The organism is Vibrio sp. 99-70-13A1 (assembly GCF_013114625.1).
Lineage (GTDB): Bacteria > Pseudomonadota > Gammaproteobacteria > Enterobacterales > Vibrionaceae > Vibrio.
Genome location: NZ_VTXD01000017.1, coordinates 57,672 through 100,306 on the forward strand (window position 1 = coordinate 57,672; position 42,635 = coordinate 100,306).

Here is a 42,635-nt window from a genome sequence, read left to right on the forward strand (position 1 = left end):
AATCTCTTAGCAAGCGAACCGTTGGTGTGATGGATTGACGACTTGGACATACTAGCCATAATTCGGTAGGTGTAGGTTTGAAAGTTGGCATAACATTGACAACATCACCGGCAAGCAAGTGACTCGAAATATCTAAGCAAGATTTGATTGCAATTCCTTTCCCTGCAATACACCAGCGTCTAACTAGGTCGCCATCGTTCGACGCACGATTCCCTTTTAACTTCACTTTATGATCTTGCTTGCCATCGTTAAACACCCATTCATCTTGCAATATGTCATGCAGTTGATAAAGCAAACTATTGTGTTCTGCTAAGTCACTAGGTTGGTTTGGGGTGCTCATCTTTGCCAGGTATTCAGGAGTCGCACATAATATTCTAGGTACATCGCATATTTTAAACCCATACATGTTGGCGTCAGTCGGGGAGCCGTAACGCAGCGCCATATCAACGGAATCGCGATAGAAATCGATATTACTGTCACTGATGCTGGTACGAAGCGTTGCCTTTGGGTATTCAAGCAGAAATTCATCAAGCCAAGGAGTAATGAGGTTACGTCCTAGATCTGATGAAAGTGCAATTCGGATCTCACCATCAACAATTCCAAGCTCTTCTTGCATGCTAAGTTTTGCTTGGCCCAATATTTTTAAGGCTTGCTCGCATTCAGGTAAATAACGTTCACCTGCTGAAGAGAGTCTTAAATGGCGAGTGGTTCTTACAAACAATTCAGCACCCAGTGCGGCTTCAACCCGTTTAACCGCGGCGCTCGCGGTGGCAGTACGCATGTCTAGGTTGGTTGCTGCTGCGGTAATACTACGAAATTCTGCCACTTTTAAAATGACTTGTAAGTCTTCCAGAAGCATATTATCTACTCGTGTTTGATAATGTTCTAAACATTGTATTGAAATATTTTCTAATCACAAAGCGGCTTAATCCAACTTTATTCCTTCCAAACTAACTTCATACGCTTAATTGTCAAAATATATTTGATAATAATTCAAATGTAAGGCTGTTTTTCGTTAGTAATAATCTAACTACTATGTGTTCATACCAACAACGCACTGCAGTCACAAACTGCATCAATGAAGCAAAAAGCCAAAAGGAACACATCATGACTACATTAACTATCGTCGCAAACATCGTTGCTAACCAAGACAGTGTAGAACTAGTAAAAGCAGAGCTGCTTAAGCTGATTGATATTACTCGTGCTGAAGAAGGCTGCATCAATTACGACCTACATCAAGACAATGAAAACCCGGCTCATTTCACTTTCTATGAAAACTGGGTGTCACGCGAACTCTGGCAAGCTCATATGGGTAACCAACACCTAACGGATTACATGACAGCAACAGAAGGCGCAGTCGCAAGCTTTACCGTTAACGAAATGACCCAAATCGTTTAACTGCTAGCAAAGAAGCAATTTGCGGACAACGATAAACACCACAGAATTAAATGATATGCCTCCAGAAGGAGGCGTAGATAGAGGATTTCTCATGAAAAACGTAAAATCATTACTAGCATTAAGCACAGCTGTATTCTTTAACACAGCACAAGCAGCCGACATCGAAGTCGTCGCTCAGCTCGACGGCACTCGCCCAGGCAACATTACTGTTACGGAACAAGGTCGCACTTTCCTTTCGATGCAACCTCTTGATACACCTAAATTCCGTGTTGTTGAATTGATGGAGGATGGTTCAACAAAACCTTTCCCAACCAAAGATTGGGCTGATGGACCTGAAACAGGGGAGGTTGGACTTTCTTCGGTTATCGGAATCGATAGCACAGAAGACGGTGTGGTTTGGATTTTGGACATGGGCAGCGCCGATGCGCCCGCACAAATCGTTGCGTGGGACACCGTAAACAACACACTCTTTAAGCGTATCGAGATAAGCAAAGATGTCACTGTCGGCAATTCGTTCTTACAGGATTTCGCTTTAGATACTAAGCGTAATCAGATGTACATTGCGGATACTACGCTTGGGAACTTGTTCGGTGAACCTGCACCCGCCTTCGTTGTGGTTGATTTAGACACGGGTAAATCGCGCCGTGTGCTTGAGTCTTACAAAGCATTGCTTTCACCTGAGCATGATGTCGTTATCGATAGCTCATTAATGGGAGCGAAACGCGAAGATGGCAGTTCAGATGCTCTTTATCTAGGGTTGAATCCAATCACGATTGACTCGAAAAACGAGTGGTTATACTTCGGAACTGTAAACGGCAGTTCGATCTACCGACTACCCGCAGGGGCGCTTGCTAACGATAAACTGACTGACCAAGAGCTTGCTCAAGGCATCGAGTTTTACAGAGAGAAGCGTCCGAGTGATGGCATGATCATCGCGGATAACGGCGACATTTACGTTGGCGATGTTGAGAAGAATGCAGTGAGTATCGTAACAAAAGAGGGATTCAAGACTTTTGCTCACGACGACAAGTTACTGTCGTGGGCTGATGGTTTCTCAATCCAAGATGATTACCTGTACGTGACGCAAAACTCTCTGCACCTAAACTCTGCATTGAATGAAGGTGAAGAGGGCTCAAGCAAGCCATACCATGTGTTACGCATCAAAATGGATTAATACTCTAGCGATCGAATGACCTCTGGTTATCTGATTTACAAAATTTTATTAAGCGCTATGTATCTCAACGATACATAGCGTTTTTTGCCTAGAGTTACTTAAGTAAGCTGCCCCAAAAGACATAAGCATGAAGCCTTCAAATGGCATCCTTCAATAAACATTAGTTTTTAGCCGCAACTCTCAAAGCAAGAGCTTGCGGGTTCTTCTTTTTGGCTGGGTAGCGTAGTGCGTGCCTGATCACCCATTTGACTTCAGTGGATGCACCTTGTTCAAGCCAGCCTTCACATAGTGTGAATACGAGTTGAGGGTGATCTTTTGCTATATCCCCAAGGTGATTAGCGACACTTCTTCTGACAAATAGTGACTCGTCATCCTTCAGTGCATTAAGGAAAGGAAGTGTTGGTCGTGGGTCTTTGACAAAAGATTGAATTCTTTTACACCATGGTAGTTTTGGTCTAGTTCCTTCTGTACATAATCGTCTTATATTCGGACATTGATCATTGAGCCGTTTTTCAAGAACCGAGAGAGTTCGATCTTGCTGCGCAATGAGAAAAGGGCGGATCGCAAACTCTGCTGTGAAATGCTTCGTCAGCTTAAACATGGCATCCATCGATCTATCAAAAGGATCTTCTCCACCATTATTTGCTTTATCAAGCCCATATTCCGAAATGAAATAACTATGTGGCAAGTAGAAAAAACCTGAAAGCCCAAATTCTTCGCTGAAAGCTTCTTCTGGGGGAAATGAGTCCATTAAAATGGACACGGCTTTACTATAGTTTTCAGGCAAGTGTGCCCTCAGTGCCTGAGAAACATGTTTACCCCTTACCATCAATGAAAGTGGTTCTAAGCCTGTTTTCGCTCTAATGCAAAAAGCATCCACATCAAATTGGCGATAGACGTATAAAATATTAAAAGCTAAACACTCAATGGACCGATCATTAATTAACAGCTTAAGCGGTACACCTTTAGTGATTGCCCTTGGCGCATCTGGAACTATGGGGGATCGTATCATTTTTGGGTACCTCCGAGAGTTCTCATCTAATGAAGGCAACCGACTGTTAGCTGCCTTCATTTCTTAGGTTTTAAGTCTATTAATCGGTCTCATCACTCGTACGTGATTAATGAAGTGTACGTCTCCATCGCTTCTTCTGGGTTATAGTCGGTGAGGTCCATTACTGAGAAGAACTTCGCTGCGGCTTCGCAACTTTGTTCTTTTTCTATGACATCTTCCATGTCTTCTCGGCTACGAAACTTAACGATATCTAGGTAGGTACCATCTACTTTTCGAACGAGTTCACGGCGTAATATCCCTGGATGATTAGCCACAAAATCTTTCTGAAAATCAGCGGATGCAGCTAATAGGTCGGCTTCTGTAAAACCTTCTGCGAGCGTTATTGGGGCAAAAATAGTAATGGCTGACATAGTAATTCCTTATCTTGAGTTGCTGTTACTGTTTTCAGTGTATTTATAAATATGCCAATTCATGTCATATTAAATAAATGACCAATACTAATACTCGAATTAAGCGGCTAGAAAAGCTGGCGGCTGATCTCAAGCAAGATCACTTGTGTACACAGAAAGAGCTGGCTACGCTCCATGGTGTGAGTGAGCGTACAATTGCTAGAGATATTCAGTTATTAAGAGAGCAAGGAATCCCTATTGACGCTGATCGTGGTCGAGGTGGGGGAGTGCGAGTAGACCGAAATTGGGGCGTTGGCCGGTTGAATCTCAGTTATATTGAAGCTGTTGAACTGATGATAAGTATGGCGATAGCAGAGCAAATGGGCTCACCGCTTTTTTTAACAAATCTTGCAGCGATTAAGCGGCAGCTTGAAGCGTCATTATCATCAGATAAGCGTAGAAAAGTGAGCGGGTTAAAATCAAGAATACTTATAGGTGAGACGGCATCAACAGACGTGCAGGGTGGTGTTACGGTCACTGATTTAACTGTCCAACAACAGCTGCAACTGAGTTTCCTTGAGAAAACTTCTCTTCGTATAAGCTATCGCGCCGAAAATGGTGATGTCACTTTCCGAGAAATCGAGCCTCATTATTTGTTGCTTAATTACCCCGTTTGGTACGTCGTTGCTTATGATCATTTGAGAGATGCACCTCGTACATTTCGTTGTGACAGAATTGTATCGACATCGTCGACCAGCAACCATTTTAGATTACTCGATAAAGCATATTTCCAGCAGATCCTTGAATGGCACAAATCGGCAAAATGATCGAGTTGCTCTATTTTTAAATCTTATTTAGAGCGAATGTAATCTAAAGAACCTTGTCCTATAAAACCTGGTCCCTATGAAATTTTACCCCTATAAAATCTTGTGTATTAACGATTTAATAGGGGTAGTGGTAGCATGTTAAAGTGCCGTTTATCGAGCTTTAGATGATATTCATCAATGCTCTAAGATCCTAGGAAGAGCGCACCATAAACTAATCCACTTGAGATAACCCATGTTGGATGAATCTTGAGCTTTTCTAGAGTCACAGCGGCGAAAATAAACAATAGAACAAAATGGGTAATACCTGCATCCATTCCAGATACAACCAACTTATAAGTTAAGATTGCCATCAGCGCAGCAATCACAGGTAAAACCCAGGCACTCAATGCTTTTACTTTGGGAGCATTTCTGTATTTATAGAGAATACTCATGGCGATGATCATAATTAAAATAGTCGGTGCAGCCGTTGCAAATACCGCTAAGAATGCCCCCCAAACACCACCCACTTCGTAACCAATGTAACCAGCCATCTTAGTTGCAATAGGGCTTGGTAATGCATTTCCTAGTGCTAAAACCTCTGCAAACCCTGTTGCGTCCATCCAATTATATTGGCCAACGACTTGCGCTTCTATGAGAGGAATAATTGCAGGGCCACCACCATATCCCACAATGTTTGGGATAAAGAAAGCTAGGAAGATATCAATATAGAGTTGCATGTTTATCCCTCCTTCTCATTGGTTTGAAGTGTAGGCTTCTTATCAGGTTTGACTAATACGCCAGCGAGCACCGCTGCCACAATCAGACCCGGATGGACATTGAATACAAGGATTAGCACCAAAGAAGCTATGGATAATAATCCGGTTGCCAATGTGCCTACCGCTTTATGTCCTTTCAAGAAAAAGTCATAACAAAGTTTTGCCATCATCCAAGTAACAATAGGAACTACACCCATCGCCATGCCTGCAACCCATGGGGTATCACGGTATTCGTTGATTAAACCAAGCCCAGCGATCATCACAATGATCAAAGGAACTATAGTCGCTATGACGGCATTAATGCATCCAGTAATTCCAGCAACCTTATAGCCGATATAACCTGCCATTTTTGTCGCAATAGGACCAGGTAAAGTGTTGCCAATCGCTAATACATTGCTGAATTCCGCATCAGTCATCCATTTATAGTTATCGACGACCTCTTTATGAACAAGTGGAATCATGGTTGGTCCGCCGCCAAATCCAAAAATCCCAATACGAAAGAAGGCATTGAATAAATCTGTTTGTGTTTTCATGTCATCCTTGCTGTTATGTCTATTTTTAAAATAATCGATTATTTTAAAATGATTCAACAAATTAATCATATGATGTTAAAATAGTCAACAGTAGTGATTAAGGGAATGAAATAGTGTCTCAGACTAAAAGTTCGATAATTTATAAAAAAATAAAACAAGACCTTACCGATGGCGTATATCCTGCTGGTGAAAAGCTGAAAATCTCTCACTTGAAAGAGATTTATAATATTAGCTTAACGCCTTTAAGAGAGGCTTTAAGCCAGTTAGCCGCGCAAGGGATGCTTGAGCAAGAAAACAATAAAGGCTTTTCAATTCCGAAGCTGAGTTATTCCGACATTCTTGATATCAAGCACACACGTATACTTGTTGAGACAGAGGCGCTTCGCTTGTCATTTGAGCATGGAGATGTGGCGTGGGAGGCAAGTTTAGTGGCAGCACACCACAAGTTGGCTCGGTTAAGCTTGTCGTTGAAAGATCTTGAAGCGTGGAGCGAGGCCCATGAAGAGTTTCACGCCATTTTATTGTCTGGAAGTCAGTCGCACTACCTAATCGCCTTTTCGATACGATTGAACCTTGCATTGGATAAATATCGCCGTATTGCAGAGCCTGATCAAAGTATCCGAGACCAATTAGACGCTCAACATGATGAACTATTGCAGCTCGCTTTAGACCGAAATATCAACCAAGCCGTCGAAGTATTGACCTCTCATATTACTTTATCGTGCCAATCTGCGATTGATTTATTGGTCGCTCCAAACGAATAACTAAGACCAAAGTAAATACCTATTATTGGGGAGCAAATCTTATGACTATAGGATTGCAGTACTATGCTGTTCATTTAATTCTTTTGGTGAAACCCCGAACAATTTTTTAAACGCATTTGAGAAGTTTGAAGGGTGATGGTAACCCGACTCGTAAGCGGCTTCTGTTATCGTCATTGTCCCTCTTTCAATATGCACTTTAGCAATTTCTAACCTTCGCTGGCGAATATAACTTGATACAGTGACTCCAAGGTCTTGTTTGAATCTACGTTGTAAGTTTGAAACACTCATTGCCATTTTATCAGCTAAGAAATCTAAGCTAATCTCTTCATCTAAGTGAGACTCAATATAGTGTATTGAAGCACTGACTTTATCATCAAGAGGGTGCTTTTCAGATTCCGAATTAGCAAATTTCTCTGGAGATAGTTGTTTCAAAACGTCAAAAATGAGTTGCTGAGCTAAAGTCTCTTTCTGAAGCGATGAAATGAAGTCACTGCTGTTTGGAAGATCTAAAATCTTTTCCACTAGAGTAATAATTTCAGGAGTCACGTTCAGTAACTGATGTGATTGATCGATGTTAGAGAATGAGTGGAATGTGCAATTTAATGCATTATGTTGTTTTATCCAACTGGGTGAAATCATGATATGGAGCTTTGATAATTGGTTACCACGCGTGATTTTTTTACGAAAACATGCCGGGGTAGATAAATTAACAATTGCACCTTGGGGTGATTTATCTGAATTTAAGTCTAACTTAAGGTTGTCATAGGAAACACTCAATGAGCCGCTAAGTAATATAGTGATGATCATTGATGCTTGTGCCGTTGCAACCACCTCCGAATCCACAAGTTCTAAGCAATTTCCGCCATGCATTGAAAACCGGTTCTCACTGTTATAAATAACAAACTTCCCTTCGATCAACGGTGATTGCTTTTTATTACTTTCACCAACAATCAATTGCTTTTCGGTTTCTTCAACCCGTTTGATTAAAGCAACACGCCTCGTTTCTTTCCGCTGTTTGTCTTGATGAACGGTCGGCATACGCATTTTCCTCATTATGTTTATGCGATTTTGCATAATACATTCAACTATTAATTGAACTTGAGTGAACTTAACATAAATGCAATTTATTATCATTTGCATTAAGGCTATTCATGGAAACGAACAACTTTGCTCTGAAGAAAAAAGCATTACTGACTATGGCAATTGCTGCTGTATGTAATAGTGCAGTGCATGCTGAATCAACTGAGTTTGAGGAAGTAGTGGTTTGGGGCACTAAGGTATCAAGCAGCTCAGAGTCAGTATATGCAGAAGATATGGCGTTAAAACAAGCTGACCATATGTCGGATTTATTAAGAGACATTCCGGGGGTTGATGTCGGAGGTACGCATTCTGTAAACCAACGAATCAATATTCGCGGGATGGGAGAAACGAAGCTAGATATTCGTTTAGATGGTGCTTCACAACATGCCAACATGTTTCACCACATTGGCAATTTAACGCTTAACCCAGACATTATTAAGTCTGCCGATATTCAAGTGGGGAATAACTCTGTTGCTCAATCAGGTTTAGGGGGCGGTGTTTATTTTGAAACAAAAGATGCCATGGACCTACTGAGATACGATGAAAACTTTGGGGTAAGGATTTATGGGGGGGCGGCTTCAAATAAGAGTGAGCAAGCCTCAATTACCCTTTATGGCATGTTATCAGATAAGGTTGATGCGCTGATTTATGGGCATGGGGTTTCAAGAGGAAACTTTGAAGATGGAAATGGCGTTGAAACCTTTGGAGCTGAAGGGGACGTATACAATGTCTTGGCTAAACTAGGTTTTGAGCCAAATGATCTCCACCGTTTCGAAATCAGCGCGGACATGTACCGTGATGAAGGTGATTACAGCCCACGACCTGATATGTCAGGATCTGCTAATGAAACCATCAGCCAAGATCTGCTACTTCCAACTGAATATGATAGAAATACATTCGTACTTTCCTATGAGTTAACAGGGGAAGAACATAGAGGTAAAGTGAGTGTCTATTCAAGCCAAACAGAGGTTACACGTGATGAGTCCAAAATCACCGTTCGCTGGCCCACTGACCGTTTATCTGAAAACTCGGCAACTAACCGAAATCTAGGGGCTAATGCTAAATTTGAGTCAGACTTGGCTTTAGGCAGCTTCGATAACACTTTGTTGTATGGGGTCGACTACATCGATCAGAACTCAACCAGTGAGTATGGCGGCAATAAATTCATGGACGAAACTGCTATCTCACGAGCGATTTTCCTTGAAGATACATTGTATCTCACGCCATCAATACTTGTTACGGCGGGTATTCGTTTTGAAGATTATGAGCGTAAAGCTACAACGGGAAATAAGACATTTGACGATATTACATGGTCATTAGGTTCAGAATGGGAAGCCACTGATAACGTAACCTTGTTCGTGAATACTCGCTCATTATTCAAAGGTCCAGAGCTACTAGAAACATTCATCGCGTATCAAGATGTAGCTGTACTAGCTGAGGATATTAAAGCTGAAACAGGTCAAAATACGCAAGGTGGTGTTCGTTTTGATAAGCAAATTGGTGACCACTATATTGGTGCCAACCTGACCATATTCAAAACGACGATTGAAGATTATATTACTGAGGAGTACCAACGCGCGACGCAGGGCTACTTAATTTATAACCTGGGTGACATGGAAACGAAAGGGGCAGAGGTCAGCGCGACTTATGGTTACAAGTTGTTCCATTCGAAACTGTCTTACTCACAATTAGAAAATAAAGATAAAACAAATGGTGGTCCAATCTTAGATGGTAATGGTCGAAGTGCCGATATGGGCGATAGCTTTGCACTGACACTTGATTATCAGTCAGAAACATTAGATACACAGTTTGGCTGGACTTCAATTCTCGTGCTTGACGAAGATAATGTGGTTGAAGGGACGCCTGAAAAAGAAGGTTACGATGTTCATAATCTTTATGCCCAGTGGCGACCATCAAGTGTTGAAGATCTAGCGGTTACTTTTGGTATAGATAATGTGTTTGATGAGCTTTATATCTCGCATGCTTCCCGAACTGGTTACTCAAGAACGACATTAGCTGAAGACTACGAGCCAGGTCGTAACTACAAGTTATCATTGGCATATCAGTTTTAGGCGGTATACATGGACTTGAAATTAGATGCGCTAAAATACAAAGCTCATGTTGTTATTCATTCTCCGCACGCCGGGAAATACTTAAGCACACTATGTCGTCACTTTGGTCGAAAAGTGAAATCTACATGGGATGAGGAAAGCGGAGTTGTAGAGTTTCCCATTGGTATTTCTAAGTTTGAATACAATGATGAGAAATCAGAACTAATGATTACTTGTTATTCAGATGATGAAATTCAACTAGATAGGCAGCAAGCAATCATAGAAAGCCATGTACACCAGTTTTCAAGAAGAGAAACACTGATGTTGAATTGGGTTTGAGCTATAAAGCAAAGTGAAAAGGAGTGACGAAAGTCGCTCTTTTTTTTGCTTGTTACTTTTAAGTAACATTTGTCCAAATTACGATTTTCGAAGTTTATGGAATGCTAGCTTTGCTAGGTAGCCTTTTAAATAGTAGTTTCACGACTCTTATTTATAGATTGCTCTATTATTAATAAGAGTATTATCACATTGAATATTCGAGGTGGTTCACATTCTGTTAACTTGTGATATCTTGTCCTAAATTTGTAAAAGGAGCTCAGGGATGAAGCTTTCGATATCCAGTAAGTTGCAATTAAGCTTTTTGTTTCTTGTTGTACTATTTATCGTGTCTGCCAGTTTTACCTATCGAAGTGTCGGTGTAGTAGAGCAGCATACCCATTCTTTATTAAATACTGATTTACCGACGGTGAATACAAGCCGATCTATTGGTCAGTCAATTCAAGCCAGTTTGTCAACTGTTCGTGCTTATATGCTGCTCGGCAGTGATGAATTGGTTGGTGAACAGCAATTACAACAACTTTCGAACATCACACAAGATGTTGAAAATACGCTCGCTACTTTGGAAACGAAGCTACCAGCCGAACGTTTCGAACTAGTTTCTGAACAATGGAATAACTTTAAAATTTCACTGGATGAATTAAGCTCGCTTTCGCATGGTGACGAAAACTTGCCAGCTCATAATTTATTCAGTAATGAAGCCGCACCGATTGCTGAAGTGGCACTCGATCAGTTGCAAGGATTGATCAATGACGAAGCTTCGAACCCATTTGGAGCAGATCGTAAGCGACTCTTTAAACTGTATGCGGATAGCTATACATCTCTTGCCAATGCATTATCTGCAATGCGTGACTTTCTGATTTATGGAAATAATGATTACTTGTCTAAGTATGATGACTTTGTAGAAGCGCATGAAAAATCAGTAAAAGAAATTAATTCCATGCTAGAGATTATGACTCGCAGTGATAAGAGTTTGTGGAATTTATTTAATGAAATGCAACAGCTGTACTTCCCGCTTGCGAAGGAAGTTATCCGGCTAAGACAGTCTCCAGAGTGGAATAAGGCGAATGCGTATATGGCGCAAGTGGTTGTGCCGAATGCTCGCTTACTTGAAGATAACTTGGAACAGATCGTAAATGATCAACAAAACGCAGCGGATCAAAATGGACAAGGGATCCGTCAAGATTTAGAACAAGTCAATCTAATGCTCTTGGCTGCGGTATTAGTGGTGTCAATTATTGGCTTTATCATTGCTCGCTACCTAGGTCGTAGTATTGGGTTACGAGTATCGAGTGTCGCGAAACGAGCTGAGCTCATCGCCCAAGGTGATGTATCTCAACCAAGTTTAGTCGTTGCTGGTCAAGATGAGTTGGCACAATTGACTGTGTCGATTAACCAAATGAATGATTCATTACGTGAGATTGTGCTTGGAGTGACGACAAAAGCGAATGAAGTGGATTCAAGTATGACTTCACTTTTACAGTGTAACCAAGAGACACTCTCACAAGTTGAAAACCAAAAAATCAATATTTCACAAATGAGTCATGAAGTGACCGAGGTTGCGCAATCTGCAAGTAATACCGCGCAATTGGCAGATGAATCCGTTGCTGCTTTGTCTGCATCACAACAAGAACTTTCCGCAGGTTCTGATGCCTTAGATAATAACCGACAAGTTGCTGTTGAACTTGATGAAACAATCGGCAAAGCGAATCAATTGGTGTTGGCTCTCAGTAAAGAAAGTGAAGCGATTGGTCGAGTGACAGAAGTCATTGAAGGATTAGCGGAACAAACCAATTTACTTGCGCTTAATGCCGCTATTGAAGCGGCGCGTGCTGGTGAATATGGGCGAGGTTTTGCGGTAGTGGCGGATGAGGTCAGAATGCTCGCAACTCGTACAACAGAATCGACCACGGAAATAAATTCCATTGTAAATGCAATCCAGTCTTCAACAATATCTGTCGTAAAAGAGATTGAATTAAGCCAAGGTTTAGCTAAGCAAGGCGCGAATCACACAGAGGAAGCGGTAACTAAACTCTTAGATACAACCAGCTTAATTACAAAACTGAACGATCAGATGTTAAATCTATCTACGGCAGCCAATCAGCAGTCGGCAGCCACAAACCAAATGACTGAATTGGTCTCGGGTGTTGAGGTATCAGTAGATGGAGTATCAACAATTAGCCAAACATCAGATAGCACAACGAATCAAGTAATAGACAAAGTCACAGAGCTGAACCAAGAGATGGCTAAATTTAAATTATGATAGGGCGCTCCCGAACTTGTTATTAATTCTATATTTCCATGGAACTTAATAAGTTAGGTATATGTCTTACCGGGTAAATATGGTGCAAATAAGCGCGATCATTTTGGTCGCGCTTTTTAATTTGTAACGAAAGTTAGATTAGCGTAAAAGTTGGTTAAGTTCCCCTTACAAAAACAGACTTTTAGCTATACTGATCCAAATGCCAATTTAGGTTTACCACAATGAAATCACTGGTTAAATGTTCACTCCTCACTGCAGCATCTATCGCGAGTGTTAGTCTTGCACATGCTGCACCTACTATTGTTCCATCTGCTCCAAGTCTTGGGGCGAAAGGTTACGTCCTGCTTGATTTCAATTCTGGTAAAGTATTGGTTGAGAATAACGCTCACAAGAAGTTAAACCCAGCTAGCTTAACCAAGCTAATGACAAGTTATGTTGCTGGGCAAGAAATGAAAAGCGGTCGCATATCTAAAGACGATAAAGTCCGAATTAGTGAAAATGCATGGGCCAAGAAATTCCCGGACTCATCGAAAATGTTTATCGAGGTGAATACTCATGTCGATATGATGGATCTGTACCGCGGCTTAATTATCCAATCTGGTAATGATGCGAGTGTTGCAATTGCAGAACACGTAGCGGGTTCTGAAGATGCGTTTGTTGGTTTGATGAATTCATGGGCAGCGACACTTAAATTGGAAAATAGCTCATTTGCCAATGCGCATGGGTTAGATGCTGAAAACCTTTACTCTACGCCTTATGACATTGCTCTATTGGGTCAAGCTATTATCCGAGATTTACCAGAAGTCTATAATTTGTATAGCGAGCGCTCATTTAGCTATAACGGCATCACGCAATATAATCGAAATGGTTTATTACGGGACAGAAGTTTGAATGTGGATGGCATGAAAACAGGTTATACCTCTGGTGCCGGATACAGTTTAGCCAGTTCTGCTACGCAAGGTGAAATGCGTTTAATTGCGGTAGTGATGGGGGCTTCGAGTGCAAAAAGTAGGGAGTCTGATAGCAAACAATTATTGAGCTATGGATTCAGATTTTTTGAAACTGTCCAACCTCACTCTAAGGGTGATGTTATTGCACAAGAGCGAGTTTGGTTTGGAGATGGCGACAGTGTAAAGCTTGGTGTTGAAGATGATACATTTTTAACGATACCACGAACAGATAGTAAGAAGTTATCAGCTTCGGTGGAGTTAACATCAGATCTAAAAGCCCCTATTGCCGCTGGCGAAGTACTTGGATTAGTGCATTACAGTGTTGATGGGGAAGATATAGACAGTAAGCCACTTGTTGCTTTAGAGGCGGTTGAAGAGGGTAGCTTTTTCAAACGAATTATTGATCACATCAAGCTCTTCTTTAGTAATCTATTCTAGCCGTTAAGACATTCTGCTTGATGAGTCGTATTTCATGAATTGGTGATATATAGGAACAATGCATTATGGTAGTTTTTAACCTAATTCATTGTTTTTATTAGGAGACCGCTATGATGGATGAAATGGCGATTTCGAATTACCTTGGCTTATTCCTGATTTTACTGTTGGGTTACCCTTTTGCATTGGTCGCACTGCAGATTGCTATTTTTGAAGTAAAAAAAAGAGAACGCGTTACTTTTTGGTTCAATATTACTTGCTTGGCTGTCGCGTTCTTTTTGATCTGGATGCATATGAAAACAGAAGTAACATATGGAAAGTCACTTTTAGATGCCTGGCATGCTGCAAATCCAGAATAAGCTGGAACTTAATTAAATATATTGTTGATAAATTAAATGGGCATAGCTAATTACTATGCCCATTTTTGTATTTGTAGAAGATATTTTGCAAGTTTTTAATACCGTTTAAACGGCTATTTCATCGCCATCTTTTTTACGAATGACCACGGTCGCAGCTCTTGGTCGAACTTTTCCAGCCGTTACTAATGTGGCATCTTGGCTGGATGGCCAGTTAGCGGGATGTTGTATGTTGATAAACATGGTTTTCAAATCAGGGCTCATTGTGAAGCCTGTTACTTCACAGCCATTTGGTCCGACAAAGAAACGTTTCAGTTGAGTTTGGTTAGATGCATTAATGACTTCGCTGTTACCATTTTCATCAACCAAAGTAGAAGGCACGACGGCAAGCATTTGGTCATTGGTATAGCCAGTGATTTCTGATGCTCCATTGTCCGTTTGTATCCATAAAATGCCTCGTGGATCAAAGGCTAATCCATCAGGGCTTGCGAATTGGTTGAAGCCTGTTAAACCTGAGCGATTCGTTTCCGCATTGGCACTCTCTGGTGCCCCAAATAGGAAAATATCCCATTCAAACTGTGTTGGTTCTGTACCTTCGTCCCAGCGAATAATGTGACCAAACTTGTTATCAATTCTTGGATTCGCTGAATTGCCTTCTTTACGTTTATTGTTGTTCGTTAAAGTCAGGTAAGCAGTACCTGTGATTGGGTCAACAGCGCACCATTCTGGTCTATCCATTGGGGTTGCACCCAGTAAATCAGCGGATCCAGCTGTATTGATGATGATTTCTTCCAGAGTTTTAAAAGTGTTTCCAAGAGTCAAACCATCAATAGTGCGGCTATCAAGTGTTAATGGTAGCCACTGCCCTGAATTATCATCATTGAATTTAGCGACATACAGTGTCCCTTTGTCCATGTATTTATCGCCAGTCGTGAGACGGTTTGCCGGGTTTGAATCCGCAGGGTTCCATTTTTCTTCAGAGACAAACTTATAGAGATATTCGAATCTTGAATCATGCCCAGAATAAAAGACAACAGGTTGTCCTTCCGTTAACTTACCAAATGTACAACCTTCATGGCGGAAACGACCAAGTGCAGTACGTTTTTTAGCTCTTGAATGAGCCGTGTAAGGGTCAATCTCAACGATGTAGCCATGACCATTTGCTTCATTTCGGTAATCATCTAAAGGGGAGTTAGCAATAGGACTAGTATTAAAACGAGCGAATTCATCAAGTCTTTCCTGGGTATTGCCGGCTAATGTGTCCCACCCATAACGCGTTTTATCTGAAGCGATACCAATGCGCTCTTCCGCATCATTTTGTTTGTCGCTGTTAACAAAATACCCTGGCCAATTTTCTTCACAAGTAAGATAAGTTCCCCAAGGCGTGTACCCATTACCACAGTTATTCAAAGTACCTCGAGCTTGGCTACCATCAGCTGAGAATTTAGTCGCTACAAGAGAGGTATGCGCTACTGGACCTGAAAGATCCATCACTGTAGCACCTGTGTAACGTCGGTTGAGTGGGTCACTATCAACCATCACCCAAGTATCATCTTCTAGCTTAACGCGAACCACACTCACACCATGAGCATTAATTTCTTTGCGAATTTCATCAACACTTGTTCGTTTTCCTTCATTAAAGGTCGGACCGTTTGGATGAAGAGCTTTTTGGTCAATATATTCATGGTTGATAACGAGTAACCCATCATTACCATCCGTAGAGAGTGGGAAGAAGTGCATGCCATCGTGATGCATACCTAAAGAGTTTTCTTGATCGTAAGCACTGTTTGAGCCGTCTTGATTCCAGGGTTGTGAATTGGAATTTAAAGGTGTTCCCCAAGGCACTAAGACTTGTGCGGTATAACCATTAGGTACAACTACAGCATCTGTGAGTGAACCTGCAACAGAATCAAAATTTAAAACGGCTGAACTACGAGATGGCTGGCTAGCAATTGAAGCTCCAACATTTGATGTGCTGCAACCCGTTAGGCCGAAAGCCCCAAAAGCTGTCATTGCACTTAACCCTAAGCCACCCTTTAAAATCTTGCGGCGTGATAATTGGGCTTCAAGTACTTCTTCAAATGTTTTGTTTGCACTTTTGTTAAATCGTGTTCTATCAAATGTTTCCTTGCTCATCTTATGACTTCCTAAATATTATTTATTTTAATAATTAATGGTGATTGTGAGCGATGGTGGGGGAGAAAGGTGACAATTCATAGAAGGTTTGATTAAGGTTTTGTTTCTAAAAATCAATTTACGTTAAGGTTAGCTTCTAACTAAACGAAAAGCTTTGAATTGACAAAGAAATGTGTATAAATTCGCAGTTCAACCTAGAAGAGATATAGACATGAAAATAGAAAAAATTGAAAACAAAAACCGTCGTTTACGTAAAAAGCTTTATTTAGGCGAGTTTGCTATTTTAGGTTTCGAAATCAGCTGCACAACATCGATTAAGGATTTCGACCAGTATGATATCTTTATCGATGAGTTCATTGATTATATCGATAGTATTGATCTTTGCTTTGGTGGCGGTGGTCTTGAATTATTTGAAGGATTTTTATGTTCAACAGAGCGCTACCGCAGCGTAACTGAAGAAGAACAAGTTCTTGTAGCTCAATGGTTAGAAGCCCGCTCTGAAGTGAGCAAAGTTGAAGTGAGTGAATTACTGGATGCCAATTACGCTTAATGTAAATATGCTTAGTGTAAAACCGCATTAGAAAAAAGCAGCTGTCATAAGCTGCTTTTTTTATACTAGAGTTTCTTTAGCTTAGTCCTAGTAAAAGCCTAGCCCCAATAAAAACCTAGTGCTGCTATCAACTTCGTGTCACTAGCGAACAATAGAATCATAGTACTGGTCTAGAGACTTACTTATGCCTTATCTTCATTCACTTTCGCGTAGAAATGAAGTAGCTCTGTCAATTCTTTTACCCAACCGAAAGCATCAGTTGGTGCACTTTTTAATATGTCTTCTACTTTTTTACAGTGTATTTCAATGTCAATCGCTTGCTCTAAATTGAATGAAATTGAGTAAAAATGCCAAAGAAGTAGGCGCGTCATACGCTCAATATTTTGTTGAGAGTTATCTGACTCAGAAAAAGCCAAATTAACTTCACCCAGTGCAATTGCTGTCATTCGTAGCATGGCATCGAATTTAGCTGACTGCATACGCTCATCACTTGTCACTTCTTCTTGCTCGAATGTAAAAAGCTCGGTCATTGCTTCTTCTGGAACAAGACGGTTAATCATTCTTAAACTGAACTCTTCTAAATCTTGTCTTGGCATGGTGATTAAGCAATCTAAAGTGTAATCGCGTTGCATAGCATTCTCATAACATCAAAAAAGGCTCGCCAGTGTAATGGAGAACCTTATTGAGACAAAGAAAATATTGAGACAAAGGAAATTCTCAGACCTTAATAGGGTTACCTCAGGCTGAGGTCTCTGTGTCTATTCTCATTATTTTAAGTCTTTGCTTTGTGCGCTGGTGGACGATAGGTCAGTGAGTTGTCATTTTTCATGAAGATATTGCTGGCAACTAAACTCCCCATACTAATAAAACTTAATGCAATCCAAGCCGAGATGGATGGTGTTTCACCAAAAAGAGGAATGGCAAGCAATGTTGCAATGGCAGGAGTAGCACTACCAAAAGCAGCCGCTCGCTCAGCCCCTAACTTGTTAATTGCATAGAGATAAGTAAAGGCAGCAATTAACCCAGCCCCAAAACCTTGAACAAATATGTGAATTGATAATTCATGGAATGGCCACTCTGCCATATGGGTTGAATTAAGCTCACTGGGTAATAGACCAGCACCGATTGAAGCGATGAGGGTAATAGCTGAAATCAAAGAGATAAAGCCCGCGCTGACTAAGGCATTCAAATTGGCGACTCTTGCGCAGATAGTGAATGTTGCCCACATGAAGCTGCCAAGTAAAAGTAGCAAGTGGCCTTTTGTCTGGTTCCATTCTGCGTCTAGACTTGATTCGAGATGTTGAGCGTTGGAAAAAAGAAAAATTAAAATTCCGATTAGTACGGCGGCTAACCCAAGAACCCGGTGCTGGCTTAATGGTTGTTTAAACAATATGACGGCTATACCAGAAACAAATAAGGGGAGCGTACCTGGAATTAATGCGCTTCCGTGAGAAACTGGTACATATTGCATTGCATTGCCAGCAACAAGTAGATATGGCAAACCACAGCCAATAAACATCCCGATCAAATAGTATTTAGGTACCGATAAAATTTGCTGTCTAGCACGCCAAACTAAAGGCAGCAAAAGTAATGCAGGGACACAAAAACGAGTCAGTGCGATATCTGCCGGAGTAAGGTTCGAATTTACCCCATCTTTTAAAGATAGAAAGAAGCTAGCCCAAATGAGTAATGTGACAAGCATTGATAAGTAACCAAGTTTCATGTGGCTCAATCATAAATGAATAAATGTTCCTTTTAGTATGGCTGAGGTGCTCAGCAATAAATTGGCAAATATCACTCGTTTTAACGATGAGATTGATTATTCATGTTAATATTTGGTTATATATTGGTGATAACACCTAACTGTAAAAGCATGGGGCTTTAATATGGACAGAATTGATAAACACCTTCTTCGGTTACTGCAAAAAGATGGACGTTTAACTAATGCAGAGCTTGCCGAACAGGTTGGATTATCAGCGTCACCGTGTGCAAGAAGAATAAAGCGGTTAGAAGAACAAGGCATTATTGATGGCTATCGTGTAAGTCTATCTCGAAAAGAGGTGGGGATAGCAATGACAGTCTTTGTTGAAGTGAGTCTTAATAATCACCAAGAAGTATCGATAGAAAACTTTGAATTGGCAGTGGTAGATATGGAGGAGGTGATCAGTTGTCACGTTGTATCCGGAGCGTATGATTACTTATTAGAAGTGGTAAGCCCGGATTTAACCGCTTATGAAACTTTCACCCGCAAATTACAGAGGCTAACGAATGTAAAGGATATTCATACACATTTAGCTATTCGCCAAGTAAAAGGTAATACTGCTTTACCTATATATAAGACATGATGATTAAATTGGTTATTGGTTATTGGTTATTGGTTATTGGTTATTGGTTGTGAGCTTTGCTAAGAAATAAAAAAACGGAGCGCATTTTCATGCACTCCGTTTCTATATGTATTTATAAATCTTAGTGATATTTGAACTTGGAGATTAAGCAGTCTCCAGTGGTATGATCAATTCGAAATGAAAATGCATGTGAATGATAATCCACACCGTCATTCCAAATGGTTTCACCAAATATCTTACATAGCTCAAGTTCACTTACCGAGCCAAACTCTTCTACGTGTTTTACAACAGAAACAAGTTTACTTCTAATTTCTGGTGTCCACATTGTATTGTTCAAGCGATTGAAAGCCATAGTATTTTGCATATTAACTAGCCAGAATATTTCTTGTTATTAAGTTATATGAATAATGATGATAACAAATTTCAGCATTATGTAAACGTTTTTTGTGATGTACTTCTCAATTAATTGGGTTTGTTGAGTGTTATTCAAGCAAGGCGTGCTGGTGGGAATTTCAAGTTCTGTAACTATATGAAATCACTTGTGTTAGGTGTGTTTGTTCGAATGATTCATTCTAAATGTGCTGTTTTAAGTTTGTAATTTCTTTTCGATTTCTCAATCAACTGCGCTTCACTTAGGTATTGTTGACTAAGTGAATGGTACTTGGTTTTGAGTTTTTTAAGGTCTGCACTTAATGACTGTGACGTAGTTATATAATGCAACGTGGCTTTGTAATTCGACGATGATCCTTGGCTCTCACAATGAATAGACATAGTTTTCCATGCGAGTATCAAACCAGAAATAGTATCGACTTGTTGAGCTATTAGAGTCGTTTGCTGTGACAGTATATTAGAAAGGTAATGAGCATTTTCAATTTGCTTGTGTAGCTGCCGATGAAAAATATCCTTGTGTGGAGCCCATAGTGTCATTAACTCTTCTTCATCAAATTCTTTAGTTATAAATATTTGAGTGTTGTAGTACTCGAGCATTTGATTGAATTGACGTGTATGCGAATTGTACCAATTTTCAGCCGTGGTTTGTTTGTGTAGCAAGGTGTCCCAGTTTTCATGCTCACAATGGTCAGCGAAACTAACGGTACTCCAGAAAAAGAAAAACATGCTAAAAGCAAAAGAATAACTAACCGAAGCTGCCATAAGGTGAGGTGCCTTTTATAAGGATGCTTAATAGAGTATAGGTGAGGGATAAGAAAAGTTGCTGTACACTCAAAGAGTACCGAAAGACTAATGAGTTAACTTACACTATGAAAAAAATAATGATTGCCGTTTTAATTCTTTTGATACTTGGCGGAGCAGGTGCTGGTTATTATTTCTTTTTTATGCAGGAAGAACCTGTGGAGCAAGAAACAGCTGAAACCGATGGATTAGCTGATGAACAAGGACAGATGGAGCCTTTAGAGCCCATTATGGATTTGTCTGTGCCGATTGAACAAACAGATTACTACGTTATGGAAAGAAAAATTCCGATCGTAGATAAGCCGAGTGAAGATGGGCTGATTGAAGGCTTCTTATACAAAGGTGAATATGTAGAAGTGCTCGAAAAACAAGATGGTTGGGCTCGTATTTCTGACTATATTGTTTTCGAAGAGGGTGGCATGGAAATCGCTCAATGGATCTCAATGGATGGTCTAGTAACTGAAGAAGTGATTATTTCTGATGAAGAAAAAATCGAAATATTAGATTCATACCTAGTTAAATCTGATGATTTAAAGCAGCATCTAACGAGGTTTCGCTCTGCAATTGATACACTGATGGAAGCTGGTGATTGTAAACCTGGTGATTTTGAAGAGTTAGGTGGTTGGGTTAAGTCGGTAACGTATAAGAGCAGTGATGTGTACTTCATTTATTGTGGTGGTTTAAAGCAGGAAAATAAGATTTATCTGAATGTCCAAACTGGTGAAACCTTTAAGCGTTAATCCGTATTTTATGTTGATGAAGTGAGCGGTAGGGTAACAGACCTTGTGATATTGCTGACGGACTATCCATAAAAAATCCGAGTGTTGTGACACTCGGATTTGAACATTTCAAGGAGCTACGTTTATATTATTCGACCGTTGAAGTATACATATACCCCAGTCCCATATATTGCTCTAAGGTTGTATCTACAATAAAGCCATATGAAATCATTGATAATTGGCCTTGGGTTGGCTCTGCCCACATTTTTACATTAATTTTATCGCCAGCATTTAGTACCTGACCAGCCTCCATTCCTGTCATTACCGCATTAACATTACCCATATAATCGATAGCGGTTGTCTCATTAATTGTATAATCCTTACCTACAGCTTCAAGAGTAAAAGTTCCTAGCAGGATGTGAGCTGGAGCATTGCCTGTGGTGGATATGTTGGAATTGAATTGTTCTGCAAAAGGCCATGCTCTAGCCGTGGTTTCTTCCGCATACATAAGAATAAGATCACTTGTTCCGACTTCTGTTGCAGATAGTCGAATGTACTCATTCTTACTGGTTAATTCACCATCAGAAACGGCAAGGGAAAGTACATAGTCGCCAATTAAATCAGGGGTGAAATTCGGTTTAGCTTCGGTTGTGCTACTTAGCGTTGCAGTACTGTTTTCAGGTTGAGAAACTACTTTCCATTCGTAGGTTATTTGGTCATCGTTTCCGTCAGTACTTGCTGTTGCGTCAAGCAGTGCACTTTCACCGAGTTCAAATGTTTGTTTATTACTTACGCTAGCTTCAGGAGCAACATTATCAGCAGAATATGAAACAGTCACTTCTTCAGAAATTGTTTCGTAGCCATCACTCACTGTTAGCTTTAATTGGTAATCTCCTGCAGTGTTTGAAAGCAGGTTTGCTGTTGGAGTGGCGCTGTTTGTTAATTTCATTGTGGCATTATTTGGTGATGAAAGTAGTGCCCACTGGAAAGTCAGTACATCGCCGTCTGCATCATAAGCTTGAGAACGTAGGTCCACAGTTTTTCCAATTGCGACATTTGCAGGAATATCTAAATTAATGATCGGCTGTGTATTAGTATTGGCATCACTTACATTAATAGAGTGAGTGACTTTTTCACTGTCTTTACCACCACTTTGTGTTACTAAATCTAATGTGTAGTTACCTACCAAATCAGGCGTGAAGTAAGGTGCTACGCTATTGGCGTTATTAAGCGAAGCTGCACTGCCATCCGGTTTGTTACTTATTTCCCACATGTAGCTAACTGATTGGCTGTCTACACCTTCGCTTTGAAGTCCATCAACTCGAACTCTGTGGTCAACTTTTGCAACATTTTGCGCTGTAATTACCGCCAAACCTGCAGGTCCTTGGGCTGCGGGTGTTGAACTCGAGCTGCCCCCGCCACATGCGATTAAAGTTGGAATCGTGAGAGCAAGTAATGTCCATTTAAAGTTCGACTTCATGTATTTCATCCTAATTGTGCTGAAGGCTACTTGAACCAAATAAATTTAGTTCGTAGCCAATAATTAATTTATCGTTTCATCCTATATACCGTTTGAGTGAGGCGAATCCGTAAATAAAAAACGCCTAATTAAAGGCGTTTTTGTTTATTCAATAACTGATAGCTGAGTAAAGCTAAAAGGAATATGACGTTAAAAGGTCCGTTACATTAAAAAGACAAACTCAACTAAGACCATTTAAAATTTTCCGCTTAGTTTTACCCCGATAGTTCTACCTGGTGCTGGCATCCCTGAAACAGAACCGGTTTCCAGGTAATACACATCTGACAAGTTCGTTCCCACTAGCTCGCCAGCGATTTTTTCAGTGAATCTATATTTCACATAAGCATCATAAGTCGTTACATCTGTACGTTTTATGACATCTTCATCATGGCTGCCTGAAACATAATTTGTCCTAAACCCTGTTTCTAAGTCTTGATTGAAAAAACGTGCTCCGATAAGGAAGTTAGCGGTGTATTCAGGTGCGGCATGCGCAGCAAGGAAACTTTGTTTGGAAAAGCCTCCTCTTACACAGGTATCATCAGAGGTGGCACTTTTAGTAATAATGTTGTCGACATAAATTTGCGCCGCAGAGTTCTTATCGCAAACTTCATTACGAAAGTTATAAGCGAATGAAGCATCAGCAAAGTAATCTGAATTATCATAGTGTCCATTTAACTCGATTCCGCTGGTGCGCTGGCTGTCTAAATTGGCAAAAGAAAAACTGTCTCGGTCTCTGTCCATGACATCATCAATCACTTGATCGAAGTAAGTGATTTTTGCGCTGGCATTATCAAAATAGTGGATATAAGCCGTTTCGAACAAACGCGCTCTTTCAGGTTGGAGAGGTGCAGAAGCACTTGGATTACCGCTAAAACCACTGGTACTTTCAAATAAGCTTGGAAAACGCAAAGTCTCAGCGTATCTAGCGTAAATACGGCTGCTGTCGTCGAATAGCCAAGTTGCCGTTAAAGAGGGCATCCAGCCACTACCACTGGTTTTATAATCCGTGTTGTAAACTTCTGTTGATTCGATAGCTTGAGCTGTACAGCTGCCTTCAACATAATTGGCTTGTTGCATCGCATTTTTACAGGCGTTATTCGCTAGGTTTAAATCATTTTGACTGTTAGCTAGCCATTCAGATGAATGATCTTCAATGAAAGTCGTTTGATTTTGAGCAGCGTTGGTTTCTTGCTGAATTTTTGATGCAAGCAGCGAGTCAAAGTTCGCTAATTCTTGCTGTTTATCTGCAAGAGAGGCTTGGTTTTGTGCTGCCTGATCTGGGAATTGTGAAATTAAGTTTTCTAAGCGTGTTATTTCTTCGGTGATGTTGCTTTTGGTGAATGTCACTCGTACTTCGTGCTCTGCGTTAGCAACGTTTTGGGCAATTTCTTCGACCGCATAGTTTTCTACAGTTTGGTAGCTAAGATGGTAACCATCGGTTTTGTATTCTTTTAAGCTTTTAATATTTCCTGAGTTTACTTGATGTTCAATATAGTAGTCTGTGGCGTTATAAGAAATATAACGAACACCAGCATTCAGAATTAGTGACTCTAACGGGCGCCATTCTACTTTTGCAGAACCATTATATTCTTCACGCTCACCAGCTCGAACTGCACCGCCATAAAAGTCGATCATGTATGCTAAGCCTTCTTTTGGCATGAGCTCATGTTTTTGATAGCTACCAGCAAAAGTTAGATCAACTGAGTCAGAAAGGAGCATCTTATTCTTGAAGTCAAGACCATAACGGCTTTCATCCCTGTTTACGGTGGAAGTATTAATGATGACATCAGGAGTATCGCTGTTCCTATTAATGAAGTTGGGAAACCCATAGCCAGTATTGCTTTTTGAATCAGTGATAGTGAGCCAAAGACTCGTAGTGAAATCCAGCAAGTGATGATTTGGGTTAGCTCGGTACTTTAAGCTATATGCTTGCATTTTTGCGTTTGCTAGTGGCCATTGAGGCAAACCATTTGAATTACGGTAATCTGATCTACTTGATAATATTTCGCCGTGGATACTCTCTGTATAGCGAGCATTGAATTGCAATTTTTGATAATCGTTAAAGTTAATCGTCCCTTTAACTAACACTGACTCCATTTCCGAAGAGGTATTTGGGACTTCATGACCTGGTAAGTGTACAAGTGCCATATGTTCTGGTTCTAGGTATGGGTTTCTGCCTGGAATTAAGCCAGTGTTTTCGCCAAAGGGTTTAGAGTAAAACTCATCCTTGCTAGTACCAGAATAATAGTTGCCTCGATTTCGATAAGCATAAGCGGCAAGCCATTCAAATTTTGGTGTAATCCCGGCTAATGCCAGTCGGTAGGCAATGTCTTCGCCATTAAAAGGGTTGTCATCTTTATTGTCACGAGTTTGGAAACGTACTTCAGGATCATCGTAAAGGGGGACACCGCCAATATCGGCATACACAGGAACATCTTGCCAACGCTTACCAGTATGCAAGCGAGCTTTATTCGGGCTTACTGAGTTACTGCTGCTTTCAATTATGGTTTCTATTCCAAATTCATCGCCTTCTGGCACAATATCTTGTGGCTGTAGAGTCGTCACTTGAACGGCACCGCCAGTGGAAGTATTGACATCGGAACTGAGCTGGGCGCCTTTCAAAACCGTCATGCTGCCAATTAAATTTGGGTCAATGTAGTTTCTGTTGGATGAGCCACGATAACCGTTGTAAACCGAAATACCTTGTTCTGTTCCATCAATAACAACCGGGACTCGTCCAAACCCTTGAACACCTCGGACATTTGGATCAATGCTGCCCCCACCGTTTCGCGACTCGCCGCTATGAACGTTAGCTACTCCGGTAAACAAGTCGGCTGCGGTTGTTCCTTTGAACCGTTCTATTTCACTTTTACTGAGGTAGTCGCTAGCAACATCGGCGTCATAAACCGACATTTCGCCATCTACATCTCGTTCATAAGCATTGTCAAAGTGAGTTCGTACATTGATAGCATCAAGGGTCATTGCTTCTGAAGTTGGCGAAAGGTAATAAACACCATCCACTTGCTTATGGGCATTTAAACCAGTATTGGTGAGCAATAAACTCAGGGCTTGGTCTGGTTCGTATTCGCCCTTTAAGCCTTGTATGTACAGATTCTTAGATAAATCTGAATTCAAATAGAATTCAACTCCTGACTCGATTGCAAATTGATTGAGGGCGCCATCAAGTGTTCCTGCAGGAATATTGTATTGTTGAGTTATATCAGCCATAGCGGAGAAGGGCAAAAGAATGGCGATTGCCCCAGCTTTTGCTGTATTTAGGACTGTGATTGATTGACGACGCTTAATGTACGGCACCATTATTTCCTTATCGGTATAGAGCACACTTAATGTTGATTACACCGAATGAAAATCATAAATCCGTAACTTTATTTTTAATATTTTGGCTTTATCGTTACCCATAGAGGCGTTCGATAATGGATCTCGATAGGTAGTATCTGGCTAATGTTATAAAGAGTTCGGTCAATATTGCTAGTTGTAAAAATGCCCGTTAGCTTCAAATCAGCTAAAGACGAATCTACATTTAGTATTCCACGGCGATAACGAGCCAGTTCATTGATAAAATCGATGAGAGGAGTCGCTTGAGCCATTATTTTTTGCTCAAGCCAAAGCGCATCCAGAGATAAATTGCTTTCAATATTAGAGACTGATCTACGGTTAAAATGCGCTTGTTCACCAGCAATAAGGTGGGGAGTGCCCATTCCTAGCATCGGCTGTAGTTCTACTTCACCTTCATAGACTGAAACTTGTGTGGTTTCACTATGTTCTCGAACACTGAAACGGGTACCAATTGGCAAGACGTTGCCTTGGGAAGTGGATACAAGTAGGGGAGTATTATGCTCCTCTTTAGAAATCATAACTTCACCTCGAGTGAGGAATAATTTCTTGTGATGCGTTTTAACGTCGACAAATATTTTTGAATCGGTATTCATCGTAAATGCAGTGCCGTCAGGAAGGATGATATTTTTCATCTCTCCTGTAGCGGTAAGGTATTCGACACCATTGGGTGTCGGTTTATAAGTACTCATACCTAGCGCTAAAGCTGAGAATGACACTGCGCTGATGGAAAGTAACTCACGCCTACTCAAACCTTGCTTATTAGGGGAAAGAACGCGACGGCTTAAACTCGATTGTGGTACATGAGAGAATTTGCTTTGCAATTTCTCAAGTTTATCCCATGCATAAGCATTATTAGGATGTGCATTTTTCCAGTTAAGGAAGGCATCATGATCTTGCTGAGTAACGTCATCAGCCCATAAGCGAGCCATCCAGATAGATGCCTCTTCAATGATATCTCTCGATAAAGGTTCCATAAATCTTCTTGTTACCTCGAAGATTTAATATGGTGGAGGCGCGATGAGTTTAAATAATGCATAAATAAATTTAGACCTCATCAATCATTGCTAGCATGCAGCCTTGAAGGGCTTTAGCGACATATTTTTCTACAGAAGACACAGAAACATCGAGTTCCTGTGCAATCATTTTGTAGCTTTTCCCTTCTAATTGACGCATTAGCAGAGCTTGACGTGCTTTAATAGGCAGGCGTTTCAATAAAGAATCAATTTCAACCAATGCCTCAACGACAATGGTATAGTTTTCTGGTGACCCGGTAACTTGTATAGGTTCTTGTTCAATAAGTTCAAGGTAGGCAGATTCAACTCGTCGTCTTCTATACAGGTCAATGACTAAACCTTTAGCTATATGAGTTAAATATTTTCGAGAGTCACTATATTCAGGTAACTTTCCACGAGTTAGCAGGCGTAGGTAAGTATCTTGAACTAGATCGGCAGTCGAGTCCGGACAACCGAGACGTCGCTTTATAAATACCGAAAGCCAGCTATGGTGTTCTTGATACATATGGTCGATACGTTCCATGTTAACTTCGCCTGTTAACGTCATTACCTGATACTCCTAGATAAATCTTAATGATAATTGTTATCATTCGTGTGGTTGGGAATATATCAGAAATCCAAATATGTGCTACAAGAATTTATAAAAAATAACAATTATTTAAACCCATCTTGTGTTTTTAAAATATGAAGAAAATTATTGATAAGTCAGGGGAGGGCTAATCGCAAAGTATGTTTTTAGATTGCGGGTACCAAGCAAAATACATTTTGTTTTCTTTATATACATCGTGATGTGAAAATGACCACTGAAGGCTGGTTTTTAACCATTTGAATTAAATGGAGAATATTATGATTGACTCAATTCTTAAATCAGTTAAAGTAAGCCTCGTTCTCAGCAACAAAGCGTTTTTTAAACGTAAGTAGTTGAGTGAAAAGATTATAAGGTATGGCGAAAGCGGTATCGAAGATGGTGTCTAACCCGCTTGAAAAAGCACATTGGTTAGGAGCATCGCAACAAGTTTGCGTGCCCTGGTGGTGGAATTGGTAGAAACATCATTCTTTCCTCTGCTCGTTTCTTGTTTTATTTGGCTTAGCTTAGCTTCTTGGAACCGACATATTTAAAGCTGCATTGACATCTAAAAATGAGATTCACACTTAGGATAATACTCACATCGCATGTAACGCGGACAAGCAAAACACAGATCATTAATCGCCAATTAATAGCAGTTGTGAATGTGATTGATGGCATTTATTTAATTGCAGATATGGTATCGAAATAGGATTTTTACGAGTCGATTAATGGTGTGTTAGCGAATTAATCGCAATAATGTGACTAAGTTGTAGTCATTCGACAGTGTTTTATAAAAAATAGGTTGCTAAAAGTTATTACATATATACAAATGTAAGGCTTGGCAGGGTGACAGGGTAGGAGCAAAGTCAGATGCGATCAGCAAATTCAGAGTATTTATTAGCAGCGTTGAGAAGCGTTATCAAAAAAAAGGGTAGAACATATAGAGATCTTGCAGATCGTGTTGGTGTTCCACTCTCTACGTTTAAACGACACTTATATAGTCCGAGCATTACACTTGAACGATTACTTGATTATTGTCGTGAAACGGATACTACTCTTGAAGAGCTACAAAAGATTGCAGTGAAATTGCAGCATGATAATGAAAGCTTCTTCAATCACACCCAAGATGAAATTTTTTATCAATTCCCGCATCTTTATGATTTTTACCGTGAGTTAAGGCATATTCGAAATCGAGATAGCCACGGTTATATGAAGCAAAAATATGGGTTAGATGATGCCTCGACTTATGGTTATTTACGAGCTCTAGAAATGCTTGGTTTGGTGAAGTTGACGGATGATAATAAAATTCAACTGAATGGTCCTTTCTACTATCGATTTTCAGATAATTCTAAGCTCAGTATTCAATATAAGAATATTCTTAAGGAACAAGCACTAGATAACCCTAATTGTGTACGTGTCGGTTTCTCAAGGATGAACTTAAAAGAACCGCAATTAGAGGCTTTGAATAAATTACTAACTCAAGAAATCCTTAAATACCATACAGAAAACATGAAGGAAGGTGTGGAGAGTGAAAGCGATTTAAGAAATGTCTTATTGTTCGTGACTCCACATGAAACATTAAATTTTTCTGATGGTATTAAACCTTTACCTAATACCTTCTTAGAACAAATTAGAGATGAAATGGGTAAGTTGGAAAAGTAGAGTTTCATAAACAATAGCTAACAATCTCTGAGTTGGTACTCAATAAAAAAGCAGAGGCAATGATTGCCTCTGCTTTTTTATTGCAGTTATTTTAATTTTGTTGAAGTTATTTTACTTTGGGAGTTATGTAGCCATAACATGGCAGGCTGCAAAGTGGTTTTGTGCTCTTTCCTTTAGCGCTGGGTAACTTTCCTTACATTCAGTTTCTGCAAAGCGGCACCTTGATGCAAAGTGGCAACCCGGTGGAGGTGCCATAGGCGAGGGGACATCACCTTTTAATAATTCACGTCGACCTCTTAATGTGGGATCCGGAAGTGGAATCGCTGAAATGAGTGCTCGTGTATATGGGTGCTGCGGATTTTCAAAAAGAGTTTGCGTGTCACTCATTTCGACAATTTTACCCAAATACATGACAGCTATGTTGTCTGATATGTGGCGGACGACAGAAAGATCATGGGCAATGAAGACCAAAGCTAAATTCATATTTCTTTGCAGTTCTAGCAATAAGTTGATGATTTGAGATTGCACTGAAACATCTAAAGCCGATACTGCTTCGTCACATATGATTAGTTTTGGGTCGAGCGCAATGGCGCGAGCAATACCTATTCTTTGACGTTGACCTCCTGAAAATTCATGCGGATAGCGATCTGCTGCGTTTTCAGGTAAACCTACTTTAGTTAATAGCTCTTTGACCTTTTCTTTACGTTCTTGTTTTGTTCCCACACCATGAATCTCGAAAGGTTCTTCGATAATACTTCCGACAGTATGACGGCTATTCAAACTCTCCATTGGATCTTGGAAAATGATCTGCATTTCTTTTCGAAGTGAAACCATTTGGCTAGATGAATAATGGGTAATATCACGTCCATTAAAGATTATCTGACCTGATGTCGGTGTGTGTAATTTAAGTAGAGATCGGCCAAGAGAACTTTTACCGCAGCCAGATTCGCCGACTAAACCGAGTGTCTCTCCTGATTTTACTGAAAAAGACACACCATCGACGGCATAAACGTATTTCGTTTTAGAGAAAATACCGCCTCTTACTTCATAATGTTGCTTTAAATTAAAGACTTCGAGAATCGTTTTAGCCATTGAGTTCACCTTCTGACTGCAAGAAGCAACTTACGTCGTGGTTGGTTCCTACAGAAGTTAACTTAGGGATACTTTGAGCGCACTGTTCAGTTTGATACTGACAACGGTTTCTAAATCGGCACCCTGACGGCATCTCTCTTAAACTTGGAACCGAGCCTGCTATCGTGCCTAATGTTGATTTAGAAATACCATCAATTCTAGGAATCGATTTGAGTAAACCTTGTGTATATGGATGCTTTGGCGAAGCAAACAATGTGAAAACATCTGCTTTTTCCACCACATGCCCAGCATACATTACGACCACTTCATCGCAGCTTTCAGCAACCACACCCATGTCATGAGTTATTAAGATCGTTGCCATGTTGCTTTGCTTTTGCATATCACTCATTAAATCCAATATTTGAGCTTGGACGGTGACATCAAGTGCGGTAGTTGGTTCATCAGCAATTAAAATGTCAGGTTTACAAGCCAAGGCAATGGCGATCATCACCCTTTGGCGCATTCCTCCAGACAATTCATGAGGATAAACATTCATTCGTTCTTCAGCTGCAGGAATACCAACTTGCTTTAGCATTTCAATCGCTGCAGTTTTCTGTTGTTGTTTTGAGTACTCAGGTCTATGCAGCTCAAAGACTTCGCAGAGTTGTTTTCCAATCGTATGAACGGGGTTTAACGCCGTCATCGGATCTTGGAATATCATCGAAATCTCTTTACCACGGGTTTGGTATAATTCATCCGGCGCCATACTGACAAGATCTTTGCCTTTATATAAAATTGAGCCTGATGTTATTTTCCCATATGGATGAGGCAACAGCCCCATAATGGAAGCTGCCGTCACGCTTTTACCACAACCTGATTCACCGACAATGCCCACAGTTTTACCTTTAACAATGTCAAACGAAATGCCATCTAAAACTTTTACATCGCCTTCATCGGTGGTGAATGTCGTTTCAAGGTTATTTATCGATAAAATACAGTCACTATTCATATTATTATTCATCCATTAACCTTGAGTGAATCGTTTTTCGATAAGAGTGACTGCAGGGTAAGATTTTCCTGATTCTAAGGCTTCTTGAGTCGCTTTTTTCTCATCAAGATCTATCCAGAAAAGACCATATTCCATGCTTTTTGAATCCAAAATATCACGTGATAAAGCCGTACCCACGGTTTCTGGCAGTTTTACATAGCGCCAGTGAGCGGCTCTTGAAAATGGAACCGAGTAGGTAGGGATAACGCAATTGCAGTTGGCAATTTCCTCTTGAATCAAACGCGAGAATGTTGCTTTTTTATCGACATCAAATTCAGCGTCATACGACTCAATCAACTCATCCATTTTCGGGTCAGAAAAGTTGGTGAAGTTGTTGGTTTGTGGTTTAGCGTTAGCTGAGTGGAAATATTGCCAATAAGCCGGCATTTGTGGTGCGCCCATCCCAAGGAATGCTGCCTGGTGTTTCTTTTCAAGTAACGACTTAAAGCCTGTTGCACCATCCACCAATTTTAACTCTATTTCGAGTCCTGCTTTGCGTGCTTCTTCTTTTAATACAATGACGCGTTGAGAATGCATTTTTGACAGGTAAGTTAACGTAATGCTTAATCGGTCACCATTTTCATTTATGCGAATGCCATCTTTATCAAGCGTTGAATAACCGGCGAGATCGAAGTATTGATCAGCAAGCTCTAAATCAAAGGCTTTAGCTTTTATTTGCTTATTATCGTAATCACCGAAGCCAGAACCAAAGCTTTGCTGGTGGGAATAGTCACCACGTAAGGCGATATCGATCATTTTTGGAACGTTCAAAGAGTGGGCGATACCACTACGAAGATTGTCATTTCCCATTTTTTCAGCATTCAGGTTTAACCAAACGCCAGCTGCCCCTTGAGGTGATTCATTGAAAAACCATTTCTTTTCGATAAAGCCACGATCGTATAAATCGCCTTTGGCTTTGTCGTGCCAAACAGAAGGGAATACCATGTAATAAGCATCCAGTTCACCTTTCTCAAAGTACTTAATTGAGATGTCAGAATCACGGATCACTTTCAGTAGGATGTTATCTACGTTGTAACGGTGTTGATAATATTTATTACCGTAGCCCCACCAATTATCCACTTTGGATAACTTAACGTACTTACCTTTTTTAATCTTCGCGACTTTGTAAGGTCCAGTTACTGGTTCGGCTTTCCAGTTGTAACGTTTTACAAAATTCTTAGGAATGCCTTTTGGATAAAAATGCGCAGGCTTTGGCAGAATATTGAGACGCATTAGTAATTCATCATTGGCTAATGCATTAGCAGAATGGAGGGCGAATGTATGTTCGTCATAAATGGTAATGTCAGCGATTTTTTTTGTGTAGAAATCTTTGTACCACGGTGCTTTAGTATGAGTGCTTCTCATGTAGTCAAAGACAAATCTAAAATCTTCACTCGTGACTGGTTTTCCATCGGTCCATCGAGCACTTTCGTCTAATTGAAAGTAAATGGTTTTCTGATCATCCCCGAATGCCCACTTTTTAGCGAGAGAAGGCACAAATTGACGTGTGTTTGGGTGCTGCTGAATGAGCGACGGGTTGCCATCCATAATGAAAGCTCTGAAGCTGCCATTCGAGTCAGGACCTACCGTGCGCATTGTAAGGGGGAAGCTAGTAATGTGAACTCGGTAAGTACCACCTTGTTTTGCATTAGGATCGGCAAAAATAGGTTGGTCATTATTCGTTACCCATTCGAGCGATTCAGGTAAGTTTTCAGCTGATGAAATCCCCGGGATTACAAGACAGGCGAACAGCAGAAGTGTCTTAGAAATTTTATTCATGTTAGCTCCAAGCTTTTATTGTATGAGTGTTTACCGCACTCTTATTCATCTTTTAATGGCAGCAATTCTGTTCTTACACAGTCGCTAAACGAATAAACGAATAAACGAATAGCGAGCGACAAGTGGCATTTACAGTTTTAAACACAGCCAAAGAACAGAGTTAAATTAGATATAACGGGTGAATTTCTTAGGGTCGAAGGCCTCGCGAACTCCTTCACCGATAAAGGTCACCATGGTTAACACTGAAACGATGGCAAAAACGACAGAGCTAATGATCCAATAAGCGTCTAAGTTCGATTTGCCTTGCTGAAGTAAATCACCCCAGCTTGGGGTAGGGGGCATGAGCCCTAGACCTAAGTAATCCAGTGCGGTTAGCGTTGTAATATTCGCGACAATGCCAAACGGCGCAAGTGTCACGATCATCACCATGGTATTGGGCAAGATGTGTTTAATAATGACTCGGAACATACCCGCACCTTGTGCTCTTGCTGCAGTCACGTATTCACGAGCCTTTTCTTTGTAAGTCATGGTACGCATGTACCAAGTAATACTTATCCAACCGAACAGAACGTTTATGAAAACAAAAAGGAAGAAACTAGGCTGTATAATGGAAACCATAATCATGATGACGTACAAGAATGGAACCATCGACCACACTTCAATCACTCGTTGCATGACGAGATCAAACCTCCCACCTAAATACCCCATAAGAGAACCCACGAGTACACCAATTGTGTAGGAAATGGCTAATGTGAGCATGGCAAACCAAATTGCGATTCTGAAGCCATAAATTAAGCGTGCCAATACATCTCGGCCTGATTGGTCAGTACCTAAATAATGTTGCTGATCGAATGAAGGCGCTGTTGGTGGGTAGTTAACACCATCAAAGTCTTGCTCATATGGGTCCCAAGGTACAATTGGCATTAGTACCCAGTTACCTTCGTCTTGAACTTTGAATTGCTCTCTTAGCTCACGATAATTCGCTTCGTAATCATAATTCTGTCCAAGAGTGCGCCCAGTGACAACGTGAGTATAAGTCGGGAAGTACCAGTTACCGTCATAAGAAACCATTAGGGCTTTATTATTGACGAATACTTCTGCGATTGAAGACAGAAGTACAAGGGCAGTCAGTACAATAAAAGAGTAATAACTGCGCTTAATAGAACGGAATCGATTGAGTTTTTTCTTCGTTAAAGGATCAATTTGCATGATTAGCGTCCAAATTTCACTCTTGGGTCTACTGCCGCCACACATAGATCAGACAAGATATTGCCAAACATGAGTAGCAGAGATGAAATAGTAAGAATGCCCATTACGACTGGGTAATCTCGCTCAACAATGGATTCGTATCCTAGTAAACCGATACCATCGATATTGAATACCACTTCAATGAGAAATGAGCCTGCAACAAAAACAGAAACTACATTGCCTAAGTGACTGGCAATAGGAATTAAGCTATTGCGAAGTGCATGCCTTCTTACCGCTTTGTTAAAGGGCAGCCCCTTCGCTATTGCGGTTTTTACATAGTCAGCCGCGAGATTCTCTAGCAAGTTATTTTTCATTGTCATGGTGAGAATGGCGAAATCACCAATGATGTAACAAATTAGAGGTAATAGAGCGTGTGAAAATAGGTCTCGGACTTGTTGAATGAATGACATTTCATCAAAATCATCACTGATGAATTCACCCATAGGAAACCAGCCTAAATGAAAGGCAAAGAAAGAGATGAGAAATACACCGACCACATAGTTAGGCAGGGCGTAGCCAATAAAAACCATGACTGAGCTGACGTTGTCAAACTTAGAACCATGCTTTATGGCTTTCAAAATGCCTAGAGGAATAGACACGAGATAACTGATAATAAAAGTCCAGAAACCAAAGAACATGGAAACTGGTAACCTCTCTTCTATCATGTCCCACACTGGCTCGTAGTAACGAGTCGATTCACCAAGGTCAAACTGAACTAATTTAGTTAACCATTCTTGGTAGGCTTCAAAAATAGGTTTATCTAACCCGTAAAACTCATTGAGCTCAGCAATTTGGTCTTCTGATAAAGATTGAGAACCTTGTTGTCCGGCACTGCCGCCATCAATGGATTGGCTTTGCATTTGAGATATCATGCGCTCAACTGGACCGCCAGGGACAAATCGAGTTAGAGCAAAGACTAATAGAGTCACACCGATGAAAGTCGGGATGATGAGTAGCAGCCTTCGGATAAAGTAGGCAAACAATTCAAACTCCTTTATTGAATTCTTATCACACTAAATGAAGGAAGACTGGCTCACGAAGAGCCAGTCTTAATTAACGCTATTGAGAATAGCTATAGTGCTTATTTACGGTAGTTAGTGCTTGTAAGTACAGGCAGCTGCTCAAGTGCATAACGATATTGGATGTATTCTCTTGAACTCCATAACCAGATTGTTTCTGGGTTAATATCATAGAGTTCAGCTGTATCTGGAGAACGTTGTAGTTCTTCATCAACAATCGTTACGTATTGTTCAGCCCAGTTAAGTAGCGCTGGTAGATACACATCGTCATCTTCATTTGCTTGGATAGCTTTCCATGCCGCATGCAAGTTGTCTTTACTGTTACAGCGAGTAGGGTTAGCCGTCACTGTGAAGCACTTGTTAGTACGGTCTTCAGTGAACTTAGCTGGTGAGAAGAAAGAACCACGGAACAAAGACTCAAAGTAAGGTGTTTCTTTCAATAGCTCTACAGCCGGTGTGTCACGTAGCATAACCAGTGTGAAGTCATTGATGGTACGAACGCCATTTGCTCTCAAGTTACTCTTCGTTGTGTAGTTAGTGTCGTCTAGCTTCACTAAGTCATCTTGCTTACCGTTGATCAAGAGGGCTTTTTCAGCCATACGTTTTGCTAAACCGTTACGACGGGTAACTACGTAGTTTCGAGTTTTTAAGCTGAATGTCACACTGCCAGTCTCATCAACAGATGCGTCTGGGCTAGTTAGTGAAATATCATCAAGAAGATCTTGTGAGCTATCAGCTAAGCCAAATTCTTCTGCATCACCAAACGCAACAAAGTTGTTTAGAAGCGCAGAGAATAAAGGTGTCACCGTGTTATCAGATAACTGGAAGAATGCCTTCAGGTTATATAGGTACGGTGGTACATCGATGGCTCTCTTGATATCTGGGCGGTATGCCATAACGGTACTTGCTCTTTCACCATCCTTATCAACAAAGATTGGATCTGGGAATGAGTCCATGCCGTAGCCAAGGTAACCAAGATAAGTCTTGATCTTTTGCGGCGTACCTTGTGTTCCACTTTGAATGCTAGATACATCGAGTAGGGCAATATTCGATTTATCACGAGCACTAGAATAATCGCTTCGTTTAACAAGCATTTGCGCAGCAACTAACTTATCAGCCCAAATACCGAACTGATCAACAGCAGTAGAAGAGTTGTTGTATGGGTTATTTGCACGCATGTTTGCATACGGACGACCGTCACGAGTTTCCGATAGAACTTGGATTCTGTCGCGACTTGAAGCCATGATGTTCACTAGATCTTCGTCAAAACAAGATTCAGGCAGTGTTGTTTTATCTTGTAAGCTAGGACCGTATGAACTCCACAGATCAGAAAGTGGAACGAATCGAGTTATCTGACCATTGCTAGAAGATACATTGATCTCACAAACACGATCGGGTGTGCTCATTACTTTTACAAAGAAATCAGCAGCCATTAAAGAAGCATCAAAGGTATCACATACCATTTTTGCACCTTCAGGGAGGCCTCTACGAATGTAACCACGAGTACAGTTATCTGTGTAGTAGTTGGCTACACTTTTACCGTAGCTGTCTTCTGAGCCACTTAATTTAGATAGTTGGTAATCAATATCTCCTAAATCGTCAACAACAGAACGGATTTGGTTAAATTCATACCAGCGAGAGTAAGCGTAATTTTGCAATTCGTACTCGTAGAATTGTTCTCTTCCGTCACGTTTGTTTTTAAGGTCATAACTGTCCCAGTATTTTTGAATACGGAACTCCGTTTGTTCTAAAATATTAGAACCTTCATCAAAACGATTACACGTCGTTGTGCTTCTTACATTTTCGTCAGTACAGTAATCGAATGTTTTCAATACAGCTGAAGCATCTTTGCTTCTTAATTCTTCTCGGAACTGTTGTACAGAGCCGAGTAAGTAAGCTTGCTCGTTGTTGTTCAGCGTTGCATCGATATCGCTCAAACTGCCGTACTTAGTGATAGTTTCGAGAGTTTCAGCTCCGGTCTCTTCATTAACAACGGTGACTTCTGTTGAATACTCAAGTTGACGACCGTAACCAAAGCGTAAAGCTGCGATATCGTATTTGCCGTAAATTGGCAGTTCGTCAAAAATTGAAGCGCCGTAATCCATAGCGGAACTGTGCGCTGGCACTTTGTCGTAGCCAAATGCGTTGATTTCGTCTTGTTGGTAGAAGTTCTCTTTATCGGCAGAGCCCATAAAGTTGTGTCGTAAACCAAGGTTATGACCAAGCTCGTGTACTAGTGTTGATTTGTACATATGCTTAGAAATTTGATTCGTCACAATTTCTTGCTGTTCAGCGGAAAGTTTTGTCCACTTCTTCAGTTTGGTGTTCACTTTGTCAGCGTAATCAGCCGCAGCAGGATCAAGGTTTGAGTTATCGAAGTAACCATCGGCAAGGTAATCAATACCTTTGATAAGACCTTTAGACTTTGTGCTAACCCACATGAATTCTTCAGAATACATGTTCTGGCTCGCCATTTCTTCCAGCGCTAGGTGACGTTTTGCTAAGTTTTTGCTGAAGCTGCCATCAGGCTGTTGGTCTGGTCTTAGCCATTGGGTGTAACCGTTAGAAAAATCAGGTTCACTTGCAACCGCAATAGGGAGTGAATCAGACATCGCTGTGGTTTGTTGAGCAACTAGGTTGTCCTCAACACCTGCAAAACCTGTGCTGGCTGGAGAGGTAGGTGCAGTAGAATCTTCTGGATCCGGCTGGACTGGAACAAACTCATCCGGGCGATCAATTTCACCACGGTTATAGTGCATGGTCAGCTGGTTCCACATTCTGCGTGAAGACGCACGAATAACACCGGCATATTGGTTGACATGCGCGTGTACAATCTCACCAGTCAGTGGGTTGGTTGCAGAAGGACCGTAACCAAGTAGACCACTATCGACAGGATCAGTAATTAGGTTGAATACGTTGTAACGAAGGTCACCAGTGTGAACACCAGCTGGTTCTGTTTTGTTCACGATATTGATTGTCGGAACGCCTGACCCTTGCAAAACAGTATTAATTTCATTGATGGTTTCAATTGTTGCATCAAGGAATAATTTGCTGTCTTCTTCGAAATAGCTATCACTCAGGTAATAGTTAATATCTTCTTTAGGATTGAATCGGTTAAGAAGGCGGAATTTTTGCCCTTGTAGACCTATTTCACCTGAAGCAGAACGCTCTACTTTTTCATCGTTGAAGAAGCCATAGCGGGATGAATCACGACCTGGGTATTGGACTGTCTCGTAGTCGCTACTTGCAATAGAATCTAGCTTAACCAATGAATAGAAAAAGCGAGTTTTAAAAGAAAGGTTTTCTAGGTCATAGCCAAATTTGTAGGCATCATCTGGTTTTGCTGTGAAAGTACGTTCAACTTCTACGTTGATTGTTCCAGTCTCATGATCGTATTCCCAGTGAGTTAACTGAGGATCGGCTGTTTCTTCAACATCAGATGATGTGTACCAAGCGTCCACACTGTCTACTGCAAGAGACTGAATATTCGCAAAGTCAGGTGTGAAGTGAGATGCATTTTTCCAATCTGTATCAGCATCTTCATTCAGTTCTTCTTTGTTCGTACATTCATCGAAGTCATTTTCAGCACATCGGTATTGCTCAAAAGTACCTGGAATTTTTAGTACAGGTGCTTGGTTAATGACATCGGTGTAACGCGTGTCTTCACCTGTTCGGATCGTGTCACGGTCCACTTCTTCTGCAAGGATACCGTTGGTCTTATCAAAACGCAGTTTGACTAGCTTTGGTGTGCCCTGAAAAAATCCACGTTGGCTGGTGGCATAGCGAGGCGTAGCACCAGTAGAAGGCATGTACAGCCAAAGTGCTTCAGTATCTAGAGATTGTGTTGTGATTTGCTCTTGTGCACGAGGAACGGCTTCATAGCTGCGTTCTTCAGCACCACATCCATAGAGAGCAATGCTCACTACCGATGCAATAGCCAGTTTCTTAAACATATTATTTCACCTTGAGATCGGGTTAATAGTTATAATTTAACGTGAGGTAATAGGTCGGGTTTTTGAGATCAAACAGTGTGTTTAACGGGCTTGGTCCTCTATCCGGATCGTAGTAAGTGGCACTGTTGGTCATACCCAAAGCACTACTGAAACTGTCCGTAAATTGGTAGCCAATTTCTGTTGCGTGAGTCAGCTTAGGCGAGTAGCTAGTGCCTCTATAACTCCAAGAAGTTGAACTAACAAAATTGATATTGAAGAACCAATCATTAACCGAATAGTCGACCGCGAAAACATTGCTTAAGCGGTATTCTTCTAAAGGTAAACTTCCAACCGTTGTATATTTATGAAAGTTCTTTCTTAAGCGAACGGCATCACTTATTTGAAGGCCTTCTAATATATTGTCTAATTCGATGGTGAATTTAATATCACCGCGAATTGCAGTCTGAAGATCAGTTTGTTTAGATAAGTCAGAAACTGGAATAAGAATTCGAGAGCCAACAGCCATAGAAATATAATCGGTTGGTTCCCATAAGTTTTTCTTAGTTGCAGTTAGCCATATATCATCCCAATAATCACCGCGAAAATCGTCATAGCTGTGATAACCAGAAAAGTTGGCTGTAAAATATACATCTGGATCATAGTTATAAATAATTGACGCGTTAGCAGAAAGGTTTCGATCAGATAAATAGCTACTATCTTCATAACCATTTCTGCTGTAGTCGAGACCTAACGACAGTTCCCAAGTTTGAAGTTGGTCTTCTGCTGTTTCTGTATTTGATATTTCTTCGGCATGAAGGGCGGTTGACATTAAAGCTGACGCAATAATGCAACTGAGTGTATTGATTTTCATGATGTGCCCATTCCCTGTGTAGATCGTTCCATTCGTTTCCGCTCCATGCGTTACGAACTTTTTTATCACTGCTCTTAATTGAGGGAATTGATAATAATCGGTCTAGAGAGCACAGGATAATCCTATTTATAAAGTACCACCTGATTGATTCATTAGTCTTATAAGGTGAAACCAATCATTCACTCTGTTTTTTACATTATTGTAACCAATGCGGTTTGGTTGAATTATTGCATTGCTCTTTGTTGTATTTGTAGTGTTTAAAGTTGTTAGTATGGCTACAATGTGTTATTTTATGCTAAATAGTCATGTTTCACCGTTAATTATCATGAAATAAGCATCGACACACTCATGAATTAACTTTGATGACTTTTAAAAAACGTTCAGCCTATTATCAAGTAGTGATTTGGACACTTAATTATATTAGCGAAACATAATTAACAGGGAATCAAATAATAGGAAAAGTCAGGTCTTTATTTTTGATGACAATTAAGTTTGTGATGTAAAAACGACCAATTATTAAATGGTCGTTATGTATGTGGGCTGGATTAAATGGTTTGATTATTTCAAATGACTAAGGGCAGTTATTAGCATTTAGCATTTAGCATTTAGCATTTAGCATTTAACATTTAGAAATAATGAATAGGATACTAATTTCTAAATTGATTCATGAGCCTTTGCAATTGTTCAATATCATCGACAAGTTTTCGAGTTCTATCAATGGATAACGATGATGTTTCTGATGTAGAAGAAGCGAGAGAACGAATTCTCGTGATATTAGTATTAATCTCTTTTGTTACTGAAGACTGTTGGTCAACAGCTGCAGCTATTTGGTGGCTACTATCAGCAACCTCATCTAAGCGTTGATATATGTCTGTTAACACTTGTCCTGTGCTGTCTGCTCGCTGCTTACATTCAGCGGATAGCTCACTTCCTTTCTGCATGGTTTGCACTGCATTATCTGCAGTCGACTGTAACTGATTAATCATTAAATGGATCTCACTTGCTGAAGACCCCGTTTTCGATGCTAAATTCCTGACTTCATCAGCCACAACCGCAAAGCCACGACCTGCTTCACCTGCGCGTGCAGCTTCAATAGCAGCATTTAAAGCAAGCAAGTTAGTTTGATCCGAAATTGTACTGATCACATCTAAAATACTTTCAATCTTTTGACTGTCTTGCGCTAACTGATAAATCACATTTTTTGACTCATCTAGTTCTAAAGCAAGTGAATCCACAGCTTCGATAGTTTCAGTGATACTTTGAAGCCCTTCTTTTGATTTTTTACTGGCTTCCGAAGTGAGATTAGAAGATGAAGTTGCACTGGATGAAACTTCATTAATTGAATAGGTTAATTCTTCAATTGCGGTAGCAACCTGTTCGGTTTCTAAACACTGTTGATCAATACTTGTATCTATCGTTTGTATTGTTGTGAATTCTTCTTCAGCCGACTCTAAAATCTTAGATGCAGTATCTTCTGCTCGGGCAGAGACCGCGCGAAGTTGAGCTGATTTCATCATTAAAGCGAGCTGGATTTGAGAAAAATCATCTTTGAAACCAGTGTAGGGTTTTTCCATTAAGTCATTGTCATACGTTTCTTTTGCTAAGTTGCCAATATGTTTGAACCTAGAAATGAATCGGGTTAAACATCCTGCTAGAGCAAGATTACAAATGAACATGGCGACTAAACCATTCAGTTGGTTTGTAAAAATGAAAAGCGCAGGGACCAAAGTTAAATTCAAAGCCGCAAGTCCGATGACCAGCTTTAGAAATGAAACACGTTTTGTCGATGTTGATATGTTTTCTCGTAGTCGGGCATATAGGGTCTCTGCACGATTAATTTGATCTTGTGAGGGCTTAGAGCGTACTGACTGGAACTCGATAATATTACCTTGTTCGTCTTTTATTGGGGTCACGAATGCTGATACCCAATAATGCTGGTTGTCTTTGCATTTATTCTTAACCAACCCCATCCAACTGTTGCCAGATTTCAAATATTCCCACATTTGCTTGAATGCTGGCTTGGGCATGTCTGAATGTCTCACTAGATTATGAGCTTTTCCTAGCAATTCACTTTCATCATATCCCGCAATAGAGCAGAACTCAGCGTTTGCATAAGTGACATAGCTATCTGGATCCGTTGTTGATATCAAATTGGCGGCTGGAGGGAAATCTTTGTTAATGGTGTTTTCTAGAGTCATCCTAACTTCACTTTGTATTAATGATTAAAATCGACGCAGAAATAGCATATGAAGGGATGTATATTTACTGTCTCTTATACACATCT

The 42,635-nt window shown here is 40.5% G+C and carries 36 protein-coding genes (1 of these 36 only partly in view); 13 read left to right on the top strand and 23 right to left on the bottom strand.

Annotated elements, in window-relative coordinates:
• Window positions 1–859, bottom strand: the 5' portion of a protein-coding gene (locus F0226_RS12270) for a LysR family transcriptional regulator (protein ID WP_171735910.1). 65 nt of this gene lie to the left of the window's left edge; 859 of the gene's 924 nt are visible here — the first part of the coding sequence; it begins with the start codon at window positions 857–859; its stop codon lies beyond the left edge, outside the window.
• 248 nt (window positions 860–1,107) lie between these two features.
• On the opposite strand from F0226_RS12270, the gene F0226_RS12275 reads away from it, so the two are divergent.
• Both F0226_RS12275 and F0226_RS12280 read left to right on the top strand, forming a co-directional pair.
• Window positions 1,108–1,398, top strand: a complete 291-nt coding sequence (locus F0226_RS12275) for a putative quinol monooxygenase (RefSeq protein ID WP_171735911.1) — start codon at window positions 1,108–1,110, stop codon at window positions 1,396–1,398.
• Window positions 1,399–1,489: 91 nt separating this feature from the next.
• Window positions 1,490–2,572: an L-dopachrome tautomerase-related protein gene (locus F0226_RS12280; protein ID WP_216606619.1), complete on the top strand. Its 1,083-nt coding sequence runs from the start codon at window positions 1,490–1,492 to the stop codon at window positions 2,570–2,572.
• Between the two features lie 160 nt (window positions 2,573–2,732).
• On the opposite strand, the gene F0226_RS12285 is transcribed toward F0226_RS12280, so the two are convergent.
• Entirely contained in the window at window positions 2,733–3,584 is an 852-nt protein-coding gene (locus F0226_RS12285) for a DNA alkylation repair protein (RefSeq protein ID WP_171735913.1), read from the bottom strand.
• Between the two features lie 92 nt (window positions 3,585–3,676).
• On the bottom strand, window positions 3,677–3,994 hold the full coding sequence (locus F0226_RS12290) for a hypothetical protein (protein ID WP_171735914.1): 318 nt from the start codon (window positions 3,992–3,994) through the stop codon (window positions 3,677–3,679).
• Between the two features lie 77 nt (window positions 3,995–4,071).
• Between F0226_RS12290 and F0226_RS12295 the strand changes: the two genes are divergently transcribed.
• Window positions 4,072–4,800, top strand: coding sequence for a WYL domain-containing protein (locus F0226_RS12295; protein WP_171735915.1), 729 nt, complete (start codon window positions 4,072–4,074; stop codon window positions 4,798–4,800).
• Window positions 4,801–4,982: 182 nt separating this feature from the next.
• Here the strand turns inward: F0226_RS12295 and F0226_RS12300 are convergent, their stop codons facing one another.
• Together F0226_RS12300 and F0226_RS12305 are read right to left on the bottom strand one after the other, a co-directional pair.
• Window positions 4,983–5,516: a chromate transporter gene (locus tag F0226_RS12300; RefSeq protein ID WP_171735916.1), complete on the bottom strand. Its 534-nt coding sequence runs from the start codon at window positions 5,514–5,516 to the stop codon at window positions 4,983–4,985.
• Window positions 5,517–5,518: 2 nt separating this feature from the next.
• Window positions 5,519–6,088: a chromate transporter gene (locus F0226_RS12305; RefSeq protein ID WP_171735917.1), complete on the bottom strand. Its 570-nt coding sequence runs from the start codon at window positions 6,086–6,088 to the stop codon at window positions 5,519–5,521.
• Window positions 6,089–6,201: 113 nt separating this feature from the next.
• Between F0226_RS12305 and F0226_RS12310 the strand changes: the two genes are divergently transcribed.
• Window positions 6,202–6,852 (top strand): FCD domain-containing protein, encoded by a 651-nt coding sequence (locus F0226_RS12310; protein ID WP_171735918.1) that lies wholly within the window; start codon window positions 6,202–6,204, stop codon window positions 6,850–6,852.
• A 45-nt stretch (window positions 6,853–6,897) separates the two neighbouring features.
• On the opposite strand, the gene F0226_RS12315 is transcribed toward F0226_RS12310, so the two are convergent.
• Window positions 6,898–7,890: an AraC family transcriptional regulator gene (locus tag F0226_RS12315; RefSeq protein ID WP_171735919.1), complete on the bottom strand. Its 993-nt coding sequence runs from the start codon at window positions 7,888–7,890 to the stop codon at window positions 6,898–6,900.
• A gap of 113 nt (window positions 7,891–8,003) precedes the next feature.
• Between F0226_RS12315 and F0226_RS12320 the strand changes: the two genes are divergently transcribed.
• The 5 genes from F0226_RS12320 (at window position 8,004) to F0226_RS12340 (ending at window position 14,326) form a co-directional block, all read left to right on the top strand.
• Entirely contained in the window at window positions 8,004–10,004 is a 2,001-nt protein-coding gene (locus F0226_RS12320) for a TonB-dependent siderophore receptor (protein ID WP_171735920.1), read from the top strand.
• A 9-nt stretch (window positions 10,005–10,013) separates the two neighbouring features.
• The gene (locus F0226_RS12325; protein WP_171735921.1) at window positions 10,014–10,322 is read left to right on the top strand and encodes a DUF2218 domain-containing protein; all 309 of its coding nucleotides are present in this window, start codon (window positions 10,014–10,016) and stop codon (window positions 10,320–10,322) included.
• A 262-nt stretch (window positions 10,323–10,584) separates the two neighbouring features.
• Window positions 10,585–12,582, top strand: coding sequence for a methyl-accepting chemotaxis protein (locus tag F0226_RS12330; RefSeq protein ID WP_171735922.1), 1,998 nt, complete (start codon window positions 10,585–10,587; stop codon window positions 12,580–12,582).
• Between the two features lie 221 nt (window positions 12,583–12,803).
• A complete protein-coding gene (locus F0226_RS12335) occupies window positions 12,804–13,970 on the top strand; it encodes a serine hydrolase (protein WP_171735923.1) in 1,167 nt (388 codons plus the stop codon).
• A gap of 110 nt (window positions 13,971–14,080) precedes the next feature.
• Complete coding sequence (locus tag F0226_RS12340; protein ID WP_253820813.1) at window positions 14,081–14,326, top strand: hypothetical protein; 246 nt, start codon at window positions 14,081–14,083, stop codon at window positions 14,324–14,326.
• A 105-nt stretch (window positions 14,327–14,431) separates the two neighbouring features.
• On the opposite strand, the gene F0226_RS12345 is transcribed toward F0226_RS12340, so the two are convergent.
• Entirely contained in the window at window positions 14,432–16,459 is a 2,028-nt protein-coding gene (locus F0226_RS12345; RefSeq protein ID WP_171735924.1) for a PhoX family phosphatase, read from the bottom strand.
• A gap of 211 nt (window positions 16,460–16,670) precedes the next feature.
• Between F0226_RS12345 and F0226_RS12350 the strand changes: the two genes are divergently transcribed.
• On the top strand, window positions 16,671–17,009 hold the full coding sequence (locus F0226_RS12350; protein ID WP_137374349.1) for a 50S ribosome-binding protein YggL: 339 nt from the start codon (window positions 16,671–16,673) through the stop codon (window positions 17,007–17,009).
• Window positions 17,010–17,191: 182 nt separating this feature from the next.
• Here the strand turns inward: F0226_RS12350 and F0226_RS12355 are convergent, their stop codons facing one another.
• Both F0226_RS12355 and F0226_RS12360 read right to left on the bottom strand, forming a co-directional pair.
• Complete coding sequence (locus F0226_RS12355) at window positions 17,192–17,641, bottom strand: exoribonuclease R (RefSeq protein ID WP_171735925.1); 450 nt, start codon at window positions 17,639–17,641, stop codon at window positions 17,192–17,194.
• A gap of 140 nt (window positions 17,642–17,781) precedes the next feature.
• Window positions 17,782–18,732 carry a DMT family transporter gene (locus tag F0226_RS12360; RefSeq protein WP_171735926.1) on the bottom strand — a complete coding sequence of 317 codons (951 nt, stop codon included), beginning with the start codon at window positions 18,730–18,732 and terminating at the stop codon, window positions 17,782–17,784.
• Window positions 18,733–18,895: 163 nt separating this feature from the next.
• Between F0226_RS12360 and F0226_RS12365 the strand changes: the two genes are divergently transcribed.
• Window positions 18,896–19,354 (top strand): Lrp/AsnC family transcriptional regulator, encoded by a 459-nt coding sequence (locus F0226_RS12365; protein ID WP_171735927.1) that lies wholly within the window; start codon window positions 18,896–18,898, stop codon window positions 19,352–19,354.
• 121 nt (window positions 19,355–19,475) lie between these two features.
• Here the strand turns inward: F0226_RS12365 and F0226_RS12370 are convergent, their stop codons facing one another.
• Together F0226_RS12370 and F0226_RS12375 are read right to left on the bottom strand one after the other, a co-directional pair.
• On the bottom strand, window positions 19,476–19,718 hold the full coding sequence (locus F0226_RS12370; RefSeq protein WP_171735928.1) for a hypothetical protein: 243 nt from the start codon (window positions 19,716–19,718) through the stop codon (window positions 19,476–19,478).
• Window positions 19,719–19,921: 203 nt separating this feature from the next.
• Window positions 19,922–20,506, bottom strand: a complete 585-nt coding sequence (locus F0226_RS12375; protein WP_171735929.1) for a hypothetical protein — start codon at window positions 20,504–20,506, stop codon at window positions 19,922–19,924.
• A 107-nt stretch (window positions 20,507–20,613) separates the two neighbouring features.
• Between F0226_RS12375 and F0226_RS12380 the strand changes: the two genes are divergently transcribed.
• Entirely contained in the window at window positions 20,614–21,285 is a 672-nt protein-coding gene (locus F0226_RS12380) for an SH3 domain-containing protein (protein ID WP_171735930.1), read from the top strand.
• Window positions 21,286–21,412: 127 nt separating this feature from the next.
• On the opposite strand, the gene F0226_RS12385 is transcribed toward F0226_RS12380, so the two are convergent.
• The 4 genes from F0226_RS12385 to F0226_RS12400 form a co-directional block, all read right to left on the bottom strand.
• The gene (locus F0226_RS12385) at window positions 21,413–22,744 is read right to left on the bottom strand and encodes an Ig-like domain-containing protein (RefSeq protein WP_171735931.1); all 1,332 of its coding nucleotides are present in this window, start codon (window positions 22,742–22,744) and stop codon (window positions 21,413–21,415) included.
• A gap of 234 nt (window positions 22,745–22,978) precedes the next feature.
• On the bottom strand, window positions 22,979–26,101 hold the full coding sequence (locus F0226_RS12390) for a TonB-dependent receptor (protein WP_171735932.1): 3,123 nt from the start codon (window positions 26,099–26,101) through the stop codon (window positions 22,979–22,981).
• A gap of 74 nt (window positions 26,102–26,175) precedes the next feature.
• The gene (locus F0226_RS12395; RefSeq protein ID WP_171735933.1) at window positions 26,176–27,114 is read right to left on the bottom strand and encodes a FecR domain-containing protein; all 939 of its coding nucleotides are present in this window, start codon (window positions 27,112–27,114) and stop codon (window positions 26,176–26,178) included.
• A gap of 70 nt (window positions 27,115–27,184) precedes the next feature.
• On the bottom strand, window positions 27,185–27,700 hold the full coding sequence (locus F0226_RS12400; RefSeq protein ID WP_137374339.1) for a sigma-70 family RNA polymerase sigma factor: 516 nt from the start codon (window positions 27,698–27,700) through the stop codon (window positions 27,185–27,187).
• Window positions 27,701–28,591: 891 nt separating this feature from the next.
• Here F0226_RS12400 and F0226_RS12405 point away from each other — a divergent pair.
• A complete protein-coding gene (locus tag F0226_RS12405; protein WP_171735934.1) occupies window positions 28,592–29,383 on the top strand; it encodes a helix-turn-helix transcriptional regulator in 792 nt (263 codons plus the stop codon).
• A 123-nt stretch (window positions 29,384–29,506) separates the two neighbouring features.
• On the opposite strand, the gene F0226_RS12410 is transcribed toward F0226_RS12405, so the two are convergent.
• The 8 genes from F0226_RS12410 to F0226_RS12445 all read right to left on the bottom strand — a co-directional run bounded on the left by F0226_RS12410 (window position 29,507) and on the right by F0226_RS12445 (window position 42,549).
• Window positions 29,507–30,475 carry a dipeptide ABC transporter ATP-binding protein gene (locus tag F0226_RS12410; protein ID WP_171735935.1) on the bottom strand — a complete coding sequence of 323 codons (969 nt, stop codon included), beginning with the start codon at window positions 30,473–30,475 and terminating at the stop codon, window positions 29,507–29,509.
• A complete protein-coding gene (locus tag F0226_RS12415; RefSeq protein ID WP_171735944.1) occupies window positions 30,468–31,463 on the bottom strand; it encodes an ABC transporter ATP-binding protein in 996 nt (331 codons plus the stop codon). Before F0226_RS12415 ends, F0226_RS12410 begins: the two co-directional genes overlap by 8 nt.
• A 15-nt stretch (window positions 31,464–31,478) precedes the next feature.
• Window positions 31,479–33,281, bottom strand: a complete 1,803-nt coding sequence (locus F0226_RS12420; protein ID WP_171735936.1) for an extracellular solute-binding protein — start codon at window positions 33,279–33,281, stop codon at window positions 31,479–31,481.
• A 165-nt stretch (window positions 33,282–33,446) separates the two neighbouring features.
• A complete protein-coding gene (locus F0226_RS12425) occupies window positions 33,447–34,493 on the bottom strand; it encodes an ABC transporter permease subunit (protein WP_345776518.1) in 1,047 nt (348 codons plus the stop codon).
• A complete protein-coding gene (locus F0226_RS12430) occupies window positions 34,493–35,512 on the bottom strand; it encodes an ABC transporter permease subunit (protein WP_137374334.1) in 1,020 nt (339 codons plus the stop codon). Before F0226_RS12430 ends, F0226_RS12425 begins: the two co-directional genes overlap by 1 nt.
• Window positions 35,513–35,610: 98 nt before the next feature.
• On the bottom strand, window positions 35,611–39,501 hold the full coding sequence (locus F0226_RS12435; protein ID WP_171735938.1) for a zinc-dependent metalloprotease: 3,891 nt from the start codon (window positions 39,499–39,501) through the stop codon (window positions 35,611–35,613).
• Between the two features lie 22 nt (window positions 39,502–39,523).
• On the bottom strand, window positions 39,524–40,351 hold the full coding sequence (locus F0226_RS12440; RefSeq protein ID WP_171735939.1) for a hypothetical protein: 828 nt from the start codon (window positions 40,349–40,351) through the stop codon (window positions 39,524–39,526).
• Window positions 40,352–40,998: 647 nt separating this feature from the next.
• Complete coding sequence (locus tag F0226_RS12445; protein ID WP_171735940.1) at window positions 40,999–42,549, bottom strand: PAS domain-containing methyl-accepting chemotaxis protein; 1,551 nt, start codon at window positions 42,547–42,549, stop codon at window positions 40,999–41,001.
• Between the last annotated feature and the right edge of the window lie 86 nt (window positions 42,550–42,635).

Bases quoted from the DNA above. Each gene is read 5' to 3' on its own strand.
- F0226_RS12275 (WP_171735911.1), top strand. From the start codon at position 1,108: ATGACTACATTAACTATCGTCGCAAACATCGTTGCTAACCAAGACAGT.
- F0226_RS12280 (WP_216606619.1), top strand. From the start codon at position 1,490: ATGAAAAACGTAAAATCATTACTAGCATTAAGCACAGCTGTATTCTTT.
- F0226_RS12285 (WP_171735913.1), bottom strand. From the start codon at position 3,584: ATGATACGATCCCCCATAGTTCCAGATGCGCCAAGGGCAATCACTAAA.
- F0226_RS12290 (WP_171735914.1), bottom strand. From the start codon at position 3,994: ATGTCAGCCATTACTATTTTTGCCCCAATAACGCTCGCAGAAGGTTTT.
- F0226_RS12295 (WP_171735915.1), top strand. From the start codon at position 4,072: ATGACCAATACTAATACTCGAATTAAGCGGCTAGAAAAGCTGGCGGCT.
- F0226_RS12300 (WP_171735916.1), bottom strand. From the start codon at position 5,516: ATGCAACTCTATATTGATATCTTCCTAGCTTTCTTTATCCCAAACATT.
- F0226_RS12305 (WP_171735917.1), bottom strand. From the start codon at position 6,088: ATGAAAACACAAACAGATTTATTCAATGCCTTCTTTCGTATTGGGATT.
- F0226_RS12315 (WP_171735919.1), bottom strand. From the start codon at position 7,890: ATGCCGACCGTTCATCAAGACAAACAGCGGAAAGAAACGAGGCGTGTT.
- F0226_RS12320 (WP_171735920.1), top strand. From the start codon at position 8,004: ATGGAAACGAACAACTTTGCTCTGAAGAAAAAAGCATTACTGACTATG.
- F0226_RS12325 (WP_171735921.1), top strand. From the start codon at position 10,014: ATGGACTTGAAATTAGATGCGCTAAAATACAAAGCTCATGTTGTTATT.
- F0226_RS12330 (WP_171735922.1), top strand. From the start codon at position 10,585: ATGAAGCTTTCGATATCCAGTAAGTTGCAATTAAGCTTTTTGTTTCTT.
- F0226_RS12335 (WP_171735923.1), top strand. From the start codon at position 12,804: ATGAAATCACTGGTTAAATGTTCACTCCTCACTGCAGCATCTATCGCG.
- F0226_RS12340 (WP_253820813.1), top strand. From the start codon at position 14,081: ATGATGGATGAAATGGCGATTTCGAATTACCTTGGCTTATTCCTGATT.
- F0226_RS12345 (WP_171735924.1), bottom strand. From the start codon at position 16,459: ATGAGCAAGGAAACATTTGATAGAACACGATTTAACAAAAGTGCAAAC.
- F0226_RS12350 (WP_137374349.1), top strand. From the start codon at position 16,671: ATGAAAATAGAAAAAATTGAAAACAAAAACCGTCGTTTACGTAAAAAG.
- F0226_RS12355 (WP_171735925.1), bottom strand. From the start codon at position 17,641: ATGCAACGCGATTACACTTTAGATTGCTTAATCACCATGCCAAGACAA.
- F0226_RS12360 (WP_171735926.1), bottom strand. From the start codon at position 18,732: ATGAAACTTGGTTACTTATCAATGCTTGTCACATTACTCATTTGGGCT.
- F0226_RS12365 (WP_171735927.1), top strand. From the start codon at position 18,896: ATGGACAGAATTGATAAACACCTTCTTCGGTTACTGCAAAAAGATGGA.
- F0226_RS12370 (WP_171735928.1), bottom strand. From the start codon at position 19,718: ATGCAAAATACTATGGCTTTCAATCGCTTGAACAATACAATGTGGACA.
- F0226_RS12375 (WP_171735929.1), bottom strand. From the start codon at position 20,506: ATGGCAGCTTCGGTTAGTTATTCTTTTGCTTTTAGCATGTTTTTCTTT.
- F0226_RS12380 (WP_171735930.1), top strand. From the start codon at position 20,614: ATGAAAAAAATAATGATTGCCGTTTTAATTCTTTTGATACTTGGCGGA.
- F0226_RS12385 (WP_171735931.1), bottom strand. From the start codon at position 22,744: ATGAAGTCGAACTTTAAATGGACATTACTTGCTCTCACGATTCCAACT.
- F0226_RS12390 (WP_171735932.1), bottom strand. From the start codon at position 26,101: ATGGTGCCGTACATTAAGCGTCGTCAATCAATCACAGTCCTAAATACA.
- F0226_RS12395 (WP_171735933.1), bottom strand. From the start codon at position 27,114: ATGGAACCTTTATCGAGAGATATCATTGAAGAGGCATCTATCTGGATG.
- F0226_RS12400 (WP_137374339.1), bottom strand. From the start codon at position 27,700: ATGACGTTAACAGGCGAAGTTAACATGGAACGTATCGACCATATGTAT.
- F0226_RS12405 (WP_171735934.1), top strand. From the start codon at position 28,592: ATGCGATCAGCAAATTCAGAGTATTTATTAGCAGCGTTGAGAAGCGTT.
- F0226_RS12410 (WP_171735935.1), bottom strand. From the start codon at position 30,475: ATGGCTAAAACGATTCTCGAAGTCTTTAATTTAAAGCAACATTATGAA.
- F0226_RS12415 (WP_171735944.1), bottom strand. From the start codon at position 31,463: ATGAATAGTGACTGTATTTTATCGATAAATAACCTTGAAACGACATTC.
- F0226_RS12420 (WP_171735936.1), bottom strand. From the start codon at position 33,281: ATGAATAAAATTTCTAAGACACTTCTGCTGTTCGCCTGTCTTGTAATC.
- F0226_RS12435 (WP_171735938.1), bottom strand. From the start codon at position 39,501: ATGTTTAAGAAACTGGCTATTGCATCGGTAGTGAGCATTGCTCTCTAT.
- F0226_RS12440 (WP_171735939.1), bottom strand. From the start codon at position 40,351: ATGAAAATCAATACACTCAGTTGCATTATTGCGTCAGCTTTAATGTCA.
- F0226_RS12445 (WP_171735940.1), bottom strand. From the start codon at position 42,549: ATGACTCTAGAAAACACCATTAACAAAGATTTCCCTCCAGCCGCCAAT.